The sequence below is a fragment of the Paenibacillus sp. 3LSP genome, assembly GCF_032465655.1.
GTDB lineage: Bacteria > Bacillota > Bacilli > Paenibacillales > Paenibacillaceae > Fontibacillus > Fontibacillus barengoltzii.
The window spans coordinates 1-57,671 of record NZ_JAWDJI010000144.1; the positions used below are offsets into that span (position 1 = coordinate 1).

Annotated in this window: 54 protein-coding genes; 38 read left to right on the forward strand and 16 right to left on the reverse strand. The window is 53.6% G+C overall.

Features of this window, described 5'->3' with window-relative positions; all coding sequences use genetic code 11:
• The 3 genes from RW092_RS11710 to RW092_RS11720 all read left to right on the forward strand — a co-directional run.
• Positions 1-671: polymorphic toxin-type HINT domain-containing protein (locus RW092_RS11710; protein ID WP_316010274.1), on the forward strand; the 671-nt coding region annotated here is incomplete at its 5' end.
• Between the two features lie 619 nt (positions 672-1,290).
• Complete coding sequence (locus tag RW092_RS11715; RefSeq protein ID WP_016314417.1) at positions 1,291-1,524, forward strand: hypothetical protein; 234 nt, start codon at positions 1,291-1,293, stop codon at positions 1,522-1,524.
• A gap of 241 nt (positions 1,525-1,765) precedes the next feature.
• Positions 1,766-2,176 (forward strand): hypothetical protein, encoded by a 411-nt coding sequence (locus RW092_RS11720; protein ID WP_028540417.1) that lies wholly within the window; start codon positions 1,766-1,768, stop codon positions 2,174-2,176.
• A 222-nt stretch (positions 2,177-2,398) separates the two neighbouring features.
• Here RW092_RS11720 and RW092_RS11725 read toward each other — a convergent pair whose 3' ends face one another.
• Complete coding sequence (locus RW092_RS11725) at positions 2,399-2,590, reverse strand: hypothetical protein (RefSeq protein ID WP_016314416.1); 192 nt, start codon at positions 2,588-2,590, stop codon at positions 2,399-2,401.
• 106 nt (positions 2,591-2,696) lie between these two features.
• Here RW092_RS11725 and RW092_RS11730 point away from each other — a divergent pair, with 106 nt between their 5' ends.
• The 5 genes from RW092_RS11730 to RW092_RS11750 all read left to right on the forward strand — a co-directional run bounded on the left by RW092_RS11730 (position 2,697) and on the right by RW092_RS11750 (position 8,676).
• Complete coding sequence (locus tag RW092_RS11730; RefSeq protein WP_316010275.1) at positions 2,697-3,680, forward strand: SseB family protein; 984 nt, start codon at positions 2,697-2,699, stop codon at positions 3,678-3,680.
• Between the two features lie 150 nt (positions 3,681-3,830).
• Positions 3,831-4,997 (forward strand): MBL fold metallo-hydrolase, encoded by a 1,167-nt coding sequence (locus RW092_RS11735; protein ID WP_316010276.1) that lies wholly within the window; start codon positions 3,831-3,833, stop codon positions 4,995-4,997.
• A 75-nt stretch (positions 4,998-5,072) separates the two neighbouring features.
• Positions 5,073-6,563, forward strand: a complete 1,491-nt coding sequence (locus RW092_RS11740) for a protein adenylyltransferase SelO (RefSeq protein WP_316010277.1) — start codon at positions 5,073-5,075, stop codon at positions 6,561-6,563.
• Positions 6,564-6,633: 70 nt separating this feature from the next.
• A complete protein-coding gene (locus RW092_RS11745) occupies positions 6,634-7,311 on the forward strand; it encodes an NAD(P)H-dependent oxidoreductase (protein WP_085170008.1) in 678 nt (225 codons plus the stop codon).
• Between the two features lie 267 nt (positions 7,312-7,578).
• Positions 7,579-8,676 (forward strand): MBL fold metallo-hydrolase, encoded by a 1,098-nt coding sequence (locus RW092_RS11750; protein WP_016314411.1) that lies wholly within the window; start codon positions 7,579-7,581, stop codon positions 8,674-8,676.
• Between the two features lie 64 nt (positions 8,677-8,740).
• On the opposite strand, the gene RW092_RS11755 is transcribed toward RW092_RS11750, so the two are convergent.
• Positions 8,741-9,280: an isoprenylcysteine carboxylmethyltransferase family protein gene (locus RW092_RS11755; RefSeq protein WP_316010278.1), complete on the reverse strand. Its 540-nt coding sequence runs from the start codon at positions 9,278-9,280 to the stop codon at positions 8,741-8,743.
• Between the two features lie 123 nt (positions 9,281-9,403).
• Positions 9,404-10,330, reverse strand: coding sequence for a phosphatidate cytidylyltransferase (locus tag RW092_RS11760; RefSeq protein WP_085169976.1), 927 nt, complete (start codon positions 10,328-10,330; stop codon positions 9,404-9,406).
• Positions 10,331-10,436: 106 nt separating this feature from the next.
• On the opposite strand from RW092_RS11760, the gene RW092_RS11765 reads away from it, so the two are divergent.
• The 3 genes from RW092_RS11765 (at position 10,437) to RW092_RS11775 (ending at position 13,351) form a co-directional block, all read left to right on the forward strand.
• A complete protein-coding gene (locus RW092_RS11765) occupies positions 10,437-10,973 on the forward strand; it encodes a hypothetical protein (RefSeq protein ID WP_016314408.1) in 537 nt (178 codons plus the stop codon).
• 103 nt (positions 10,974-11,076) lie between these two features.
• Positions 11,077-12,108: an ROK family transcriptional regulator gene (locus tag RW092_RS11770; RefSeq protein ID WP_316010279.1), complete on the forward strand. Its 1,032-nt coding sequence runs from the start codon at positions 11,077-11,079 to the stop codon at positions 12,106-12,108.
• 19 nt (positions 12,109-12,127) lie between these two features.
• Positions 12,128-13,351, forward strand: coding sequence for an MFS transporter (locus tag RW092_RS11775; RefSeq protein WP_316010280.1), 1,224 nt, complete (start codon positions 12,128-12,130; stop codon positions 13,349-13,351).
• A 107-nt stretch (positions 13,352-13,458) separates the two neighbouring features.
• On the opposite strand, the gene RW092_RS11780 is transcribed toward RW092_RS11775, so the two are convergent.
• Positions 13,459-14,226, reverse strand: a complete 768-nt coding sequence (locus RW092_RS11780; protein ID WP_316010281.1) for a class I SAM-dependent methyltransferase — start codon at positions 14,224-14,226, stop codon at positions 13,459-13,461.
• A gap of 207 nt (positions 14,227-14,433) precedes the next feature.
• On the opposite strand from RW092_RS11780, the gene RW092_RS11785 reads away from it, so the two are divergent.
• The 10 genes from RW092_RS11785 (at position 14,434) to treR (ending at position 25,028) form a co-directional block, all read left to right on the forward strand.
• On the forward strand, positions 14,434-14,856 hold the full coding sequence (locus tag RW092_RS11785; RefSeq protein ID WP_028540405.1) for a hypothetical protein: 423 nt from the start codon (positions 14,434-14,436) through the stop codon (positions 14,854-14,856).
• 170 nt (positions 14,857-15,026) lie between these two features.
• Entirely contained in the window at positions 15,027-17,414 is a 2,388-nt protein-coding gene (locus tag RW092_RS11790; protein WP_316010282.1) for a GH36-type glycosyl hydrolase domain-containing protein, read from the forward strand.
• Between the two features lie 197 nt (positions 17,415-17,611).
• Positions 17,612-18,511, forward strand: a complete 900-nt coding sequence (locus tag RW092_RS11795) for a M15 family metallopeptidase (RefSeq protein WP_316010283.1) — start codon at positions 17,612-17,614, stop codon at positions 18,509-18,511.
• 28 nt (positions 18,512-18,539) lie between these two features.
• Positions 18,540-19,082 carry a VanZ family protein gene (locus tag RW092_RS11800; RefSeq protein WP_316010284.1) on the forward strand — a complete coding sequence of 181 codons (543 nt, stop codon included), beginning with the start codon at positions 18,540-18,542 and terminating at the stop codon, positions 19,080-19,082.
• Positions 19,083-19,311: 229 nt separating this feature from the next.
• The gene (locus tag RW092_RS11805) at positions 19,312-19,851 is read left to right on the forward strand and encodes an NADPH-dependent FMN reductase (protein ID WP_316010285.1); all 540 of its coding nucleotides are present in this window, start codon (positions 19,312-19,314) and stop codon (positions 19,849-19,851) included.
• Positions 19,852-20,072: 221 nt separating this feature from the next.
• On the forward strand, positions 20,073-20,483 hold the full coding sequence (locus RW092_RS11810; RefSeq protein WP_016314398.1) for a YjdF family protein: 411 nt from the start codon (positions 20,073-20,075) through the stop codon (positions 20,481-20,483).
• Positions 20,484-20,678: 195 nt separating this feature from the next.
• On the forward strand, positions 20,679-20,855 hold the full coding sequence (locus RW092_RS11815; RefSeq protein ID WP_316010286.1) for a hypothetical protein: 177 nt from the start codon (positions 20,679-20,681) through the stop codon (positions 20,853-20,855).
• Between the two features lie 248 nt (positions 20,856-21,103).
• The gene (treP, locus tag RW092_RS11820; protein ID WP_028540401.1) at positions 21,104-22,531 is read left to right on the forward strand and encodes a PTS system trehalose-specific EIIBC component; all 1,428 of its coding nucleotides are present in this window, start codon (positions 21,104-21,106) and stop codon (positions 22,529-22,531) included.
• 66 nt (positions 22,532-22,597) lie between these two features.
• On the forward strand, positions 22,598-24,283 hold the full coding sequence (treC, locus tag RW092_RS11825) for an alpha,alpha-phosphotrehalase (protein WP_316010287.1): 1,686 nt from the start codon (positions 22,598-22,600) through the stop codon (positions 24,281-24,283).
• Positions 24,284-24,305: 22 nt separating this feature from the next.
• Positions 24,306-25,028, forward strand: a complete 723-nt coding sequence (treR, locus tag RW092_RS11830) for a trehalose operon repressor (RefSeq protein ID WP_316010288.1) — start codon at positions 24,306-24,308, stop codon at positions 25,026-25,028.
• Between the two features lie 62 nt (positions 25,029-25,090).
• On the opposite strand, the gene RW092_RS11835 is transcribed toward treR, so the two are convergent.
• The gene (locus RW092_RS11835) at positions 25,091-26,485 is read right to left on the reverse strand and encodes an MATE family efflux transporter (protein WP_316010289.1); all 1,395 of its coding nucleotides are present in this window, start codon (positions 26,483-26,485) and stop codon (positions 25,091-25,093) included.
• Positions 26,486-26,747: 262 nt separating this feature from the next.
• Here RW092_RS11835 and RW092_RS11840 point away from each other — a divergent pair, with 262 nt between their 5' ends.
• From RW092_RS11840 to RW092_RS11850, 3 genes are all read left to right on the forward strand, one after another.
• Positions 26,748-27,767, forward strand: coding sequence for an SDR family oxidoreductase (locus tag RW092_RS11840; RefSeq protein WP_316010290.1), 1,020 nt, complete (start codon positions 26,748-26,750; stop codon positions 27,765-27,767).
• 20 nt (positions 27,768-27,787) lie between these two features.
• Positions 27,788-28,930 (forward strand): glycerate kinase, encoded by a 1,143-nt coding sequence (locus tag RW092_RS11845; protein WP_316010306.1) that lies wholly within the window; start codon positions 27,788-27,790, stop codon positions 28,928-28,930.
• Positions 28,931-29,735: 805 nt separating this feature from the next.
• Entirely contained in the window at positions 29,736-30,797 is a 1,062-nt protein-coding gene (locus RW092_RS11850; protein WP_316010291.1) for an LLM class flavin-dependent oxidoreductase, read from the forward strand.
• 336 nt (positions 30,798-31,133) lie between these two features.
• Here RW092_RS11850 and RW092_RS11860 read toward each other — a convergent pair whose 3' ends face one another.
• The 3 genes from RW092_RS11860 to serS all read right to left on the reverse strand — a co-directional run bounded on the left by RW092_RS11860 (position 31,134) and on the right by serS (position 34,417).
• The gene (locus tag RW092_RS11860) at positions 31,134-31,784 is read right to left on the reverse strand and encodes a guanylate kinase (protein WP_316010292.1); all 651 of its coding nucleotides are present in this window, start codon (positions 31,782-31,784) and stop codon (positions 31,134-31,136) included.
• 151 nt (positions 31,785-31,935) lie between these two features.
• Entirely contained in the window at positions 31,936-33,048 is a 1,113-nt protein-coding gene (locus RW092_RS11865) for a stalk domain-containing protein (RefSeq protein WP_316010293.1), read from the reverse strand.
• Between the two features lie 76 nt (positions 33,049-33,124).
• Positions 33,125-34,417: a serine--tRNA ligase gene (gene serS, locus RW092_RS11870; RefSeq protein ID WP_028540393.1), complete on the reverse strand. Its 1,293-nt coding sequence runs from the start codon at positions 34,415-34,417 to the stop codon at positions 33,125-33,127.
• Between the two features lie 309 nt (positions 34,418-34,726).
• On the opposite strand from serS, the gene pcp reads away from it, so the two are divergent.
• Complete coding sequence (pcp, locus tag RW092_RS11875) at positions 34,727-35,335, forward strand: pyroglutamyl-peptidase I (protein WP_085169992.1); 609 nt, start codon at positions 34,727-34,729, stop codon at positions 35,333-35,335.
• Positions 35,336-35,343: 8 nt separating this feature from the next.
• On the opposite strand, the gene RW092_RS11880 is transcribed toward pcp, so the two are convergent.
• Positions 35,344-35,913 (reverse strand): hypothetical protein, encoded by a 570-nt coding sequence (locus RW092_RS11880; protein ID WP_316010294.1) that lies wholly within the window; start codon positions 35,911-35,913, stop codon positions 35,344-35,346.
• Between the two features lie 552 nt (positions 35,914-36,465).
• Here RW092_RS11880 and RW092_RS11885 point away from each other — a divergent pair.
• The 4 genes from RW092_RS11885 to RW092_RS11900 all read left to right on the forward strand — a co-directional run bounded on the left by RW092_RS11885 (position 36,466) and on the right by RW092_RS11900 (position 40,452).
• Entirely contained in the window at positions 36,466-37,509 is a 1,044-nt protein-coding gene (locus tag RW092_RS11885; RefSeq protein ID WP_085278728.1) for an agmatine deiminase family protein, read from the forward strand.
• Positions 37,510-37,538: 29 nt separating this feature from the next.
• Entirely contained in the window at positions 37,539-38,417 is an 879-nt protein-coding gene (gene aguB, locus RW092_RS11890) for an N-carbamoylputrescine amidase (RefSeq protein WP_016314382.1), read from the forward strand.
• Between the two features lie 470 nt (positions 38,418-38,887).
• The gene (locus RW092_RS11895; RefSeq protein WP_085278725.1) at positions 38,888-39,844 is read left to right on the forward strand and encodes a DMT family transporter; all 957 of its coding nucleotides are present in this window, start codon (positions 38,888-38,890) and stop codon (positions 39,842-39,844) included.
• A 101-nt stretch (positions 39,845-39,945) separates the two neighbouring features.
• Entirely contained in the window at positions 39,946-40,452 is a 507-nt protein-coding gene (locus RW092_RS11900) for a hypothetical protein (protein WP_085278724.1), read from the forward strand.
• A gap of 58 nt (positions 40,453-40,510) precedes the next feature.
• Here the strand turns inward: RW092_RS11900 and RW092_RS11905 are convergent, their stop codons facing one another.
• Both RW092_RS11905 and RW092_RS11910 read right to left on the reverse strand, forming a co-directional pair.
• Positions 40,511-41,353 (reverse strand): aldo/keto reductase, encoded by an 843-nt coding sequence (locus RW092_RS11905; protein ID WP_316010295.1) that lies wholly within the window; start codon positions 41,351-41,353, stop codon positions 40,511-40,513.
• Positions 41,354-41,409: 56 nt separating this feature from the next.
• Entirely contained in the window at positions 41,410-42,624 is a 1,215-nt protein-coding gene (locus RW092_RS11910) for an MFS transporter (protein ID WP_028540388.1), read from the reverse strand.
• Positions 42,625-42,818: 194 nt separating this feature from the next.
• Between RW092_RS11910 and RW092_RS11915 the strand changes: the two genes are divergently transcribed.
• The 9 genes from RW092_RS11915 to RW092_RS11955 all read left to right on the forward strand — a co-directional run bounded on the left by RW092_RS11915 (position 42,819) and on the right by RW092_RS11955 (position 51,307).
• Positions 42,819-43,190: a winged helix-turn-helix transcriptional regulator gene (locus RW092_RS11915; protein ID WP_016314377.1), complete on the forward strand. Its 372-nt coding sequence runs from the start codon at positions 42,819-42,821 to the stop codon at positions 43,188-43,190.
• 42 nt (positions 43,191-43,232) lie between these two features.
• Complete coding sequence (locus RW092_RS11920) at positions 43,233-43,934, forward strand: response regulator transcription factor (protein WP_016314376.1); 702 nt, start codon at positions 43,233-43,235, stop codon at positions 43,932-43,934.
• Positions 43,927-45,033: a sensor histidine kinase gene (locus tag RW092_RS11925; RefSeq protein ID WP_028540387.1), complete on the forward strand. Its 1,107-nt coding sequence runs from the start codon at positions 43,927-43,929 to the stop codon at positions 45,031-45,033. Before RW092_RS11920 ends, RW092_RS11925 begins: the two co-directional genes overlap by 8 nt.
• A gap of 102 nt (positions 45,034-45,135) precedes the next feature.
• Positions 45,136-46,053, forward strand: a complete 918-nt coding sequence (locus RW092_RS11930) for a carbohydrate ABC transporter permease (protein ID WP_016314374.1) — start codon at positions 45,136-45,138, stop codon at positions 46,051-46,053.
• A gap of 37 nt (positions 46,054-46,090) precedes the next feature.
• Positions 46,091-46,963, forward strand: a complete 873-nt coding sequence (locus tag RW092_RS11935; protein ID WP_316010296.1) for a carbohydrate ABC transporter permease — start codon at positions 46,091-46,093, stop codon at positions 46,961-46,963.
• Positions 46,964-46,981: 18 nt separating this feature from the next.
• A complete protein-coding gene (locus tag RW092_RS11940; RefSeq protein ID WP_016314372.1) occupies positions 46,982-48,142 on the forward strand; it encodes an efflux RND transporter periplasmic adaptor subunit in 1,161 nt (386 codons plus the stop codon).
• A 44-nt stretch (positions 48,143-48,186) separates the two neighbouring features.
• Entirely contained in the window at positions 48,187-49,506 is a 1,320-nt protein-coding gene (locus RW092_RS11945; protein WP_028540384.1) for an ABC transporter substrate-binding protein, read from the forward strand.
• Between the two features lie 447 nt (positions 49,507-49,953).
• Complete coding sequence (locus RW092_RS11950) at positions 49,954-50,310, forward strand: PadR family transcriptional regulator (protein ID WP_316010297.1); 357 nt, start codon at positions 49,954-49,956, stop codon at positions 50,308-50,310.
• Positions 50,288-51,307: an HAAS signaling domain-containing protein gene (locus RW092_RS11955; protein ID WP_316010298.1), complete on the forward strand. Its 1,020-nt coding sequence runs from the start codon at positions 50,288-50,290 to the stop codon at positions 51,305-51,307. Before RW092_RS11950 ends, RW092_RS11955 begins: the two co-directional genes overlap by 23 nt.
• 65 nt (positions 51,308-51,372) lie before the next feature.
• Here RW092_RS11955 and RW092_RS11960 read toward each other — a convergent pair whose 3' ends face one another.
• From RW092_RS11960 to RW092_RS11980, 5 genes are all read right to left on the reverse strand, one after another.
• Positions 51,373-52,740, reverse strand: a complete 1,368-nt coding sequence (locus RW092_RS11960) for a sodium/glutamate symporter family protein (protein ID WP_316010299.1) — start codon at positions 52,738-52,740, stop codon at positions 51,373-51,375.
• 12 nt (positions 52,741-52,752) lie between these two features.
• Positions 52,753-53,961 carry a lysophospholipid acyltransferase family protein gene (locus RW092_RS11965; RefSeq protein WP_316010300.1) on the reverse strand — a complete coding sequence of 403 codons (1,209 nt, stop codon included), beginning with the start codon at positions 53,959-53,961 and terminating at the stop codon, positions 52,753-52,755.
• Positions 53,962-54,122: 161 nt separating this feature from the next.
• Positions 54,123-54,758: a hypothetical protein gene (locus RW092_RS11970; protein ID WP_316010301.1), complete on the reverse strand. Its 636-nt coding sequence runs from the start codon at positions 54,756-54,758 to the stop codon at positions 54,123-54,125.
• 198 nt (positions 54,759-54,956) lie between these two features.
• Positions 54,957-56,360, reverse strand: coding sequence for an NAD-dependent malic enzyme (locus RW092_RS11975; protein WP_028540378.1), 1,404 nt, complete (start codon positions 56,358-56,360; stop codon positions 54,957-54,959).
• Between the two features lie 3 nt (positions 56,361-56,363).
• On the reverse strand, positions 56,364-57,632 hold the full coding sequence (locus RW092_RS11980; RefSeq protein ID WP_316010302.1) for a Glu/Leu/Phe/Val family dehydrogenase: 1,269 nt from the start codon (positions 57,630-57,632) through the stop codon (positions 56,364-56,366).
• Positions 57,633-57,671: the final 39 nt, after the last annotated feature.

Genomic DNA, 57,671 nt, shown 5'->3' on the forward strand with positions numbered 1-57,671 from the left:
GAACTAAGGTTCTTACAGACGAAGGGGAGAAACCTATCGAGGAAATCGAGGTAGGTGACAAAGTTCTAGCCAAAGACGATGAAACAGGCGAGATGGCTTACAAGGAAGTCGAGTGGCTCTTCCAACGTGATGTTGAGGAAACGTATAATATTACTGTTGGTGGCGAAGTCATAACAACAACTGATGAGCATCCGTTTTGGATTGTCGGCAAAGGATGGGTGGAAGCACAGCATCTTGCGGTGGGCGATGTTCTGACAACCTCAGATGGTATTAAATTAGCAATAGAAAAGATTGAGGTTAAGCAGGAACATGTTACAGTCTACAACTTTAAGGTGAAGGACTTCCATACCTACTTTGTATCTAACCTTGGTATTTGGACGCATAATGCATGTGGACCGTATCAGTGGGGGAATAAAAATACATTACAAGACCATTTTGACCGACATGGCTCTGACTTTGGGGCGAAGAATTCTACTGAGTATGCGCAAATGGCTAATGATTTCTTTAAGAATAGAAATAAATACGAAGTAAAGGTAGATACTGACGGTACAATTAGAGTTTATGACCCAAAAACAAATACTTTCGGTTCTTACAATGCTGATGGAACATCAAAAACATTTTATAAGCCAACAAGAGGACGAGCTTATTGGGATGACCAGCCCGGAAAATGAGGAGGATTACATGAATCGAGTTTGCTTAGTGTGCAACTATCAGGAACTATATGAACCACCGTATGATAATAGAGGTGTACCTTCTGACGAGATATGTCCATGCTGTGGATTCCATTATGGTTTTGATGATGATGGGTACAGCAACAAGGAAGAGGCTTTTAAACTGTGGCTAGATAAGTGGATAAAGGATGGTTGTCCATGGTTTTCTAAGAGTAGGAAGCCACCAAAAAATTGGAATCCTGCTGAACAACTAAAATAAGAAATAAAATTTACTTTGACCTTGAGGGTGGCGATCCTCAAGGTCTTTCTTTTACCCCCACCCAGTGCAGAATGAATCGAGTGGTACACTTTGAAGGAACCTAACCTTCATCTCCTCCGTATGATATTCCTCTAATATGTTTGTACGTGAGATTTAATGAAAAGGTAAAGTTGAACAGGTCGATTATGGCCAGATGACACCATGCATGACCTTTTGTTGACTTAAAATAAACCCAAAGATGTCCAGGAACTTACAAACTTACTGAATGAAGCGCGGGAGAAATCAGAGTTCAGTAAGAAGAATAAATACTATCAGGTATATAAAGATTTCATCTGGGAACGGTACGATTTTGGATCCTTCATGGATGAAAACCAATATAATTACTTATACGGTTTAGTAACAGGAACGAGTGCCTATACCAATAATGCTGGTACAGCAAGTTGGGCGAGAGAACAACTAGTCGATGCGTATTTCGAACAGAAAGAAGCAGAATATGTCGCATTACTCGCACTTGGAATGGCTGGCGGCATAGGTGGTAGATATACGGGGGCTAAAAGTGGCACTAAGGGGACGGGGAATGCGTTAATTCGGTGAGCTACCAATACATCTGAACTAAACGTAAAACAATTTAATGGGTTAACAAATAATGGAGTAATGATTTGAGTAGCGATAGAGTTAAGGCATTTCATATTAATGTCAATCCTGAGGGTAAAGAGTTCTACCAGCCATATAAGTTGGACGGGGCTGTTCCGCAATTTATTAAGGATTTATTTGGATGGTGATAAGATGAGTGGTATTAAATTATACCGAAGCATCGTAATTGAACAGATATTTCATGAGTTTAAAGAACAACGAGGAATTTCTCTATTTAATCATTCATCAAACAGTAATAATATTGAGGATTTTATTTCAACGGCCTATGTTCTCTGTCCCAATATTATTGAGATCAATGGTTATATATTTATTGGCTGATTTCTTCGAGACTCAAGAGGATAAAGCACTTGATAAGTTATTGAAGTTAGAGGCACAATTCAATTCTAATAAAAGGCAAATAGAACAATGGGTTAATAGCTGGAGTTTTGGGGATTTTTTTATGGGAAAAGACTGTGAGTCTATGGATAATGAAAAAGTTTTGAAACAATTCGGTGATATCTTGGTATTTTATTGGTCTAGAAGAGCAAAAAAGAATTGTTTCCAGACAGAAATATTATTGTTGAATATGGTGAAGGACTTATGGGAGATCTAGGTCTTTCAATTACTCTATATGAGAAATGACTAATGTGAGATTCCCTTGAGATTGCTAACCCTCAAGATCTTGGAGGAAATAATACTTGGCATTGACCAAGTTCATGAGCGAATAAAGAAAAGGCAGGGAACTACAGAAATAATTTAAGACTTTGGGGACTACAATCCTCAAAGTCTTTTTCTACCCTCTCCACCCTAAGGAATCGGGTAGCACAGCTCCTTCTTAAAGAAACCTGCTTATCACAAGAATCACACCAATGATTCCAACTAAAATCAACAAATTGGTGATTTGTCGCCACAACCCGGGTACTCCTGTGGAGTGGAATTTTTGTTCATTGGCATCGAAATGCGCCTTGGCGCCGTGCGGATCGGCGGGATGAGAGAAGGGTTTTCCATGATCGTTGTTATTATCCATGAACACTGCCTCCTTTCGTCATTGAAATTATTGTACCAGTTTTTTACTTTCACCACACCGATATAAGCTATACTATATTCAAACGATAGGGGAAATGGGGTGCCAGATGAACGAAGAACGGAGAGACGAGATCGGGCGGAGGTTTCTGTTGACGCCGGAGGTTTCGCAGGAAGAGCTGGATGGGCTGGAGATTCAGGAACTGATTTTTTTGGTGCATGCAGCGAAGCGGTTTAAGGCGGAGGAGGCTTACCCGGATGTGTATTTGGATGAGCGGATGAAGGCTTTCCTCGGCGTGCTATATGAAAAAATAAAAAACGCCCCAACACTTTACGTCGCGTACGACCAGGCAACCGGATATCCTTACGTGGATGAGGAGGACCGGGTCTGGATGTTCTCGCAGCAGGCATTTGCCGAGAATGCGGAGGATTATTTCCGACAGCAGCTGCTGATGTTGGAGATGCAGCCGATCGGCGGGGCAGACGTGCTAAAGACATTTGCACAGCTTCATATTTTAGGGTTATCCAAGGTCCTTGTAGACAACGGTCAGTATCATATTGAAATCGAGCGGGACCAAATCCTACCGCCGCCGGATTGGACAGGGACGCCGGAGATCCGCATTCCCGTATCGAATCCCAGTTTGCAGCGGGCAATGATTCGGTTCTTCCAGACGCTGCATGCACCAACAGGCGATTCAGAGGCCCGAGGCCAGCAGCTCAACGCACTGGAGGCCGAGATGCTGGATGAAATCCTGCAGGCGAAGTTCCTGGTACCTATGCAAGTGAAAGAGTCTGACCCAGCACCTGCAGATGAGCAAGGCATGAGAACCTTAAAGCAAGGGGCGATTCTGCAGTTTGGCGTGCTCAGCGCGAAGGATGGCTCGACTTGGCTGCCGGCGTTTACGGATTGGCCGGAGTTCGAGAAGGTTTACGATAAAACGGTTTGGAGCAGCAACGTCGCCTCCTATGACGACTTGTTGACGGTATCCGGAAACTTAGAAGGTGTCGTCATTAACTGCCGGGGCATTTCCCTACAAATCGACGCGAAAAATCGGGAGCGGATCGAAGCCTACCGTCAAGAGCGCGGCGTGTAGCCTCGGCTCGGCGATCCACCAACCAAGTAACCCGCGCTTCTGCCTGCCGGGGAGCCCCGTCGCAGCGCGGTCATGGTCGCATAAATCCCCCGACTTTGGCACAACCTTCCTGCATGGATGTTATTTGTTCAGGGAAGGTGGATGGGGCTGATGATGTGGCTCTTTGTTTTGATTGCACTTGTGGTGCTTCTGGCCGTTGGATGGGATCTATTTCGGAGGCTGTACCCGCCCTTTGGCGGGAAGCCGTCGCCCGCTGACCTTCAGCGCTACCGGCAAACTCTGAATTATAAAGGAACGAAGTTCGAGTACCCGTTAGTAACGAAAGTATATAAACCGTCTCTCGGCAGTTTCTTTACGATGCTGCGCGAATATGTACAGCGGAGACCCGAACTGAAGCCCAAGCGGCCTTTGCCCCAAGTCAAGCTCGATCGGGAGGCGATGGAAGAGATCGAGGAGGATACGGTGATCTGGTTTGGCCATTCGGCGCTGCTGCTTCAAATCGGGGGAACCCGGCTGCTGTTAGACCCGATGTTTGGCCAGACCTCGTCGCCGATCGCCGGCGGCAGAAGATTCAACCGTGAGCTGCCCTTCGGCCATCTGGACGAGCTTCCTCCGGTGGATGCCGTCGTGTTGTCTCACGATCACTATGACCATCTGGATTACGGGACGATCCGGCGAATCCAAGATCGGGTTGGGCAATTTATCGGACCGCTGGGCTTCCGTTGCCACTTGGAGCGGTGGGGCGTCGAGCCTGCTCGAATCCGCGAATACGATTGGTGGGAGGAGCTGGAGCTGCATGGCGTGAAGTTGGCTTGCACGCCGGCCCGGCACTATTCGGGGAGAGGGCTCTTTAGCCAGAACGGCGGACTCTGGTGCTCCTGGGTGATTACCACGCCGGAGAAGCGGGTTTATTTTAGCGGGGATAGCGGGTATGGTCCGCATTTCAAGGAAATTGGCGACAAATACGGCCCCTTCGATCTCACCTTGATGGAGTGCGGCCAATATGATGACCGATGGTGGGATATTCATATGCTACCGGAGCAAACGGTGCGGGCTCATCTGGACGTGAAAGGGAATGTGTTGCTTCCTATTCATTGGGGAACTTTCGCGTTGGCGATGCACAGTTGGTATGATCCGATTCGCCGGCTCAGTTTAGAAGCTAGATTGCGGGGGGTTTCACTAGCGACGCCCAAAATCGGGGAGCCAGTCCGGATCGGGGGTTCGGAATACCCGAACGAGGTGTGGTGGCCAGCCGTCAGCGCAGCGCGAAAGGATCCCAAGTTTCGCGGGGCCCGTCCGTCCGGTACAATGGAGTAGGAAGGATGAACCCCTAACGGGGAAAGGCGTCAAATCAGAGCAGATTTTGCAAGGACGATTACGAAGGAGAACGCGATGAACGAACCAAGCGGACATCCGGATGCCGGATGGAATTTTGATAATAGTTATGCTAGATTGCCGGAGTTTTTCTACACGAAGCAGGAGGCCAAGCCGGTTCGAGCGCCGCAGCTGATTGTGCTTAACGACAAGCTGGCAGCCGAGCTCGGGCTGAATGCGGAGGCGCTGCGAAGCGAGGAGAACGTGGCTGTGTTCGCCGGCAACCAGTTGCCGCCGGGGGCGGAGCCGCTGGCTCAGGCCTATGCGGGCCATCAGTTCGGGTATTTCACGATGCTGGGGGACGGTCGGGCCCTGCTGCTCGGGGAGCAGATCACGCCTAGCGGCGATCGCTTCGACATTCAGCTCAAGGGCTCCGGCCGGACGCCGTATTCGCGCGGCGGGGACGGGCGCGCCGCGCTGGGTCCCATGCTGCGGGAGTATATCATCAGCGAGGCGATGCACGCGCTGGGCATACCCACGACCCGCAGCTTGGCGGTGGTGACCACCGGGGAAATGGTGGTCCGTGAACAGGACTTACGCGGGGCGATTCTCACCCGCGTGGCGTCCAGCCATGTGCGCGTCGGTACGTTCCAGTACGCCGCGCAATTCGGCGAGCCGGCGGACGTCCGCACGCTCGCCGACTACGTGATCCAGCGCCATTACCCGCAGCTGGCCGAGCTCGCCGACACCGGCGAGGCGGGCCGCTACCTGGCGCTGTTGCGGGAGGCGATCCGGCGCCAGGCCGCCCTGATCGCCCAATGGCAGCTCGTCGGGTTCATCCACGGCGTGATGAACACCGACAACATGGCTCTTAGCGGCGAGACGATCGACTATGGGCCCTGTGCCTTCATGGACGCGTACGACCCCGCGACCGTCTTCAGTTCCATCGACCGTCATGGCCGCTATGCTTACGGCAACCAGCCGTCCATCGCGGTGTGGAACTTGTCCCGGTTCGCCGAAAGCCTGTTGCCGCTGATGCATGACGAAGAAGAGCAAGCCATTCGGCTTGCCGAAGAAGCGCTGAAAGGCTTCGCCGGGCAGTTCGAAGCGGCTTGGCTGCAGGGGATGCGGTCGAAGCTCGGCATGTTTGGCGAACAGGCGGAAGACGCTGACCTGATCCATGACCTGCTCAGCCTGATGCATCAGCACCAGGCCGACTATACCAATACGTTTCTCGCATTGACCTTCAGCCGGTTGGAGGAGCTGCCGATGGCGTGCACGCCGGAATGGGCGGACTGGCTGGATCGTTGGCAGGCGCGGCTCGCTGGGCAGCCGGAATCGGAAGACGCGGCCCGGGAGCTGATGCGCCGCAGCAACCCGGCGGTCATCCCGCGTAACCATCGGGTGGAGGAAGCGCTCGAAGCCGCTGTGGAGCGGGATGATTACAGCGTGATGGAGCGCCTGCTGAGCGTGTTGGCCGAGCCTTTCGCCCATACGCCGGAACAGGCAGAATACGCGGAGCTGCCGCCGTCCAGCGACCGGCCGTACCGGACGTTTTGCGGGACATAATGGTTCGGCAGGTTTGCAACTTTATGTAGGTGAAGGAGTGATTTTTTCGGTTATGAGCCTGATTTCTAAAATGGACAAATCCGAACTCAAACAAGCGATTCTCGAGGCTTATCAATTCCGGCATGCTTGCAAAAAATTCGATCCAGACCGGGCCATTCCGGAGGAAGATTTTCAGTTCATCCTGGAGACGGCTCGCTTGTCACCCAGCTCGGTTGGCTTGGAGCCGTGGAAATTCGTCGTGCTGCAGAAGCCGGAGCTCCGCGAGAAGCTGCGCGCCGTCTCCTGGGGAGCTCAAGGGCAACTGCCAACAGCCAGCCATTTTGTTGTGATTTTGGCTCGGACAATGAAGGATCTGAGATATGACGCGCCTTACGTCACCCATATGATGAAAGAGGTGCACCACATCCCAGATGAGATCGTGAACCAGATGCTGAAGGGGAATTACAAGACTTTTCAAGAGTCTGACTTCCGGCTGCTGGAGAGCGACCGTGCGATGTTCGACTGGGCATGTAAACAGGCGTATATCGCCCTCGGCAACATGCTGACGGCTGCAGCGCTCATCGGCGTAGATTCCTGTCCGATTGAAGGGTTTGACCGAGACAAGGCAGAGCAGATTCTTCGGGAGGAAGGTTTGCTGGAAGACGACCGGTTTGGCATCGCTTGCTTCGCTGCTTTTGGCTATCGCGTGGCGGAGCCGCGTCCTAAATCGAGACAGGCGCTGGATGAGATCGTGAGCTGGGTGCGGTAACGGCCGAGAAAAACCAAGAATAGAAGCAGAAGCCAAGGATGCGGCTAACATCCTCGGCTCTGCACACGAATGGCGCCTATCGGCGTTCGGCTTCCTTCTTGGTGCTGTACGATCAGAAATAGACCGTTTCCTTGGTGAGTGGGCGGTCTATTTCTTTTTAAAGTAGGTAAGCACTTTCCCTCATTTGGCATTGCCCCTGCAATGCAGTATACTCTGCTTGAATCCTTCACTTCTCCACTCTATACATAGGAAAAGGCGGTATCCTGCATGTATATTGCTTTAGGTATCTTACTTGTCTTCATCATCGGCGTCACGCTCTTTCTTCGTCTGCACCCGGCCTTTGGCGGGAAGGCTTCCCCTGCAATGCGGGCGCGTTACGCACAATCCCCGAACCGGCAGGGCAGGAAGTTTGTGTACACGGAACCTGCTTCTCCACCCCAGCCTGCTTCGGGCAATATGATTTCGGTGCTGCGGGATTACCTGCGGGGCAACCCGCGAGTAAGGCCGGATCGGCCGCTTCCGGTCGTGCAGCTGACGCCGGAGACGCTAGGGCGCCTGGACCGCGACATGGTGGTTTGGCTGGGGCATTCGGCCCTGCTTCTGCATTTCGGAGGCAAGCGCCTGCTGCTTGATCCGATGCTGGGTCTGTCGCCCACGCCGGTCCCTCCTTTTGGCGGCAAGCGGTTTAACCCGCAGCTGCCGTTTGATTTGGAGGATTTGCCGGCCGTCGATGCGGTGATCTTGTCCCATGATCACTACGATCATTTAGATTATGGGACCATCAAGGCGTTGAAAGATAAGGTGGGGCGTTTTATTGTCCCGCTAGGAGTGGGCAGCCACCTGGAACGCTGGGGCGTGGAGCCGGGGCGGATCAGCGAGCATGACTGGTGGGAGGAGCTGGAATGGAGCGGCTTGAAGCTCGTTTGCACGCCCGCTCGTCATTTTTCGGGACGGGGCCTTGCGAATCGGAACGGCACATTGTGGTGCTCCTGGGTGATTGCGTCGCCGGAACGTAAAGTATTTTTCAGCGGGGACAGCGGGTATGGTCCGCATTTTCGGCAGATCGGCGAGAAGTATGGGCCGTTTGATTTGGCTTTGATGGAATGCGGACAATACGATCCCCGGTGGATCGACATCCATATGCTTCCCGAACAGTCGGTGCAGGCACATCGGGACGTACAGGGCGGCTTGCTTCTCCCGATTCACTGGGCGGCGTTCACGTTGTCGCTGCATGATTGGAACGATCCCATTCGCCGTGCGACAGCAGAAGCCGAACGCCAAGGCGTACCTATCGCCACTCCGAAAATCGGCGAGCCGGTGTATCTCGGAGACCCGGCGTACCCTAAGGAAGTATGGTGGACTTAAAAAGAATGAGGCTCTCCCGAAATGCTAATACCTCGGAAAAGCCTCTTTTTTCATGTCGAGAATCTTACTTGTACCCCCGGAACTTCTTCCTCATGACCTTCTCCTCCAGTCGAATCCGGTTGAACAACGTGATCAGATGGAGCACGAACAGTGGGATAAACACGACCCAGCCCTGCGAAATGATTGCGAAGCTGAGCACCTCCGGGATCATGTTCAAGTAATAATTGGGATGCTTGACGCGCTTGAATAGCGGAGTTTCGATCAATTGATGGCTCTTGGCAATATAGATTTTGAAGGTCCAGAAGCGTCCCAGCGTACGGATGACATAGATGAGCACCGCCATCGCGAACGCATAAACGACCAGACCGATATAGGTATGCACGCCGACGGGCACATCCTCCACGAAAGCATAACCGATCGTGCTGAGGTAGATCAGAAACTGCACGACGATCAGCGCCCGACTGTTGGTCTTGCCGAATTCGAGGCCTCCGTGAGCCTTGATGCGAGCTTCATTGCGCCCCGAGACAATAGCCGAAGGGACACGAAGCAAAGTTAGTATAATGAGAATGATGCCGGTCACCATGGTTGGTTCCTCCTTAAACATGCACGAAAACGGCAAAAGCGCCACGTCATGCGGATTTTAAAAGACGCTTCTTCACTGTACGCTCTGAATGTTAATGCCATGTTAAAACAGCGTCTTAAGGTCCAGCCCGGACTTCATCTCATCCTACATGAAATCAAAGAAATACCGCGTCACATGAAAAAAGACCGGCGACGTATACGTTAAGCTGTCGACCAAGCTCAGGTAGCTCTTCTTCAAGGATTGAGCCTTGTCGTCGTCCCCGATGAGCAAATCCCGCTTCAGGACAGAGATGGTGGTGCTGCCGATAAAGCCGCCCAACCCAATCAGCATCCCGGCGAACAAGCCAAACGAAGAACCTAGCGGTGTCAGGAACGGAGCCAGGAAGTAAGCTGCGAGGGACGTTACCACGAGCGAGCACGCGAAGCCCTCCCACGTCATGAACGGATTCGCCGTCGGCACAACTTTACGTTTGCCGAAGTACGACGAAGCGGCATAATGGACGATATCATTAAGCTGGGTCAGAACGACTAGAAAGAGCACCAGACCTGCCCCATACTGCGGCGTGGCGAACGGGAAATACGCGAGATGGCTGAGACCAAACACCATCAGCATCAACCCCCACTGAACCCGGCTCACGCTGCGCAGGAACCCGGCTGTTCCTTTGTTAATCATGCGAGGAAGCGGCAAGAACAGGAACACATACACCGGAATAAATACGATAAACATGCCGTACCATTCGATCAAGATCCAGTAGAACTGAACTGGAATCGCCAGATATGCCCACAGAAACAACCGACGCTCGGATTTGCGTGAGCGGATCATGGAAAAGTATTCTTTTAACGCGAAAAAAGATAGCAGCATCACCGCAAGCAACGATACGACCGGATTAAATAAGGTGGCCAAGCAGAGAATCAGCCACATGCCCCACCAGGTGCGCAGGCGCTGGCTAAAGGCTAAATAAGTCTCACCGCCGGGCCCGGGAACTTTCGGCTTCAGGACCACGCAGATGAGATGAATAGCTGCCAGGACCACGAAAATCACGATCATCGTCCATTGCAGATTGTTTAGCATGCTCAATCCCAACTTCCTCCGGAGGTAGATTCCACCAAAGGAATCATATGTTATTATGGAGGAATAGTCTAGATATAGTCTACATGGGAGAAGGGGAATTTCATCCATGGCCGCGGAACGCTCGGTGTATATTTTACTTACGAATACAGGAACACTCTTCACCAAAATGATCAAAGGATACACAAGGGCGCCTTACAATCACGCCTCGATCTCGTTCAATCGGGAGTTGTCGGAGTTGTACAGCTTTGGGCGGAAGCATCCGAATAACCCGCTGAACGGCGGATTTGTCAAAGAGGATATCAAGACCGGTACGTTCAGTAAGTATCCGAACACGACCTGCGTCATTTATGAGCTAAAGGTGACCCCGCGTGAGGTGGAGAAAATGGAGCGCGTGCTTCAACTGTTTATTCGCAAGCGCCAAAAGTTCCTGTACAACATTCTTGGCGTCATCGGCATCGCTTTGAAGGAGCCGATTGAGTTCAGCAACTCTTATTTTTGCTCGCAATTCGTGGCGGAGATTCTGGAGCGCTCGGGGATTAAACTGTGGAATAAGCTGCCTGCGCTGGTGACGCCGGACGATTTCCGGAAGTGCGATCGGCTTCAGCTCATCTATGAAGGGAAGCTCAGCGAATACGAGCCGTAGACTGCGGAATTTTTTTTTAGACTCCCTCTTCCCCTTCTCGTGTGAATATGATACGCTGTCGTTAACTTATTAAAGATGTTTAAAAAGTAGTGGAGGTACCTCAATGAACGAAATGCCAGCCACGCCGAAAGGGATGAAGCAGGTGATCCGCAGCGGCATCCGCTCGGCACTGCTGGCGATGGGCAGCGCGACGAAGGCGGAACTGAGCGGGAAGCTGGACGTCAGCTTTCCGACCATCAGCAAGTTTCTGGCTGAAATGAAGGAGGCCGGAGAGATTGCGACCATCGGGATCGACGATTCCAGCGGCGGCCGGCGGGCGGAGCGTTACGCCTATAATCCAGAGTATATGCTGGGTCTGGCGGTGTTTCTGGAGCGGGAGGAGACGAATTACACGGTCTTTAATTGTCATGGCGAAGTGAAAGAAGAAGGTCGCAGGCCAAGTCTGCTGGCGGATCCCGGGGACAGCCTGGCGGAGTTGATCGGCGAACTGATCGACCGGTTCCCGAAGCTTCAGTCGCTGGCGATTGGCGTACCCGGAGCGGTCAATCAAGGCCGGATTATTCATATTCCTGCTTATGAGGCATTCCAGAACTTCGATCTGAAGAGCACCCTGGAAGCGCGTTTTGGTCTCCCTGTCGTTGTGGAGAACGATATGAATGCGGCGGTGTGGGGGTATTACCACAGCATAGATCCGCGCGACAACCCGTCGCTGGTCTACCTCTATTTCGGCCAAAATGGCCCCGGGGCCGGGATCTTGATCAACGGTGACGTTGTGAGGGGGCATTCATTCTTCTCCGGCGAGGTCTATTATGTCCCGCAATACGAGGAACGGAACTTCGGGCAGGCGCTGCAGGCGGGACGAAATCTTGGCCCCGGCAGAGCTGGAGCGGGGCCCGAGGGAGTGGATGCCGTCAGCCGGTTGGTCGCGGCCTGTACAGCGCTGATCAATCCGCATACTGTGGTGTTCTGCCATGATGAGGTGAGTGTCTCTTTGTTGAACGAAATCAAAGTGCAAAGCGCGCAATACGTGCCGGCCGAGCATCTGCCCCGGCTGATGATGAGCGACTGGCGGCGGGATTATTTGACCGGCTTGCAGCAGTTGGGACTTCATCTGATGATATCAACCCGTGGATAGGAGAAGGAGATCCAAACAGATGGCAACATTCTTTCTATTGATCATTTATTTAGCTTTCATCAGCTTGGGGCTGCCTGACTCGCTGCTCGGCTCGGCCTGGCCGATCATTCGCGGCGAGTTCGGCGCTCCGCTGGGGACTGCCGGCGTCTTATATATGATCGTCGCCGCCGGCACGATTGTATCCAGCTTGGCCAGCGGCTCGTTGCTGGGCCGGTTCGGCACAGGCAAGGTGACTCTGGTCAGCTGCCTGATGACGGCGGCGGCCTTGCTCGGTTATTCGGCGGCACCGTCGGTGTTCTGGTTTGGCGTCTTTGCGATTCCGCTGGGGCTGGGCGCTGGGGCGGTGGACTCCGGGCTCAACAACTATGTGGCTGCGCACTACAAAGCGCATCATATGAGCTGGCTGCACTGCTTCTGGGGCGTTGGCGCAACGCTGGGGCCGGTCATCATGGCCGGTTTTATCTCCGGCAGCGGGCACTGGCGCAGCGGCTATTTGACCGTGTCGATGATTCAATTCGCGCTGGTGGTGATTTTGCTCTTCTCCTTGCCGCTCTGGGATCGTGTGGCCCGGATCGCCGGCGATTCACGGAAGGAAGAGTTGCGTGAGATGGAAGCCGAGCAGCCGGACGAACGCCCGGTGAAGCCGCTGCGGATTCCCGGCGTCAAGCTGGCCCTCGCATCGTTTCTGTTCTATTGCGGGGTGGAGTCTACGGTCGGCTTATGGGGCAGCAGCTATCTCGTTGGCATCAAAGGAGTGGATGCGGCGACGGCAGCGAGCTGGGTTTCGTTGTATTTTGCCGGGATTACGGTGGGCCGCTTCATTGCCGGGTTCGTCACGTTTAAATTAAGTAACCGTGTGATGATCCGCGCAGGCCAGATTATCGCTTTGTTCGGCGCCGTTGTGCTGGTGCTGCCGCTCCCCGCGGCTCTGTCTCTGGTCGGCTTACTGATCATCGGCCTTGGCCTTGCTCCGATCTTTCCATGTATGCTGCATGAAACGCCGGTTCGCTTCGGCAAGAAGCAATCTCAGAAGATCATGGGCTATCAGATGGCCATGGCATACACCGGCAGCACGTTTATGCCGCCGTTGCTTGGGTTCCTGGCTTCACATTCCACGATTGGCGTGTTCCCGGTGTACATCGTGCTGTCGGCAGCAGCGATGTGGCTCTTCTCTGAGCGGTTGAACGTTTTCTTGAAAACAAGAGGCCATGCCTCGCAAGAGAGCGTGGTTTCTCCGCAATAGTCTGTCTTATCAGAAGCTAGCTTCGTTAGGTACGTATAACCTATGAGCTAGCTTCTGGATTCTCATTGTTCCCAGCGGGGAATGGGGACAAACCCGAAGTTTTCCGTTCACCCGGCTTTCTGGGCTAGAAACACGCCATAGGATAAATGGTTCCGGTAACGTTGCAGGAAAGCTTCATTTTCTCTGAAAAAGGTACCCACGGCGGGATCCTGCAGCGCCTCCAGGTCAATGACCCGGTGCGGGTCCCAAGCGTTCTGCCAATCGAAGGCTATCGCTCCGCCTCCGTTCCCTTTCTCGTTCTGTCGTCCATTTGGGGCCGCATCGGGTTCTGGTCCCCACTGCCGAACCTCCTGAAAACCGGCATCCCGCAGCATCCGCATCCAGGCGGCAGCGTCAGGCAAACGCGGATTGCCGTACAGCTCGCGCATTTCCCTCTCCAACGCAGGGTGAGGCTGGGTCTGAAACAGCTCGCGGTCCCACACGTGCCCACCCTTGCGCAGGACGCGATGATATTCACGGAACGCCTTCACCGGATCAGCGGCGAACACCGTAACGGACTCGGCGATGACCGCATCATAGGTGTCCGAGCGCAGCGGGATGGCGGTGATATTGCCTTGAATCCATTCGATTTGCAGTTGCTGCTGCTGGGCTCGTTGCTCGGCTTTCTCCAGCATTACGATACTTTGATCCATCGCCGTGACCTGTGCTCCCATCTGGGCTAACAGGCAGGCTGTTCTGCCCGTTCCGCAACCTACCTCCAGCACGCGCAATCCAGGTGTTATGCCAATAAACTCCATAAAATCAAGGGTTCCCTTAAATCCCCCTGGATGTGCCGAGCCTTCCCCCACGGCGGCGATGATTTCGTGGTAGTTCATCCTATAGCTGCCCCTCCTTTATCAACTTCCCGACTTCTCTCAACAGCAGAATATGCCGCGGCGCCTCCAGCGCGATTAAGATAGGCGTTCACCTTGGGAGTGGCCTCGGTTTTGAAGTTTTGTTTTCATTAGCGGGACATTCGCCCTGTACAAATACCCGGGGGATGAATAGGATAAATGAGCATTCGAGAGGGGAGGCACGAGTCTATGCAACAGATCTATCCGCTTAGCGTAGATACCTGCAAGCCGCATATCGGCAAAACCGTATGCGCGGTACTTCGGGACGGCCGCTATTACATTGGTACGATTACCGATGTGAACGAAAAGGGCATTCAGCTGAACGGAGGATATGCTTCGGGAGCCAACGTTCTCTCTACCCAACCCGCTAAAGCCAAGAAGCAGCTCCAGCAGCTGAAATCCAAATCCAAAGGCAACCCTAAAGCGTCAACTAAAGCGGTTCCCCACACCAAGGAGCAGGCACTAACGAAGGCGTATGGGTATGGGCCGGGGTATCCGTATTACGGGGGATATCCAGGAGGCGGCTATCCGTACTATCCTCCTTATGGCGCCTATGCGTTTGATTGGGCGGCGATCGCTTTGCTGTTCCTGATTCCGTTTCTGTTTATCTGATCAGGCCTGTGCCGACATGCGGCGATTCGAGTCAATTTCGTATTTTGCGGAAATTGGCTCTTTTTTTGTGCAAGTTTATAGAAGAAAACGCTTCATAAAAGGGCTTTCCGATGTATAATGTACATAGTTGTAGACAAGTAGACAAGATTACGCGGAAAAGAGGTTGAATCATGTTCAGAGCTACGGAGGACCAGGAATTCTACGAGTTGCTAAGCCCTACGCTCCTGCCTAAAGCGTCAGGATTCTTATGGAACGAAACGATGATGATTCATATGAACTGCCGGGGATATGCCGTTGCCCAATTTATGCAGCCGGAGCCGGCTAAGTATTCGCATGCCCCAAATCTGGAAGCGAAGACGTTTATGCAGCCGGAACAACCTTACTATGCGCATCATCCGGGCCGTTTCGTGTATGTGAAGGACGAGGAGGATCAAAGTCTGTTTTCGGCGCCGTATGAACCGATGCGGGTTAAGACCGACAGCTATTCCTTTGCCTTGGGACAGAGCCGGATTGTCTGGAAGGTTGAGCATCAGGGGGTGTTGATCGAGATGACCCTCAGCTTGCCGAAGAAGGACCCGCTGGAGCTCTGGCGGGTGAAGGTGACGAACGTGTCGCAGCGGGCGCGGAAGCTGAGCATCTACCCGTACTTTACTGTTGGTTATATGTCTTGGATGAATCAATCCGGCCAATACCATGAGGACCTGCAGGCGATCGTCTGCTCTTCGGTGACACCGTATCAGAAGTACCAGGATTACGATAAGATTAAGTTTTTCCGTGATAAAACGTTCCTGATTGCCGAACACACTCCGGTGTCTTGGGAAGTGAACCAGGAGGCGTTCGAAGGTGAAGGCGGGATCACACGACCGTCCGCGTTGGAGCAAGCGGAGCTGTCGAAGGGAGATGCGCGGTACGAGACGCCGGCAGCGGTCATGCAATACCGGATGGAACTGGCGGCAGGAGAAACGCGGGAATACCGCTTCCTGTTCGGTCCGGCCCGCGATGAGCAGGAGATTGCACAAATTCGGGAGACGTATTTTGGCAAGGCTGATGGTGCATCGGGTGAGGATGGATTTGTGGCTGCTGAACGTGAATACGACCAGTACATCCGGGAAGGTCGAGGTTGCCTGACGATCTCTACCCCTGACAAGGATCTTGATCTCTTCGTCAATCGCTGGTTGCCGCGGCAAATTTATTATCATGGCCAGACGAACCGCCTGACCACCGACCCGCAAACCCGGAACTATTTGCAGGATCATATGGGCATGAGCTATATCAAGCCGCAGGTAGCGCGAGCCTCGTTCTTAACGGCGCTGAGTCAGCAGAAGGCGAACGGCGCCATGCCGGACGGGATCGTGTTGCATCCGGACGCGGAACTGAAATATATCAACCAGGTGCCGCATACAGACCACTGTGTCTGGCTGCCTATCTGCCTGAGCACGTATTTGGATGAAACGGGTGACTACTCAATTTTGGAGGAAAAGGTGGCCTATGCCGACAGTGAAGAAGCCGAACCTGTATATCTCCATGTTGATAAAGCGATGCGTTGGTTGATGAACGACCGCGACGAGCGGGGGCTGAACTACATCAATCAAGGCGACTGGTGCGACCCGATGAATATGGTTGGCTACAAAGGGAAAGGGGTATCCGGATGGCTGACGATCGCCACAGCGTATGCGTTCCAGGTTTGGGCCGGCATTTGTGAGAACAGCGGACGGCCTGAGGTTGCCCGGGATTACCGTGCGGCGGCGGAGGAGACCAACGAAGTAGTGAACCGCTACCTGTGGGACGGCAATTGGTATGCGCGGGGCATCACTGACGATAACGTCGTGTTTGGGATTAGTACCGATGAAGAAGGCCGGATCTTCATCAACCCGCAGGGTTGGTCGATGCTGAGCGGCGCGGCCGATGCCGATAAACGCGAGAAGCTGATGCGCGCAGTTCGCGAGCAGTTAGAGACGCCATACGGCGTGGAGAAGCTCGCACCTTCCTACACGAAGATGCGCGAGGATGTCGGCCGGGTGACGCAGAAGCACCCGGGGTCCGCAGAGAACGGTGCGGTGTACAATCATGCCGCCGCCTTCTATATCTACGCGTTATATACGGTGGGTGAGCAGGACGATGCGTTCCGGCTGCTGCGCAAAATGCTGCCCGGCCCGGATCTTGAGGACATCGTGCAACGGGGGCAACTGCCGGTATTCATCCCGAACTATTACCGGGGAGCTTATCGGCAATTCCCGCGGACGGCAGGGCGCTCCAGCCATCTGTTCAACACGGGCACGGTGCCGTGGGTGTACCGCTGCTTGATCGACGGGCTGTTTGGCGTGCAGGGCACGAAAGACGGCATCCGCGTGAATCCGCAGCTTCCGTCCCATTGGAACGAGGCAGCGATTACACGCGAATTCCGTGGAGCCACACTGCATGTTGAAATTCGGCGGGACGCAGCAGTAGCGGAGACAACAGTTTACGCGGATGGCGAGCTGCTGCCGGAAGGTGTGCTGCGGAATGTGCAGCCGGGCAAGACTTATCGCGTGCAGGTGAAGCTGCCTGCCGGAGCGTAAGCGAAAGCGGCGGAGGAAAAAGCAAGAAGCGTAAGTGTGATGGGATCCCCCTCGCGCTTGCGCTTTTTTTGCGTTGTCTGTTTGGTATTCCATGCGTCTCCCTCATCAAATTTAAGAAAAACTTTATTTTTTCCTCCCATTCTTCTTAATTTATAAAAGGTATCTTAAAGGGGAAGAAAAGCTAGGGGGAAATTGACGTGAAAAAGTGGATTATCTGCCTGATGATCCTGGTGCTGCTGGGATACGGGGTTTCTAAATTTAAGGCCGAAATCGTGCGGACGCCGGAGGACTCAGATTCAAGACCGCGTGTAGAGGACGTTGAGCCCATTAATGATCCTGCTTCCGATTCATCGCAGGGTGCAAAGAGCATGACGATTGATGTCACCAAGGAGATGATATATCAGGGTGATCTGCTGCTGGTGAACAAGGACCATCCCGTTCCCAAGGGGCTGCATCCTGAGAAAGAAGCGGTGAGCCTGATCAAGAATCCTGAGTTCATCGACGGATTTGGCGTGTTAGATAACCAAGTCCTGTTGTCGCCGCGCATGGCGGAACGTTTTGCAACGATGGTGAAGGCCGCCGGGGAGGAAGGAATCAACCATTTCCTGATCAGCAGCGGGTACCGGGACGAAGAGAAGCAGGACGAGCTGTACCGCCAAATGGGTTCCAAGCTGGCATTGCCGGCCGGATACAGCGAGCATAACCTGGGGCTGTCGCTGGACATCGGGTCGTCCCAAGCGGAGATGAATGTCGCCCCGGAAGGCCGGTGGTTGAAGGAGAATGCATGGAAATATGGATTTATTTTGCGATACCCGGACGACAAAACGGCGATCACAGGCATTCAGTTCGAGCCTTGGCACTTCCGGTACGTGGGTCTGCCGCATAGCGCCATCATTCACGAAAACGGGTTTGTGCTGGAGCAATACTTGGATTATCTGAAGGAGCAACAGTCGGTGAGCATCACAGTACAAGGCCAGAAGTATCACGTCTTCTACTATCCGGTATCCAAAGATCGGACCATTGAGGTGCCGGTACAGGGCAGTTATGAGATTGCTGGCAATAACATGGACGGCGTTATCGTCACCGTTCGCGAGTAGTTCGGCAGTGAGCCCGAGTCTGGATATCATGAAAGTGAGGGATCTGATGGAGCCCATGGGAGCACAACGCTGGCGGAAGGACGTGAGCATTCGTGTGCTGTTCATCTTGTATATATGCCTTTTGGTAAAAATCATTTTGTTGAAGTTTCACCCTATGGAGCCGGCCTGGCTTTGGGGACGATTGCTATCGAATTTGCAGTCCCCTGACTTTCTAAGTCAACGATTGCAGGCAGGCAATCTCATTCCTTTGCGGGAAATTACGCGAAGCCTAAAGGGGATGACGGCGCATGAGATGATCAACCTGTTTGGCAATGTGCTGATTTTTATGCCGTTTGGGATACTTCTAGGACTGGTATTCCGCCACAAAGACATCACTTGGATCGTGACCTTGGTTTACGCATTTGCAGCGAGTTTCAGCTTGGAATGCGCTCAGCTTCTGCTGGCGATTGGTCAATTTGATGTGGATGATCTCATCCTCAATACGGGTGGAGCATTATTTGGTTATTCCTTGTACCGCATCCGAACCGCTGCATTGAAGCAGCAAGGTGGGGTTCGGACAGAAGAAGGATAATGATGAGAATACCGGGGACGTGTATTAAGTAAAATCACAATGCACACTTTTTGTAAGTTGCTTGACAAAAGGAATTGTGGCGGCTATCATTAACTCAAGTTTGATTAATCCAAATTAAGGATATTGGAGAAGTTCGGAATCATGCCTGGTGGTGTGACAGCATTGTTTCTGGGGCAAAATGTCAGGTGGATTAACGAAACCATAAAACCAATCAAGGAGGAATAGAACCATGTCTAAATTGAACATCGGGATTATCCTGGGAAGCACCCGCGATGGGCGCGTGAGCCCGCAAGTCGGAGAATGGGTGAAGAAGCATGCGGAAGCTCGCGGCGACGCGAATTATGAAATCGTTGACATCGCGGATTTCAAACTGCCGTTGCTCGGCGAAGCCGATGCCAGTGAGCAAGCAGCGGCTTGGAATAGCAAGTTGAACAGCTTGGACGGTTTCGTATTCATCGTGCAAGAATATAACCACAGTATTACAGGTGCCCTGAAGAATGCGCTGGACTATGCGCGTGAAGCATGGAATAACAAAGCAGCCGGGATCGTCAGCTATGGTTCCGTAGGCGGCGCTCGTGCCGCTGAACATCTGCGCGGTATTCTGGGCGAGCTGCTCGTTGCTGACGTGCGCACGCACGTGGCCCTCTCGCTGTTCACCGATTTCGAGAACTACAGTGTCTTCAAGCCGGCTGACCTGCACTTGAATAACCTGAATGCCATGCTGGACCAATTGCTTGCTTGGAGCGGTGCGTTGAAGACACTGCGTTAAGATTTATTCCGACTTCGATTTTGAAACCCCTGTGCCTAAATGATATGGCGCGGGGGTTTTTTGCATGATTGTCGGTGCAGGTTAGGCCTCGTATAATTAAGTTTGGAACGTAAAAACACAGTCTGGTTGGTAGTCCAGACGCACGGAGCTTTGGGGCCGTGTCAGTAACCTTCCCCCCTCGGGATGTCCGTCGTTCCGATTGATTAGAGGGGGATTGTGCAATGAAATTGACGGTTTATCATGATGGCCAGTTTTGGATCGGTGTCATCGAGGTGCAGGAGCAGGGCAAGCTGAAAGCTGCGCGCTACATTTTCGGGAAAGAGCCGAAGGATGAGGAAATTCTCGAGTTTATTCGCTGTCGGCTGGACGCTTTGCTGGAACGACTAACCCAGGAGGTTGCCGTTAAGCCCAGCGAGGTGAAACGGGTCAGCCCCAAGCGGTTGGCCCGGCAAGCTGCTGCAGAACTGAACCGAAGAGGGGCCTCCACCTTTGCCCAGGAGGCGATCCGGCTGGAGTACGAGCAGCGCAAGCGGATCCGCAAGCTCCAATCCCGGGAACAACGGGAGGCAGAGAAGGAGCGGATTCGAGAGCTAAAAGTTCGGAAGGCGAAGGAGAAGCACCGCGGACGTTAGGGGTGATCTCGTTCTCCATCATGCGTCAATAGGAAGAAAGAAGATGGCGAAGCGGGACTTTCGTTCCTGCTCGCCATTTTCTTTTTAGAAACATCTCAATGATATCGATCTTCTGGGGTACGTCGGCACTGTGATGTTTCTCATATCAATGGTTCGGCAGCGTCTGCTAATTGTACCTTAGGAGGTGGACGACACATGAAAGTCAATTATCCCTTGAAGGGAACGCCGGATCTCAAAGAGATCAAGGAGTCCCTGAAACCGTTTGGCGGGCGCTGCGCGAAAATTGTCGATGGAACATTGGAATATCAGATTAAGGATGAGAATGAGAAAGCCGCGTACGAAGCGATGAAAGCTAAGGGTTATATCGGTTAATTCCAGGATTGAAGCCAGCATAGAACACACTAATTACTACAGTAAGTGTCCCTCATTTTTTTGGATGAAGGGGCACTTTTTTTGTCGAAAAATGGGGATTGACGGATTTGTATATACAAGTTAAAATGAAAACGCAAACAAAAACATGTATATACAAGTTGGATAAGGGTCGATTGGCATCATGTTCTGTCGTTTGCTGCAAAATAAATGAAATTATCTTCTAGGACTTCAAGAAGGAGGAACCATCCATGAGTAACTATACTCAACCGGCAAACGATTTGCTGAAGCATGTCGGCGGCCGCGAAAATATTTCGGTTGTCACCCACTGTGCGACCCGCATGAGATTCGTGTTAGTTGATCCAAAGAAGGCAGATGTCGAACAGATCCAGGCCATCAAATTGGTTAAAGGCACGTTTACCCAAGCCGGTCAGTTTCAAGTCATCATCGGTAACGAAGTGGCATCATTCTATAACGAGTTCATCAAAATCGCCGGCGTCAGCGACACCTCGAAGGAGGAAGCAAAGGAAGCTGCCAAGAAGAACATGAACTTCCTGCAGCGGATGATTGCGCATTTGGCAGATATTTTCACCCCGCTGATCCCGGCTATTGTGGTCGGGGGTCTGATCCTCGGCTTCCGGAATATTATCGGGGACATCAAAATGTTGGACGGCGGTACGAAAACCCTGGTCGAAGTCTCGCAATTCTGGGCCGGAACCCATGCGTTCCTTTGGCTGATTGGTGAAGCGATCTTCCACTTCCTCCCGGTCGGCATCACTTGGGCTGTTGCACGGAAGATGGGCGCTACACCGATTCTCGGCATTGTGCTGGGGATCACGCTTGTCTCGCCTCAGCTGCTGAACGCGTATAGCGTGGCTGGTGCAACGGAAATTCCATTTTGGGACTTCGGGTTTGCCAAGGTAGAAATGATCGGTTATCAGGCACAGGTCATTCCGGCGATCCTGGCGGGACTGGTGTTATCCTTCCTGGAGTTGAAGCTGCGTAAAATCGTGCCGCAATCGATCTCGATGATCGTGGTTCCGTTCTTTGCACTGGTGCCTACCGTTCTGCTTGCCCACACGGTGCTTGGGCCGATCGGCTGGCATATCGGTTCGTTTATCTCGAATGTAGTCTACTCGGGTCTGACGTCTTCGTTCGGCTGGCTGTTCGCCGCGATCTTCGGATTCGCGTATGCGCCGCTGGTCATCACCGGGCTGCATCACATGACGAATGCGATTGACTTGCAATTAATGAGTGAGCTCGGCGGAACGAACCTGTGGCCGATGATTGCGCTCTCGAATATCGCACAAGGCTCGGCCGTACTGGCCATGATCTTTATCAATCGAAAAAATGAAGAGGAGAAGCAGGTCTCCATCCCGGCAACCATCTCTTGTTACCTCGGGGTTACGGAGCCGGCGATGTTCGGGATTAACTTGAAGTACGGATACCCGTTCCTCGCTGCGATGATCGGGTCGCTGGTGGCAGCTGTGATCTCGGTTGGCACGGGTGTCATGGCTAATTCCATCGGCGTTGGCGGATTGCCAGGCATCTTGTCCATCCAGCCGCAGCATATGGTGACCTTCGCTTTGGCAATGGCCGTAGCGGTTGTGATTCCGTTTATCCTCACGATGGTTTTCGCGAAAGCTAACATCGGCAAAGTATCGTTCAAGAAAAATTAAGCATCCGGCGGAGGAACAGATTTGTTCCTCCTTTGCGATTTTTGTGGGAAAGGGAAGGTGTTGGAAATGACGGAACCTTGGTGGAAGAAGGCGGTCGTGTATCAGATCTACCCCAAGAGTTTCAACGACACGACAGGCAATGGAGTCGGCGATCTGCAAGGGATCATTTGCAAGCTGGATTACCTTGCAGAGCTGGGCGTGGACGTGATCTGGCTGACGCCGGTGTACGACTCGCCGCAACGAGACAACGGATATGATATTCGCAACTATTATCAGATCTTTGAACCCTACGGCACGATGGAGGATTTCGATGAACTGCTGGAGGAAGCCCATCGGCGTGGTCTCCGGATTTTGATGGATATCGTCGTCAATCATACGTCAACCGAGCATCCATGGTTCGTCGCGGCCAAGTCATCCAAGGACAACCCTTACCGGGATTATTACATTTGGCGAGAGGGCAAGGAAGGTGGACCGCCAAACAATTGGGTGTCCAAATTCGGCGGCAACGCTTGGCAATACGACGAAACCACAGGGCAATACTATCTTCACCTCTTTGATGTGACCCAGGCGGATTTGAACTGGGAGAATGCCCGGATGCGCCAGGAAATTTATCAGATGATGAAGTTTTGGCTTGATAAAGGGGTGGATGGCTTCCGGCTGGATGTCATCAATCTGCTTTCCAAGGACCAGCGGTTTCTGGACGATGACGGGTCGGTGGCTCCCGGAGACGGACGGAAATATTACACCGACGGCCCGAAAATCCACGAGTATCTGCAGGAGATGAACCGCGAAGTGTTTAGCGGGTACGGTATGATGACCGTCGGGGAAATGTCATCCACTTCGCTGGAGCACTGTGTTCGCTATACGCATCCGGACCGGAAGGAACTCGACATGACCTTCAGCTTCCATCATTTGAAGGTGGATTATCCGAACGGGGAGAAATGGGCGAAGGGCGAGCTCGACTTCCTGCGGTTGAAGCAGATTCTAGCGGAGTGGCAGACCGGAATGTACGAAGGCGGCGGGTGGAACGCGCTGTTCTGGTGTAATCACGATCAACCCCGTGTGGTATCACGGTTTGGGGATGACGGGAAGTATCACCGGGAATCGGCGAAAATGCTGGCCACCGCGATGCACATGCTGCAAGGCACCCCTTATATCTATCAAGGGGAAGAATTCGGAATGACGAATCCGGGCTTCGAGCGGATCGAGGATTATCGCGATGTGGAGTCGCTGAACATATACCGCATTCTGAAGGAGCGCGGCATGTCCGAGTCCGATATTTTGGAGATTCTAGCGCAAAAATCGCGGGACAACGGCCGAACACCGGTACAATGGAATGACGGGCCTAACGCCGGGTTTACGACCGGTACGCCGTGGATTCGCCCAGCAGACAACTATAAGGAGATCAATGCGGAGCGGGCGGTCGCGGATCCGGACTCGATTTTTTATCATTATCAGAAGTTAATCCGACTGCGGAAAGAGTATGAGGTGATCACGACCGGGCGGTTTGAACTGCTGGCCGAAGACGACCCGGCGGTATTTGCTTATGTGCGTGACGGCGGAGCGGAGAAGTTGATTGTGGTGAACAACTTTTTTGCGGAGGAGGCGGAATTTATGCTGCCTGACGGAGACGGCTGGCACGAGTACGAATGTCGGTTGCTGTTGTCCAACTACGCCGATTCCCCGGCGGACCCTCAACATCTTCGGCTAAGACCCTACGAATCTGTGGTATATTATCTTTATAGAACGTAAACAAAGTTTGGGGTCGTAAAGCATGATAAACAAGTATTTGGCGATTCACAACGACATTGTGCGGCAGATCGAAGCTGGGGAGATTGCACCCCAATCGCTGCTCCCGTCCGAGCATGAGCTGAAGGAGCGTTACCATACGTCGAGGGAAACGATTCGCAAAGCCTTAACCTTGCTGGCACAGAACGGGTATATCCAGAAAGTGCAGGGCAAAGGCTCTATTGTCATTCGTAGCAACATGGTGGATTTCCCCGTATCTGGGCTGGTGAGCTTTAAGGAGTTGGCTGGCAAGATGGGTGAGAAGCCCCGGACCTTGGTGCATGAGCTCTCCCGGGTGAAGCCCGATGCGTACGTGAAGCAGCAGCTCAATCTCTCTAACAAGGATGAGGTATGGAAGGTTGTACGTATCCGAGAGTTTGACGATGAGAAGGTCCTGCTCGATAAGGATTATTTGAACGCGAAGTACGTGCCGTCCTTAACCCGGGAAATCTGCGAGAACTCGATCTACGAGTATTTGGAGAAGGAGCTTGGGCTGAAGATTAGTTTCGCCAAAAAAGAAATCGTCATCGAGGAGCCTAGCGACGAGGACAAGCAGCAGCTTGATTTGGAAGGCTTCCACAACATGGTCGTGATCCGCAGCCATGTCTATCTGGAGGACGCCAGCTTGTTTCAGTACACGGAATCCCGGCACCGGCCGGACAAATTCCGCTTTGTGGACTTTGCGCGGCGGATTCATTCGAATAGTTGAGCTCCCGTGCTAAAAGGCCGCCCTGTTATGGGGCGGCCTTTTTTTGAGATGTGGCCGGACATTTAGATGAGTTTATGTGCGTACCACTTCTTCCCGCGGAAGCGCCAGAGGAAGATGGCCCCGCGTACCCCCCATTCACTGCACATAGCCACCCAAACTCCGAGGATGCCGAAGCCCAGCGTGATGCCAAGCACATAGCCGAGAATGACCCGGAATAACCACATCGTCAGCATCGAGGTGATCGAGGTGAAGCGTGAATCACCTGCCGCCCGCAAGGCAGATGGCAGAATGAAGCTGATCGACCAGAGCGGAACCTGGGCGATGGAGCTCACCAGGAGCACGAGGAAGATATCGTTTACGATATCAGACGGCGGCGAGAAGATGCTCACAAGCGGTCGGAACAGCGGCAGCAAAATCAAGCTAATTAAGGCCAGCGACCCGGACCCCAGCCAGAGGAAGGACTTAATGAACTTCCGCGCATCGCTGACGCTGCCGCTGCCGATGCATTGGCCAACAACGGTGACAATCGTCAGCGAGAGGGCACTGGCTGGAATTTGGAACACCCCGGCCAGGGAGCCGCCGATCGCATTGGTTGCAATCGCGTAAGTCCCCAGGCTGACAATAAACACTTGGGTCAGCAGCTTGCCGCCGTTAAAGAACAGCTGCTCGGCTGCGAACGGGATGCCGATGAATAGAATTTTACGCAGCATCTCAATCGGGAAGCGGAACAGGTCACTGAGATGCAGGTGAAGAGAGGCTTCCATTTTGAACAAATAATATAGCGCACAGGCCGCGCCGGCGAACCGGGCGATATTGATCGCCAGCGTCATTCCGAGGACGCCCATGTCCAGCAGTGTAATCAGCAAGAGGTTCAGCAGGACGTATAGCAGATTCATGATCAAGGATAGGAAAAGGGACGCCCGAGTTTTACCGATGCCCCGAAGTGCAGAACAGACGGCCTGAACCACGGCCAGCCCGACGTAGGAGATGCTGCTGCCAATCAGATAGACGCGAGCATTGTCCAATACGTCGGCTGAAGCAGCGCCGAACAGCAGCTTAAGCAGCGGATTGTGAAAGCCGATGAGCAGCAGCCCAATCCCAACGGCGAGCAGGGTCACCGCAGTAACCGTTGCAGCAGAGGCGCGGGAGACGTTACGGTCGTTGCGGCTGCCTTTGTATTGGGCGACCACCACGGTACCCCCGGTCGCGACAGCAACAAACACGCTGATCAGGAAGATATTCAGCGAGTCCACGATGTTGACTGCGCTGACTGCGGCCACGCCGGACGAGCTGATCATGGCGGTATTGACCAGATTCAGGCCAACGATAAAAGCCTGATCGATCAGAATCGGCAGATACAAGGCAAAGATCTGTCGATAATCCATGGACTCGCCGGACAGATGCTTTTCGAGGAAGGCGTTATTTTGCAGACGGGCAAATAGGGGCTTCAACGTCATCACATTCTTTTCTTTATAATGGGTAGATCAATCCAACCTATGAATCTTATTATCGGATAATTCGGAATGAAGCTAAAGCAACCAAGCAACTAACCCGGTTATCGCGGGCAGTGTTGAAGATATCATTTTTGACGGAGCCGTGTCAATGTATTTCGGCGATTTATCTAGCGAGGGATGGGGAAGACCGGGGACATTTGGAAATTGCAGTTCAAGGTGGTACGATGAAGGGGATTGGGTGAATTTGACTTGGGAGGGGATTATTTTGAAAGCGCTATTTATTGGAGGTACAGGAACAATCAGCTCGGCGATTACCCGACAATTGGCGGAAGACAGCTCCTGGGAACTGTATCTGCTGAACCGGGGGACGCGGAATAAGGATTTGCCGCCGGGTGTACATGTCATTGAGGCGGATATTCATCAGGAAGCTGAGGTGGCAAAGAAGCTTGAAGGGTATACCTTTGATGTCGTAGCGGACTTCATCGCGTTTGAACCGGCGCAGCTGGAACGCGATGTGCGCTTGTTTGCCGGGATTACGAAGCAGTTTATCTTCATCAGCTCGGCTTCGGCGTATCAAACTCCTTTGTCGGATTACAGAATTACCGAAGGGACGCCGCTGTCCAATCCATATTGGGCCTACTCTCGCAACAAAATTGCCTGCGAGGAATATTTGATGAAGGAGTACCGCGAGAACGGCTTCCCCATCACCATCGTACGGCCAAGCCACACTTATGATGAGCGCTCGATCCCGCTAGGTGTCCATGGTAACAAGGGATCCTGGCAAGTGGCCCAACGGATGCTGTTGAACAAGCCCGTCTTAATTCATGGGGACGGCTCGTCGCTGTGGACGTTAACGCATAACAGTGATTTTGCCAAGGGCTTTATTGGACTAATGGGTAACATTCATGCGATTGGAGAGTCCGTGCATATTACCTCCGACGAAAGCGTGACCTGGAACCAAATTTACGAAATTATTGCGGATGCGCTGGGTGTTAAGCTGAACGCCGTGCATGTCGCTTCTGAATTTTTGGCGGAGAACGGCCCGTACGATTTTCGCGGCGGATTGCTGGGTGACAAGGCCAATACGGTCGTCTTCGACAATAGCAAGCTGAAACGGCTTGTACCCGGATTTACGGCTACGGTTCGCGTAGACCAAGGGATCCGGCAGACGGTGGAGCATATTCTGGCACACCCTGAGCTGCAAGTAGCTGATCCTGAGTTCGACGCCTGGTGTGACCGCGTGGTCGGGGCGATGGAAGCAGCTGCGAAGTTCATGAAGGAATAGGCGAGGGACCACCAGTGAGTATCGTACGTCAACCTACGTTCGTGTTGGCCCCGGATTCGTTTAAGGAGAGCATGACCGCCAAGGAAGTGTGTGAGGCCATGGAAAAAGGGCTGCGCCAAGCGTTCCCCGATGCGAATTATGTCCACGTGCCGATGGCGGATGGCGGGGAAGGGACCGTCCAAGCTTTGGTCGATGCCACCGGCGGCAGGCTGTGCTCGCTGGAGGTGACGGGTCCGCTGGGAGAGCCGGTTCTGGCGGAGTACGGCCTGCTGGGCGACGGGGAGACGGCGGCCATTGAGATGGCCTCGGCCAGCGGGCTCCACCTGGTGCCGCCAGATCGGCGCAACCCGCTGCAGACCACGACGTATGGCACCGGCGAGCTGATCCGCGCCTGCCTGGATCAAGGCGTGCGCCGGATCATCGTCGGCCTGGGCGGCAGCGCGACCAACGACGGCGGCGCCGGCATGGCCGAGGCGCTGGGCGCGCGCCTCCTGGACGCGGCGGGCCGGCCGTTGGCGCGCGGCGGCGGCCGCCTCGGGGATCTGGCGCGGATCGACGTGTCCGCGCTGGATCCCCGCTTGCAGCAGGCGCACCTGATCGTCGCCTGCGACGTCGACAACCCGCTCTGCGGCGAGCGTGGCGCGTCCCGGGTGTTCGGGCCGCAGAAGGGCGCCACCGTCGCAATGGCGGAGCAGCTGGACGCCGCGCTCGCGCATTACGCGGAGGTGGCGCGGCGGCAGCTGGGCCGGGACGTGCGTGACGTCCCGGGCGCTGGGGCAGCCGGCGGGCTGGGCGCCGGGCTGTTGCTCTTTACGCAGGCCGAAATGCGCAGGGGCGTCGAGATTGTGCTCGACTTTACCGGCCTGCGGGAGAAGGTGGCGGCGGCGGACGTGGTGTTCACCGGCGAGGGCGGCATCGACTTCCAAACGAAGTTTGGGAAGGTGCCCTACGGTGTCGCCCGAATCGCCAAGGCCGCCGGCAAGCGCGTGATCGCGATCGCAGGGACGATCGGTGAAGGCGCGGACGCGCTCTACGCCGAAGGGATCGATGCGATCTTCGGCATCACCCCCGGCGCCGCCGCCCTGCCGCAGCTGCTCGCCGCCGGGCCGCGCAACGTGCAGCGCACCTGCGAGAACATCGGCCGCCTGCTGCGGCTTAGCTGATGGGTTTTGCTCACGCTGTGGAGTCGCGTTGGTCCTGGGGAGACATATGCGACCATGCTCTTTTTGACGATTATCCCGTTGCATCAGGGGATGGAGGGGATTCGCCTCCCGCTTCTGAATGAAAGGGATAATAGTGTAAAGTAGCTCGAAAAGGATATCCTCGGATGAGAGTACCTATGCGCTCTACTCCTTTTTAACCATTATCCCGTTGCATCAGGGAATGGAGGGATTCGCCTCCCGCTTCTGAATGAAAGGGATAATGGTGTAAAGCAGCGCGAGAAGAGATATCCTCGGATGAGAGTACCTATGCGTTCTACTCCTTTTTAACCATTATCCCGTTGCATCAGGGGCTGGAGGGGATTCGTGCTTCCGCTTCTGAGTGAAAGGGATAATGGTGCAAAGGGGTACGGGGAGCGCCTTCATACTGCCGGTCCTACGTTGGCTAAAAGGGGAGAAATGTTGTATGACCAACCTACAACATTTCTCTCTTTTTATATTTCTAGGTCAAGGGGGGACTACTACGATTCACACCTCTTGACGATTATCCCTTTGCATCAGGCTAGGGAAAAGTTCATTACCCACTTCTGAATGAAAGGGATAATAGTGTAAAGGAGGAGCAAAAGGGATAATCATACAAAGAGGTGTTTGAAGGGATATCCCCCAAGTTTCCCCAAAGGCTCATGCAAATCAGCTCAGACAGTTAGTGGACGAGATGAGTAGTTTTTATTTTGCTCTAATGAGAAAAGTATAGTAAAATACAAAAATATAGTAAATTAGCGAATAAGACGAAGCGGAGGAACGAGATATGGAAATCGGGATCAGCACGTTTGTGGAGACGACGCCGGATGTGGTCACGGGTGAAACGATTAGTCATGCGCAGCGGCTGCGCGAGGTTGTAGAGGAGATCGTCCTGGCCGACAAAGTCGGATTGGACGTGTTTGGCGTTGGGGAGCATCACCGCCAGGATTATGCAGCGTCCTCGCCTGCGATGGTTTTAGCAGCAGCTGCTCCGCAGACGAAGCGTATCCGGTTGACAAGCGCCGTCACCGTGCTGTCTTCCGATGATCCGGTCCGCGTGTTCCAGGACTTCGCGACGTTGGACGGCCTCTCAAACGGGCGTGCGGAGATTATGGCCGGGCGGGGTTCTTTTATTGAGTCGTTCCCACTGTTCGGTTACGATTTGAACGATTACGAGGAGTTGTTTGAAGAGAAGCTGGAGCTGCTTCTTAAGCTGCGCGAGTCGGAAAAAGTCACCTGGCAAGGCAAGCACCGTCCGGCGATCCACAATCTAGGCGTCTATCCGCGTCCTGTGCAAAATCCGCTTCCGGTCTGGATCGGCAGCGGCGGTAATACCGAATCCGTCATTCGCGCCGGTGTGTTAGGCTTGCCGCTGGTGCTGGCGATCATTGGCGGACGGCCAACTCAATTTGCGCCGCTCGTGAAGATTTACAAGCGTGCTGCCGCCCAAGCCGGGCATGATGTCTCGAAGCTTACCGTGGCTTCCCATTCGCACGGCTTTGTCGCCGATCGGAATGATGTGGCTGTAGAGAAGTTCTTCCCTTCGACGCAGGCGGTGATGAACATCATCGGGCGCGAACGTGGTTGGGGCCATTACAGCCGGGCCACCTACGATGCGGCCCGCAGCCTGGAAGGTGCGCTGTACGTGGGCGACCCGGAAACTGTGGCCAATAAGATTATCTACTTGCGCAAAAATGTTGGTATCACCCGCTTCTTCCTGCATTGCCCGCTTGGCACCATGCCGCATGAAGATGTGATGCGGGCCATCGAGCTTCTTGGCACGGAGGTTGCGCCACGCGTCCGTGAGGAGGTTGCGCGCTGGGAGGCTGAGGGCGGGGATCTTCAGTGACATTGAAGCCCGCTTCTCTACAACTTCCTCCATGACTTCGGCCTCGGCGCTCCGCTGGCTGGGCAGGTCGTTCCGTTGCGGAGGTGTGAGGGGAGATTGATTAGGCATTCTGGGTAGCGTTGCAGGTTTTCTGCGGCTTGGTCGCTTAACCCGATGCCTAGGACAAGATGGTCCCCGAGTGCCCAAGAGGACGTGCCGGTACGGGGAGTACCGGCTTAGTTGTTCTAGCCTCACATAGGTGTCCGTTTATTTTAATTTGGGGCATCCGCCCAACTCGGTTCCATGCATAAAAAAGGGGCCGCCCAGCCGATTTCGGCCGGGACAACCCGTTTTCATTTAGATTTTGTCCTGCAAAAAAGCCTTAATCTTCGCCAGCGTCTCGGCGGGATCGAGGTTTTGCAGCAAATAGTCGGATTCCTTCTTGTAAATCACCTGCTCGGAGTAGTTCCGTAAATACTCCTCAACGACCTCGGCGGGCGCCCCTTCGCGTTCCTCACGCAGCCGGATGTCCTCCTTCGTCACGTAGAGGAAGATCCGAATCGCCTGCGGACCAAATCGTTTCCGCAGCGTCTGCATGCCTTCATGATTCACGACGACGACCGCTCCACCATACTGTTCCAGCGCTTCGTTCAGATCGCGCTCCGCAATGCCGTAGCTGCCTCGCTCCAGGCGGACGCTTTCGCTGAATTCCTGCCTACTCAGCATCGCCTGAAAGTCGGCCTCCGTAATAAAACGGTAGTGCTCGCCGTCCCGTTCTCCCGCACGTATAGCACGGGTTGTATAAGGCAGCACATAAGGAAGGCCCAGATCAGCGCTTAGCTGCTTGGCGATGCTCTTGCGGCCGGAGCCGCTGGTACCGGTAATGATGATGACCTTGGGTTGCGGGGGAAGATCATCCGTCAGGAGCGCATCCGCCTGGCTTGTCGCAGCGGTTTCACTGCGGGCAGGATCGGGAGTTGCTTTCAAGCCTTTGAGCCATTTCCACATTGCGTCCCATGCACTTTTTCCGGCTTTATCAATCCGTTTGAACGTCGCCGGCAAAACCGCACGGATTCACCTCCTTCGCCAACATCTATACTTATTATGTCGGCAAATTCAGAGGAAAACTGAATGTACTCGAATAGGAACTGGCAAGCGCCTAGAACAATCGCCGCGCGGTCACAAACCGCTTGGTCCATTGGCCGTTAAACGCCTCAATATGGACGCCCTTCTCTTTCGAGTAGGTGTGCAAAATTTGATTGTCCCCGATGTAGATGGCAACGTGGCCGATGTCCAGCCCGCGCGCGCTGAAGAACAGCAGATCCCCTTTACGGAGCTCGTCCAGACTGACTTCCGTGCCCTCCTTGGCTTGGTTGTAAGAAACCCGCGGCAGTTCGATTGAGAGAACATCCTCATACACCCTTTTCACAAAAGAAGAACAGTCAAACGTCTTCGTCTGGTCAGGGGACGCCCCAAACTCGTAGGGTGTGCCTTCAAACGTTTTGCCGTAGGCGATCAACTCGTCAGCCTGCTTGTCCGCCAAAGTATCGCTGCGATAATTGGTGTATTTCGGCTTGGCGGATACATAACCGGAGCGGCCATCGGGAGTGCGTACCTCCAGCCAGAGCGCTCTTGCCTCACGCACGACATGCAGCTTGCTGCCGGCAGGAAGCAGTTCCTCACTGACCGTCGCGCTGCTCACATCAGGTTCACTGCGCAGATTGACGCCCCAGGTGACGGTGGTTTCGTATGTAAATTTCGAAGTGATCCGCACCCTACGGCTCTCCCCGTCCCAAGCCACCTCGCTGCCGAGCGCTTCACTGACGAACCGCAGGGGGACCAATGCATAACCGTCTGTAATCTGCCCGGGGACCGGCAGTGTTAAGGTTTGGCCGTTCAGCTGTGCCGTAGGGTCGCCGATGCGATAAACCAAGGTCATCTGGTCTCGCGTGGCTGTGACGGTCTTGCTGCTGTTGTCCCAAGTCAGCTTGGCCCCCAGCGCTTCAAAAACGTCGCGAATCGGCAGCAGAACACTGCCATTCATCAGGACGGGCGCCGCTTCTGTCTGCAGCGGCCGCCCGTCGAGTTCAATGGTGATACCGCTGGCGGAGGCGGTTTGGCTTGCCGAGAGAGCAGTCCCTACGGTTACGGCGTCTGAAGCCGTGCTGCCCGCAGCCTCCGCGACCCCAGTTCCCGCTTGGGCGGTCAGCACGAGGGAGGCCGCCAGCAGCCAGCTGAGTTTGCGTGAACCTGTATTGAATGGTTTCGTCATCATAAATCACCTAGTTTCTGGATGGTTTATATAGTTGGACGAAACCCAAGCTAAATGGTTGTGTGGAAAATGTTACCTATTCCCGCAAGTCCAATGGGGTCAGGCGTTCGAGTCCGTTCATATATTTGCGCAGCGCCTGTGGAATCCGGATGCTGCCGTCTTCTTCCTGATGATTTTCCAGCAGAGGGATCAGGATTCGCGGCGAGGCTACCATGGTGTTATTCAACGTGTAGCAGTATTGCAGCTTACCATCTCGGTCCTTAAAGCGGATGTTCGAACGCCGGGCTTGAAAGTCCAACAGCTGCGACGACGAATGGGTCTCCCCGTAAGCGCTGCGGCTGGGCATCCACGTTTCGATGTCGTATTGCTTATACGTCTTTTGCGACATGTCGCCGGTACATACTGTCATCACCCGGTAAGGCAGCTCCAGCAGCTGAAGCAATTCCTCGGCGTTCTGGGTGATTTCCTGAAACAGCTGCTCCGACAGCTCCAGACTGTTCTCGCAGAGCACCACTTGCTCGACCTTCGAGAACTGATGCACGCGGTATAAGCCATGCACATCTCGCCCGGCCGAGCCGACTTCGCTGCGGAAGCATAACGAGGCCGCTGCCAGCTTGATCGGCTGGGTGAGGTCGACAATCTCGCGGTCGTAATACGCGACAAGTGGGACCTCGGCGGTGCCAACCAGCCAGCGATCGTCTTCGGCCATCCGGTACGTCTGATCCGCACCCAGCGGGAAGAATCCGGTATTCACGAGCGCTTCCGCGCGCACCATTAGCGGAACCTCCAGCAGGGTGAAGCCCTTCGCGGCGAGGAGATCCATCGCCAGCTGCTGTACCGCTCGGTGGAGCAAGACGCCCGTGCCGCTCAGATAGTAATTGCGCGTGCCTGCCGTTTTGACTCCGCGCGGGATGTCAATCATCCGGTGGAGCTCGCCTAAAGCGACGTGATCCCGCGGTGTAAATTCAAATGTTGGAGGTTCGCCGACCCGCTTCACTTCCACATTATCGAGATCCGACCGACCTTTTGGCGTGTCGGGCGAGACGGGGTTGGGGACGAGCAACATCAAGCGTCGATACTCTTGTTCGGCTTCATCCCGCTCTTTCTCCAACCCATTCAGCCGCCGATTCAACTGCTTGACCTCGTTTTTCAACGCGTCAGCCGCCTCCGGCCCTTGCTCCCGAATCAGTGCCTCAATCTGCGGTGTCAGTCGGTTGCGCTCCTGGCGTAACCGTTCCGTCTCCTGCAGCAACGCCCGGCGTTGGTCATCCCAGCGCAAAAGCTCGGGAACCGACAACGCGATGCCCTTTTCCTCCGCCACGGTTTGAACTTGTTCTTGATGCTCCCGAATCCATTTGATGTCTAACATGGGTGATCCGCTCCTTTTTCGATAGAAATACAAAAAGCGCCCTTCGTCCATTGGGACGAGGAGCGCTTATCGACTCGCGGTGCCACCCAAATTGATCAAACCGGCAGGTCCGGTTCAATCCCCTTTCGTCCGCGATAACGGGCGGACCCGGTTAGCTTAGGGGGAAAGGTGTATGCATTTAATACGATGTTCCCCTTGACGAAAACGCCTCCGAGTTGGATGCTCTTCATAGGCATGATTCCGAGATTTGATTTGATTAGCAGTATAACGTAAGCGACCAACAGTTATCAAGAGGGAGGGGATGATCCCATGAAAAAATTATTGCTTACCGGCTTTGAACCCTTTGGCGGGGAACCGATCAATCCGGCGGTTGAAGCGATGCGCCGGCTGCAGGGCCGGGTGATCGGCTCCTTTGAGATTGTCGGGTTGGAGCTGCCGACGGTGTTCGGACAATCCACCGAGCGCCTGCTCGCCGCCGTCCAGCAACACGAACCCGCGGTGGTGATCGCGTTGGGACAAGCCGGCGGCCGCGAAGGAATCTCGTTCGAGCGGATCGCCGTCAACTTAAACGATGCCAATATCGCCGATAATGCCGGCAACCAGCCGGTAGACGAGCCGGTCGTGCCGGAAGGCCCGGCGGCTTATTGGACCACGCTGCCGGTCAAACGCATGGTCGACCGCCTGCGGAATGAAGGCATTCCCGCGTCGATATCGCTTTCCGCCGGGACCTTTGTGTGCAACCACCTTTTTTACGGGTTGATGCACCACCTAGCCGTTACTGGCAAGCCGATTCGCGGCGGGTTCATCCATGTGCCTTATCTGCCGGAACAGGCAGATCGACACTCCGGCGCCCCCAGCATGACGCTGGACCAGTTGGTCACCGGTTTGGAGCGAGCGATCGAGGTCCTGGGAGAATAACGTTTAGATCAGCGTCTGCGCTTATGACTGTGTTTCTTATAGCGACGGCGGCCGTACTTGTTCGCAGCGACGCTGCCGCTGCCGCCGCCAACGGCGTGCTGCTGACGTGTCCCGGGGCTGCTGATGGCAGAGTTGGTGCCCCCCGTGCTATATCGTCCGCCGCCGCTGGCTACTTGCGTGGCGCCAGCAGTTTGCTGGCCCCGGGGCAGCTTCACCACCTGGTCGTTCACTACGATCACGACCTCCTTGCCGCGTTGGAGCAAGCCGCGCGTATCGCGGTGATTTCTGCTGCTCCACCGCCCCCCCATTAGACCGCCCTTGCCGTCCTTATTAAACGCTTTGCCGCCTGCGCCAACGCTCTGTTGCTGCCGCACATACGGTGAACGGATGGCCGCGTTGCTGCCAGCGGCGCTGCTATGACCTGCGCCGCTGGCGATCTGCGTCGTGCTCGGCGCGTTGGTGTACTGGCGGTTCACGACGACGATCACCCGACTCACCCCTGGAAGGGGCGTTTTGGCAATCAAACGTTGCTTGCCTTTTTTCAGGATGACCATTAATTGGTCCTTGCGAGATGACATGGAACCCTCTCCTTTTAAACTACCTTATGCCAAGTTCGGAGATCGGCAAGGGCGAAGCCACGGGGAGGCGTAAATCAGGCTGATTCATTAGCCTCGTTAATGTGTTGATGAAAGCCCGCGTTATAGGGGTTACGACAAGGCGGTGTTGCCGAAAATCAGGCCTAGATTTCTCGGGGAACACTTCCATTTGTAGGCGCGGAAAATTTGTTATATGATATCATGGTAAATTGGGTGAATCGCGCTAGAATTTTGGGGAATCCGCAAGCATAACGCTTGTAACAGCGCTTAAGTCGGCTCCAATCGCCGAGATTGCATGTTAACGCGGCTCAGCGTGCTTAATTTGGATTTTTCGAGCCGAAATCAAGCAGTTTGATGCAAATCGCGATCCACAGCATCGTTAGAAATTGAACATGGCGAAAAAACGTCCAATAGCGTTTCTCCTCTGCGTTAGAGCATGAGAAGAAGCATCCATGAGGACTTGTGGAGAAGCCGCGATAAGGATGGCCCCGGATCTAGCTTGAAACGATAAATTCTTTGGTAGTGGAGGAAACGATGTATCCAAAAGATTTGAACTATAGAATGCCGGCCGAATGGGCGCCGCATGAACGTACTTTCATCTCCTGGCCGGTGCAGGCATCGATGGTTTATCCGGACCGGTATGCCGAGGTATGCGACGGATATGCCGAATTTATTACAGCGATCGCCGAGTTCGAACCAATTACCGTGGTGGTGAATTCGGACGATCTGTCTAAGGTGCAAGTCCGCTTTGGGCAGGATCCGAACATAGAGCGTATCGCTTTTCTGCCGATCGAGCATAACGATGCCTGGCTGCGCGACAACGGCCCGACGTTTCTGGTGAATCCGGAAGGTGAACTGGCCGGGGTCAACTGGCGTTTTAACGCATGGGGCGGCAAATATTCGCCGTGGGTTCTGGACGATGCGGTGGCACCGCAAATTTTGGAAGCTCTGAACGTCAAGCGGTTTGACGCCCCGTTGGTGCTGGAGGGCGGCTCCATCCATACGGACGGGGAAGGTACATTGCTGACGACCGAGGAGTGCTTGCTCAACGAGAACCGGAATCCGCAGCTTAGCCGGGAAGAAATCGAGGCAGCTGTGAAAAACTACGTCAATGCTGACCAAATTATCTGGCTGAAACGCGGCCTGTACGGGGACGAAACGGACGGTCATATCGATAACGTGGCTTGCTTTGCCGCACCGGGGAAGGTGATTTTGCAGGTCTGCGACGATCCAAGCGATGAGAACTATGCCATCACCCAGGAAAATATCGCGATTCTCAGCGCCGCAACGGACGCCCAAGGTCGCCAGCTGGAGATCATCCCGATCCCGCAGCCGCCGAAGGCCTTTTATGAGGATAGCCGCTTGACGCTGAGCTATTTGAATTTCTATTTCGTCAATGGCGGCATCATCTTGCCGATCTTTGGCGGCGCCGCGGAGGAAACCGACCGCAAAGCCATTCAAGTGCTGAGCGAGACCTTCCCGGATCGCAAGATCCGCACCGTTGACGGGATGGCGATCATCCGCGAAGGCGGCAACGTCCACTGCACCACCCAGCAAATGCCGGCAAGACGCGCATAAATGAGAATGAAGGAGGTACGACCAACAACATGAGAATGGTAAAAGTCGCAGCGACACAAATGAGCTGTTCATCCAATAAAGAAGAAAATATTGCCAAGGCGGATCGACTGGTTCGGGAAGCGGCTCGGCAAGGAGCACAAATTATTTTGTTGCAGGAGCTGTTTGAAACGCCTTATTTTTGCCAAAAGGAAAAGTCCGACTACTACGTCTATGCTACCGAGCTGGAGCAGAATGCTGCGATTCAGCATTTTCGCAAGGTCGCGAAGGAGCTGGAAGTGGTGCTGCCGATCAGCTTCTATGAGAAAAAAAATAACGCCCGCTACAACTCGCTGGCGGTGATTGACGCAGATGGTGAAGTGCTGGGTCTATATCGCAAAAGTCATATCCCGGATGGTCCGGGGTATGAGGAGAAGTTTTATTTTAATCCGGGGGACACCGGGTTTAAAGTGTGGAAGACGCGTTATGCCAAAATCGGCGTGGGCGTCTGCTGGGATCAGTGGTATCCGGAAGCGGCCCGCTGCATGGCGCTGATGGGCGCCGAGCTGCTGTTCTATCCAACGGCGATCGGTTCGGAGCCGCAAGACAGTTCGATCGACTCCAAAGATCATTGGCAGATGTGCATGCTTGGACATGCAGCTTCCAATCTGGTGCCGGTGATCGCCTCGAACCGCGTTGGCTTGGAATCCGACGAAGATTCGAGCATTACGTTCTACGGCTCGTCCTTCATCGCCGGGCCGCAGGGCAATAAAATTGCCGAAGCCAACCGGACGGAGGAAACGGTGCTGGTAGCGGAATTCGACCTCGATCAGCTGGAAATCCAGCGTATTGAGTGGGGGATCTTCCGTGACCGCCGGCCGGACCTCTACAAAATTATCACCTCTTATGACGGTGAGCTTCGCATCGACTAAAACTGCATAAGCAACACTAGATGAAATAGCCCCCAATTGCACAGCCCTTTGTGATTGGGGGCTTTGTGCGGATGTGGAAGGTTCGGCATGCTAGAGATAAGCCGAGCCGGGCTGGATATCGGGGTTGGCTTCCACGATGGAACGGGCAACGGTCATGAGGCGGGGCAAATAGCGCAGCACGTTGTCCGCTATAGACTTCGCGATGCCCATATGCCTCAAGCACCTCGCGGGCCCTCAGATAACGAAGCCGTATGGTTGGATTGCGCAGGGCCGCGGTCAGCAGAACATGGGTGGTCACCCCGGTTGGGAACAACCAACCCAACACCTGATTCTGCAACAGCTTTTTCGGCATACTTCGATGAACATCGAGGCATCGCCGTGATACAATCAGGATCATGATAAATCAGGTTTCAGAGATCCGGGTTACGTTATTAGATATGCCCAAGTGACCCGAGAAAGAAGGGATAAGAGTGGGACGTACGCTGTATTTTGCATTAATCTTGCTTAGTTTGATTTGGGGCGGTTCGTTTTTCTTCATCAAAATCCTGCTGCCTGACTTCGGCCCCTGGACCGTAGCGTTCCTGCGTTCCGCCTTCGGGCTGGCGACGATTACCGGAGTGATGCTCATCTTGCGCAAGCCGTTTGGGTTCCGCTCGATACCTTGGCTGGCGATGATCATCATGGCGCTGATCAACACGGCGATTCCGTGGGCGTTGATCGGCTTCAGCGAGACGCGGCTGACGAGCAGCCTGGCGTCGGTGCTTAACGCCACGACTCCGCTTTGGACGCTGGTGGTGGGCGTCCTGTTCTTCCGCGTTGCCACGAATCGCATGCAATGGGCGGGGATGGGGATCGCCTTCCTCGGCTTGCTCGTGCTGGTAGGTGTCAGCCCAACCTCGCTTGCTTCGGTGGACCTGCTTGGGTTCGCCTGCATGCTAGGGGCCACGTTGAGTTATGCCGTCGGCTCACACCTGTCGAAGCGGCTGTCCGGCGGGCTGTCGATGTATCAGGTGACCTTCGGCACCTTGATCAGCGCGATGGTCGGCAGCGGCCTGATGGCATTGATCGCCGAGCGGGATTCGCTGGCTCCGTTGGCGAAGCTCCCTACGCTTGGCGCAGTCGTTGGACTGGGCGTGTTTGGCTCGGGGGTGGCGTATATTTTGTTCTATTTTATGATCCAAAAGGGTTCCCCGCAATTCGCCACCACCGTCACTTATCTCGTTCCGGCCAGCGCGATTATTTGGGGATTCACGCTGCTGAATGAGCCGGTGAGCTGGCGTCTCCTGGCTGGACTGGTGTTCATCCTCGGCGGGGTATACTTGGCGAACCGAAGCGGCTCGGGCAGTGCGGGGCGGGTGGACAAACGCCAGGAGCTGCCAGTGGTCTCCGACTCGGATGCAGCGGCCGCCTCGGCCAATCGGCCTTGATTTAAGGGGCGCCCTTAGGGTACCCTTTCTTTATGATTTAGGCACGTCCTTCTGCAACATCACAGGAGGGATGCCGTCTTATATTTTTGGGGTGATACGAATTGAGGAAATACGCGCTAGGTCTGACCGTGATGCTGCTCGCGCTTCTGCTTGCCGGATGCGGCACCTTCGATCCGGTTGACAAAGCGATCACTAAGCTGAGACCAACTGCACCCGAAGATTCAGCGCAGGATACGGAAGGTCCTTTTACTGTAGAGTTGTCCGTACCGAAGCGTGCCGGAATCGATGAGAAATTTACGCTGATTGCCAGCTTGCATAATTTGTCCAAGACCCGATATGAACTGATGAGTCGCCCGCAGGTGTTCCATTACCTGATCGTGGACAGCTTGGGCAACCGGGTGAACACGATCACCCAGGTCGATAGTGCGGTGGTTCGCAGTATGGGGGGAGAAACGGATATTAACGAGTTTTTCGAGACTCGGATTGATCGAATCGGAACCTATGAAATTTATGCGGTAGCGGAATTTTCGATTAAGGAGGATGGGAAGTACAAGGACCTCACCTATGAGACCGAGCATCATTTCATCGAAATCGGTCCCAACAGCTAATAAAGAGCAGAACCGAAGGATCCAGCGGATCCACGGTATCTGCTCTTTTTTGGTAGGCTTAGAAATCAAAATTGTCAGGGTCCGGACCCACGCGAAGGTTCTCGTTAAGCGTGCTGATCCGTGCCATATCCTCATCCGTCAACGTGAAATTAAATACGTCGGCGTTCTCGGTAATCCGATGCGGCTTGGTTGATTTCGGAATCGTCACTACGCCGTTCTGCAAATCCCAGCGCAGGATGATTTGGGCAACCGATTTTCCATATTTGCGAGCAAGCTCTTGTAACACTGGATGATCCAGCAGCTGCCCTTGCATGAGCGGGGACCATGCCTCCATTTGGATGTTGTGCTCGCGGCAGAAGGCTTGAACTTCCTGTTGTGTCAGGCGGGGATGGTATTCAACCTGGTTGACCATCGGTACAATTTCGGCATCTTCCATCAAGTCCTGCAGATGGTGAACTTGGAAGTTGCTGACGCCAATCGCTTTAACCTTTCCAGCTTTATAGAGCGTCTCCAGCGCTCGCCAAGCTTCTTTATATTTGCCGGCAACAGGCCAGTGGATCAGATACAGATCCAAATAGTCGAGTCCCAGCTTCTGCAGACTGGTTTCATAAGCAGCGAGCGTCTCTTCATAGCCGAGGTCAGCGTTCCACACCTTGGAAGTGACAAACAGGGCTTCACGCGGGATGCCGGCTTCATGCAAGCCTTCACGGATACCTTGTCCAACGCCCGTTTCATTCGCGTAGATTGCTGCGGTATCGATGCTGCGGTAGCCATGGTTAATGGCGAACTTGACTGCGTCTACCAGTTCCTGTCCTTCCTCAACATTAAATACGCCCAGACCCAACCAAGGCATCTTCACTCCGTTGTACAGAGTAGTGGTATCTTGCAAATTGGTGATCATATCAAAATAGCCTCCTATTTATTTCTGAAGTTCAATTTGGTGATGAAAAAAGATCATTAGTTATGCTGAAACGATGGTTGTGAAATGACCGTATTTTGCCGGTCTTTTCTTTCTAAAGCGCGGCTCCAGCCGGTAAGAAGTACAGCAGCTGCGACCATCAGAGCGCCGATCCACGAAGTATGGATCAGACCCAAAGAGTCGGTGACAACCCCGCCTAGGTACGAGCCCAAGGCAATCCCGGCGTTAAAGGCTGCGATGTTGATTGCAGAGGCCACGTCGACGGCGGACGGAACAAACCGCTCCGCCAGCATCACGACATAGACTTGGAGCCCCGGCACGTTCATGAAGGCCAGCAGGCCCATGAGGAAGATGGTCACCAAGCCGGCGATTTTAAACGGAGCTGTGAACAGCAGGGCCAGCAGGATCAGCGCCTGTACGATAAACATATAGAACAAGGCGCGAACCGGCTGACGATTGGACAGCTTGCCGCCCACCATGTTGCCGATAGCAATCGCGATACCGTAGATCAGCAAAATTACGGCAACCGCACTTTCCTTAAAGCCTGTAATTTCAAGAAGGATCGGTGATAAGTAGGTATACACGACAAAGGTGCCGCCATACCCAAGGGCCGTGATCAGGAACAACAGCAACAACCGTCCGTTCGTCACCAATTTCACCTGGTCGCGGAACGCCGTTCGCACTCCTTTCCGCAGGTCTGCTGGCACCAGCAGGCTGTTGGAGATAAAGCCAATGAGCCCCACGATGACGATCAGGATAAAAGCGGCGCGCCAGCCGAGCTGCTGACCAATGAAGGTGCCAAGCGGCACGCCGGTGACCGTCGCCACAGTCAAGCCGGTGAACATGATGGAAATCGCGCTGGCCCGCCGGTGTTCCGGCACTAAGTCAGCGGCGATCGTTGAACCGATCGACATAAACACGCCGTGGGAAAAAGCCGAGATCACCCTTGCCACGAGCAGTATGGCGATACTGGTTGCAGCCGCAGCCAAGGCATTGCCAAGCATGAACACGACCATGATCCATAGCAGCAGCGTTTTACGTGACATTCTTGCAGTTAGCGACGTGAGTACCGGCGCTCCAAAAGTGACGCCTAACGCATATAAGGAAACCGTCAGTCCTGCAGTCGTCGTGGAAATATGCAGGTCTTCGGCGATCAAAGGCAGCAGACCGACGCTGATAAATTCGGTAGTCCCGATAGCGAAGGCACTAATGGCCAAGGCGAGCAGCGCCAAGGTGCTTCTTTGATGATTCATGAGCCAATCTACCTCCCAAAAGATGATGGTTTGAAGGTCGCCGCTGATCTGCCGGGGAATGATGCAGAATCGAGCGACAAATGCTATTATGGGAGATAGGGTAGTTTTTGAGAAGTACGCACTTTGAAGTGATATAGGAACCGAAAAGTAATGTAGGTACTTTTCAGTGCCTATGAAAAGAGGGAGCCATCTTAATGAAAGAGAAAAAATACAATATTTCGGTAGAAGCGACGCTGGAGGTGATCGGCGGGAAGTGGAAATGCGTGATCCTGTGCCACTTAACGCACGGCCGGAAACGGACCAGTGAATTAAAACGTCTGATGCCCGACATCACCCAGAAAATGTTGACCCAACAGCTGCGCGAGCTGGAGGCCGACGGCGTCATTCGCCGGATCGTTTACCAGGAGGTCCCGCCTCGGGTCGAATATGAGTTAAGTGAATACGGGGAGAGCTTGCGAGGAATCTTGGATGCGCTGTGCTCCTGGGGAGAGCAGCATATCCGCAAGGTGTATGGCAGCTATGATGTTCTGGAAGAGAACGTGCTGAATGAACATTTGAAATCGTAAGGTCTCTTCGGTTATGCTGTGCATGAAAAGGAGCGATGATCGATGAAACCTATCACGGTATTGATTGCGGACGATGAGCCGGAAATCGCCGACTTGATCGAGCTGCATCTGGCCCGGGAAGGATACCGCTGCATCAAAGCTTCCAACGGGCAGGAGGCGCTGGATGTGATTCAGACGCAATCCGTGGATCTTGCAATCTTGGATATAATGATGCCGAAGATTGATGGCTATGAGGTGACTCGGCAAATTCGGGAGAAGCACCATTTGCCGATCATTTTTTTAAGTGCGAAGGCAACCGATTTGGATAAAATCACCGGCCTGGTACGTGGGGCGGACGATTATATGACCAAGCCGTTTAACCCGATGGAGCTGGTGGCCCGGGTGAACGCCCAACTGCGCCGCTTTATCCACCTGAACCCGTCGGTAGCTGCGCCTCCGAATGAGACCGTGTTGGAGGCCGGAGGGCTTGTGATTCACCCCGAGCACCGGACCGTGTTCCTCTACGGCGAGCCGGTGGAGCTGACGCCCAAAGAGTTTGATATCTTAGTCCTGCTGGCCAGCCATCCGAAGAAGGTGTTCAGCTCAGAGCATATTTTCGAGAAGGTCTGGGGGGAGGCTTATTATGAAGGCGGAAATACGGTTATGGTGCATATCCGAAGCTTGCGTAAGAAGCTGGGGGAAGACCGGCACAAGAACAAGCTGATCAAAACCGTCTGGGGAGTAGGGTATACATTCAATGGATAACCATACGGATAAACCGAAATTTCGCAGTTTTCGCTTCCAAATGATCCGATTATTTGGACTGAGCATGATATTGTCCGCAGGGACAACCTTTCTCATTTATTTAGCGCTGCGCGAGTATTATCATACCCTGCTGCGTGAAGACCCATTGTATAACGTGCGGCTAATGATGCGCCAGATCGGTGACATCAACGTGTTTTTGCTGATTTTTATCCCGCTCTCGTTCTTATACTTCTACTTGTTAACTCGACGTTATGTCGCGTATTTCCGGGAGATTTCCCGGGGAATCAATCAGCTGGCGGGAGGAGACTTCACCCATCGGGTTCATATTCCTTCCGGGGATGAGTTCGGAGAGATTGCGCGGGACATCAATTTGGCCAGCGAGAAGCTGCAGCAGGCGGTGGAACGGGGCGATTTTGCCGAGAACAGCAAGGAGCAGCTTGTGCTGAACCTGGCCCATGATCTCCGAACCCCGCTCACCTCAGTCATCGGCTATCTCGATTTCATCCTGCAGGGGAAAGACCTCACTGCCGATCAGATGAAGCATTACACCACCATCGCCTACACCAAATCACAGCGTCTGGAGAAGCTGATCGATGAGTTATTTGAAGTGACGCGAATGAATTATGGCAAGCTGAACATCCACCGCCGGCCGTTGGATTTGAGCGAGTTGCTGAGTCAATTAACCGAAGAGATGTACCCTGTATTTGAAAAAAATGAGCTGACCGTTCGTCTCAACACCGAACCGCAGCTAATGATTTCCGGCGACGGCGATCTGCTGGCCCGCGTCTTTGAGAATTTATTGTCCAATGCCGTTCGTTACGGCAAAGACGGGGAATACGTCGACGTTCATGGAAAGCTAGACGGGGATGAGGCAGTCGTGCGGGTGACCAACTATGGCGATTCCATCCCGCCGGACGAGCTGCCCCATTTGTTTGATATGTTCTTCACCGGTGATCGAGCGCGTACGCATCAGGAAGGCAGCACCGGACTCGGCCTGTTTATCGCCAAAAATATCGTAGAGCAACACGAAGGCACCATCTCGGTGCAAAGCGATCTGATTCGCACGGAGTTTGAGGTGCGGTTACCGAAGCTTAGATAAGTGAATCGAACAAAACTTAAGGAAAATTTTAGTTTTACCCCACTTTTGATTTTATCAATCCGCCTTAAGCTGAAAGAGCAAGAACGGCAGGAGGATTGGGAAATGAGAAAGTGGGGTTTTTGGCGTGCGCCCATAAGCCAAGCTCTATCGGGATTCGCTAGGTGGGGGCGCAGCGATGCAGCAACGGCGGGGTTGTTTCTGGCACCAAGTGTAGCAGGGTTCGCGCTCTTTTATTTGATTCCGTTTGGCATGAGTTTATTTTACTCCTTTCAGAGCGGCACCTCTGGCGGAAGCTTTGTAGGCTTGGCGAATTACCGCGACCTGCTGGACAGCGCTTCGTTTCGCAAGGCCGCAGTCAACACGCTGTATTTCAGTGCGTTGGGTGTCCCGCTGCTGTTGGGATTATCGCTGGGGGTGGCCCTGCTCCTGAACCGGCATGTTTACCTGCGGAAGTGGCTGCGCACCGCTTATGTGCTTCCTCTGGTTGTGCCGGTGGCGTCGGTAATTCTCATTTGGCAGATGGTGTTTGATTGGAACGGAGCATTAAACTACCTGCTTGGCCATTTCGGCATCCAGCGCGTGGATTGGATGAAGACCGATGCCGCCCGCTACGTTGTCCTCATGGTGTATTTGTGGAAGAACCTCGGCTACAACGTCATTTTGTTCTTGGCGGGTTTGCAGCAAATTCCTCGGGACTACTACGAGACGGCACAGGTTGAAGGGGCTGGACCGGTTCGTCAGTTTTTTGGAATCACGCTCGTCTACTTAACGACGACCACGTTCTTCGTAGTGATCATGTCGATTATCAATTCATTTAAGGTTTTCCGGGAGACGTATTTGCTGGCGGGTGATTATCCGCATGACAGCATTTATATGCTTCAGCATTACATGAACAACATGTTTGCAACGATGGATATCCAGAAGCTGACGGCTGCTGCAGTACTGATGGTCTGCGCGATCCTTGCGATTGTTCTCGGATTGTTTGGGTTGGAACGCCGATACCGGCAATTCATGGAATAGTAAGACAGGTATAGCTCATAGAGAGGAGAGGCCGGGCGTGCAGGCAATTCAATGGATACAAAAAGCTGTGCTGACGGGAATGTTAGGCTTATTCGCCGTGCTGCTCCTCTTTCCCGTCATCATTACATTCACGAACTCGCTGATGAGCGAGCAGGAGCTTGAAATCAATTATGGTCCAATGGGGGAGCTGACGGAGGCGGCTTTGACCGAAGCTGATACCTTCATCAATCTCAAATGGGTACCGGATCAGGTGACCTTGGCGCAATACGGCAGGCTGTTGGTATATACCCCTAATTATTTGCTGATGTTTTGGCGTTCCGTGGAGCTGGTCTTACCGATTATCGTTGGACAAACCGCGGTCGCTGCGATGGCGGCCTATGCGCTGTCCAAACTGCGGTTTCGGGGTCGAGATGCGATTTTTCTGATCTTCTTGCTGTCGATGCTGATGCCCTTTCAGGTGACGCTGGTCCCGAATTATCTCATGGCCGATTGGCTGGGGTTAATCCACCGTCCGACGGCGGTGATTCTGCCGGGTATTTTTGCTGCGTTTGGGGTCTTCATGCTGCGTCAATTTATGCTGCATATCCCGTACGCCTACATCGAGGCGGCCAAGATCGACGGTGCCGGTCATCTGAGGATATTCCTGACAATCATTCTCCCGATGGTTAAGCCGGGACTTGCTGCGCTGGTGGTGCTCCTGTTCGTCGATTACTGGAATATGGTCGAGCAGCCGCTGATCTTCTTGGATCCGCTTCGGCAGCCGTTATCGGTCTTCTTATCGAGATTAAGCGGCGAGTGGGGAACTGTGTTCGCGGCTTCGATGTTGTATATGTCGCCGATGGTGCTGCTGTTCCTTTATGCCGAGGCCTATTTCATCGAAGGCGTGCAGCTTTCTGGCATCAAGGGGTAAGGAGGATAAAGTCGCGTCATGGAACTTGGGAAAGATCAAACGGATCGTAAACGCAAAAAAATAATCATTACCACCTTTATGGCTTTGATGGGAGGTTTGTTGTTTTTCACTTTTTTCAGTAATACGTTGCAATCGATGACCTTGCCAAAGGTCCGAACGTCCCCAGCAGCAGCCGGCGGAATAACTTATCGGTTAACGGGAACCGGGATATTGCAGCCGAAGAAGCAGGCAGAGCTGATCAACCCGGCCGGTTGGAAGGTTAAGAAGGTACTGGTGAAGGAAGGTGCTGATGTTCAAGCGGGGCAGAAGCTTGTACTATACGATCGTGCTGATGCCGAGCGGGAGTTGGAAGATGAGATGGCGCTATTGAAAAAGCAGCGAATCGCGCTCGAAACGATTCAGGATCAGTTCATCGAGGCCACGGTGAGCGGGGATGAAACCGGCTTGAGAGAAGCCAAACGGGAGATCGAAACTCGCAAGCTTGACCTCCAGGTACAGGAGCGGAAGATCGAGAGACTGCGTGAGCAGATCAGAAGCCGCAGCGAGCTCGTCGCCCCGTTTGACGGGGTGGTTACGGAGGTCAACGCGGTGGTTGGGGTGGCTTCCACCTCCCTCCCGGACGTGGTGGTGTCAAGTACAAGTGCAGGCTACCGTGTGGATATCATCGGGGATGCCGAGGTGATCGACCGTCTTCGGATCGCAACCGGCGAAGCGGTGAAGGTTGAGGTGGCCGCTGCCAGTGAACAACCGCCGCGTCAACTGGAGGGCGTGGTCGAAGACATCACTAACGCAGGTTCTCGAATCACAGGTTCACCGGAGGAAGGTGACGGAACATCGGCGACGCTGCCGCAAAGGCGGCTGCGTATCCGAGTAGCTGATCCTGCCCTGAAAGGAGGGGAGCAAGTTACGGTTCGGCTGGAACAGACGTCCTCCGAGCAGGGCTGGGTTGTTCCAAATGAAGCGATTCATCGCGAAGGCGATTCGCGCTTTCTTTTTAAGGTGGAGGAGCAGCGCGGGGCGTTGGGCAATGTGTTTGTCGCCCGAAAGGTGACGATTAAGCAAAGTGAAGCGAATGAAGCGGAAACGATGATCCCGGCAGATCTTCTGTTTGAAGGAGAGCGGATCATTCTGGAGAGCAGTGAACCTTTACAGGATGGCAATCGGGTTCGTTTGCAATAGAAAATCAGCGATCGAAATGAAGCAGAGGAGGAAGAGAATAAACCATGAAAAAACGGATGGGGAAGACAATTATTGCGGCATTGGTTATATCGATTGCTTTGGCTGCGTGCAGCAGAGCGACGGATACTGTAGGGAAGAACCCGGCTGGAGAAGAGGGCAAAACCGTGCTTACCTTATCGGTTCAGGAGGCAAGCCCGTTTTATACTGCGCTGGAGCGGAAGTTTGAGGCCAAATTCCCTGACATCGACCTGATTATTCAGGCTTATAAACAAGCCGGAGAGGAATGGAAGGCGGGTGAAATTGAGGAGTATCGCAAATCGGTCAACACCGCACTGCTCTCAGGACAAGGACCGGACGTCATTGAAATGAAGAGCCTGCCAATAAGCGAATATATAGCCAAAGGTTTGTTGCTGAATATGGATTCGTCACTTAGCGGGGATGGATCCATCAAGAAGGAGGATCTCCAGCAAAATATTTTGGATGCTGCGAGGGAGAACGGAGGTTTATATGCGATCCCAGGAGGTTTTTCCCTGAGGGCGTTCATCGGCGATGGCGATGCTTTGAAAGAGGCCGACATTCAGGAGAAAACCTGGACTTGGCAGGACTTTGCAGAAATAGCGAAAAAATTAACGCAGGGGAATGAGAAGGTCTTTGCGATGACGGAATATCCGCCGGATATGCTCATGCAGGAAATGACAGTGGATAACTATGAAGCCTATGTCGATACGAGCGACAAACAAGCCAAGTTCGATTCCCCGGAATTTATCGCGCTGCTGCATCAAGTGAAGCAGATGTATGATGATGGCGTGATGACCGAAGAGTCGGCGGGTTCGGGAAAGCAACTGTTTTATTCTGCGGTATTACGTGATCCGAAGGATGTTATTGACGTGCCTCATCAGTATTTTGAACACCCGATCCTCATGCAGAAACCGCATAACCCCGCTCAATCCGGTACGATGCGAATCATTCCGACGAGTTTGTTTGGGATCCGGGCGAAATCCCAGGTTCCGGAAGAGGCCTGGAAGCTGATCCGCTTTCTCCTGTCGGAGGAAGCGCAGAAGTTACCGGAGCGCGAGGGGTTCTCGCTGCTCTCTTCGATCAATTCGCAGCAGCTGGATGACATAAAGCAGCAAATTGCGGACGGCAGCTACAAACTGCCGGATGGAGCTGCTGTTAAGGCCGCGGACGAGGAATTTGATCGCTTTCGTCAAATGCTGGATGCGGTGGACCAATATTCGCCGCTTGAAGCCAAGGTGATCTCCATCGTCGGGGAAGAATCGCTTGCCTTCTTCAGCGGACAGAAATCTGCGGAGGAAGCCGCGAAGTTAATGCAAAACCGGGTAACTACGTTTTTGAACGAATAAAGTAAAGGATCCTGCCTCATTGAGAGGCGGGATTTTTTTGTCGCTTACGCGCCGTTCGTTAGGTACCTCTGCCAGCTTCTTTTGATGATTATCCCGTTGCATCAGGGAGTGCGTATCTCATGACCATTCACAGGATCGATGACGTGATTAGAGATCAGGTGCTGGCTCAGGCTCAGGCCAACCTCACCTCACCATACCTCACCTCCCTCATGCCCTTGATCTCACCTTCTTTTTGTCACTGAACGAAAGGGATAATTATGTAAAGAGGCTCGCAAAAGGACCGCTTGACGGCAATATGATCAGGAAATATTAGTTATCGCCTATTGCTTGGTGATAACTAATAGTGTATGATACATAGTATAAGATATATTGTATGACGCACAGTATGCGAAAAACAGTATAAGATTGCAGTAAATAAAAAACAGGATGAGACAACGAGGTGGAAGGATGAACGCCCTATTAAATTCCTTGATCACGGAGCTCCGTCGCGGAACGTTAACCTTGGCGGTGTTAAGCCAGTTGCGGACGCCGCAGTATGGGTATTCACTCGTTCAAAGGCTGGAGCAGTCCGGGATCGCCATTGATCAGAGCACGCTATATCCGCTGTTACGGCGGCTGGAGAAGCAGGAACTTGTGACAAGCAGCTGGGATACAACGGAGAGCCGACCGCGCCGTTACTACGTGCTGAGCGAGTTTGGTTTGGAGATTTTCAAGCAGCTGAAAGCGGAATGGGAGAAGACCTCCCAGGAGTTGTACACGTTGTTGAAGGGAGAGAACGATGATGAACGCGTCGGATCTGATTGAGGTTTACGTTTATGAAGTAACTCGTCGCCTGCCGGATAAGACCCGAGAGGACATCGCGCTGGAACTCCGCTCCACAATTGAGGATATGCTGCCGGAGGAACCCAGCGAGGCGGAAGTGAAGGAGGCGCTGACGCAATTGGGGGATCCGGCCGTATTGGCCGCGCAGTATCGCGATCAACCCGCATTTTTGATCGGGCCGCGCTTCTATGAGACTTATGTTCAGGTCTTGAAAATGATTGTCCCCATTGTGGTTGTAATTACTCTCTTGTCGCTGATTGCCAATCAAATCATTACGTATTCCGGTGATGTGGTTCCCGCTGAGGCTGCGGCTGTCCTGCTCAGCAAAGCGATAGGGACAGTGTTCAGCGCAGGGGTGCAGACCGTATTTTGGATTACCTTGGCGTTTGTCATTCTGGAGCGCACGGGAACTGGCAACGAACTGCCGCTGAACAGCAAGTTCAAGGCCTGGACGCCGGATGATTTGAAGGACACCCGGTATATCCCAGTGCAGAAAGTGATTAAGAAAAGTGAGGTTTTTGCCAGCCTCATGTGGACGGCGATTTGGGGGAGCGTGTATTTCAATGCAGATCGGTTAATTGGTGTATATGAGAAAGGTCGAAACGGCATAGAAATGACAACACCAATTTTTAATCAAGACGTGTTGCTGTCGTATTGGCCGTTTATCGCAGTAATTCTTGCGCTGGATGTGGCTCTGGCGATCTACAAATGGATCGTGGCCCAATGGAATGTGAAGATCGCGTTCCTGAACGCGGCCAACCACGTCCTTTCGTTGGTGGTATTCGGCACGGTCATCAGCAAGGGGGAGCTGTTGTCCCCCGGGTTTATCGCGAAGCTGGAGGATATTTTCGGATCGAGCGTATCCGGTTTTAACTCTGGCTGGATTATGGGGCTGCTGTTGTTCATCTACATGTTGTTCGCAGCTCTGGACAGTTATCTAGGGTTCCGCAAAGCGAACCTTCCCCATACGGCAAAATAAACACCATCCGAAAAAGCCCCGTTCTCTGGGTGAAAGAGAGCGGGGCCTATCATTTGGAAGCTCGCTTAAGCCGTTGCTTTTCGGGACCGGTACAGCAGCAAGCCCATGAGAATTGCGAAATACAAGAATAGGGCGCCAAAGGTGTACAGGTACATCACCGGTTGATTTTGCAGATACCCAACGATTGGGATGTTTAGGATCAACAGCAGCGGGAAACCGAACATGATTGCGGAGGCACTGCCCATAACTAAGTTGTCTGTCGTATTCGATTGGAATTTCGGATCGACGGCTTTGACCAGCGCAAGTCCGGTGGAAATCGTTCCGGTCAGCATCCCGTAGAAACCGAGGACGTTCGGCAACTTATCCTCCGGCAACACCCGCGGCACTAACCAAACCATAAACCATACCGTGACTAACCCGCCAACTGTCGTTAGGATGAGCACCGGCGTCAAGTATTGCTTCAGTGCGTAGATCGAGATCGCTGCAATTGAGGCGGCGATCATGTAATCAAAGGAAAATCCGGAGATCCGCTGCAGCAGGTAGTTGTTCGGAGAATGCTCCAACTGAAAGCCCGCTTGCTTCCAACGGTTGAGAATCCACCGGAACAACATCGCGTACAGGCTGCCGATGAGGAAGTGGAAGCCTATCAGCAATTGGGCCAGTGTTTCCCCATAGGTCCCGAGCGGAGTCAGCACCGTCTCTAGTCCACGTAACGTCAAGTAAGTCACCAGGTAAATAAAGCCGATCAGCGCGATTTGGTAGGTTAGCTTGTCGATCGCGTCACTGAGCGGAATCTCACCTTCTTCTGATTTTTCCATAACCTCAGTTCGTTCTTTGTGTGGCCGGGATGTCGTCTGTTTAAATTTCGGATGGCGGATCAGGATGTTCATCAGAATGATTCCGGGAATTACGGCCCAGATGAAACCAAACCCAGCGATGGTCAAACCAAGGTTGGCGCCGCCTTCCAGCCCCAAAGCCTCCCAACGGCTGCCGATCAAATAGGCTTGCCCTGGGCCTTGTCCATAGCCGAGAGGAAGCAGTAAACCGATACCTGGGAACATTCCGGGATAGAACAGCTCCGTTAGGATCAAGAGTAGACCAAATCCCACGAGCCCTTGGATCAGGTATGTCGATACGATAAGCATCCCGGATTTCATGACCGCCGGGCTGTTGGACACCTCCCGCTCCTTCAGGGAGAGGGCAATGAATCCGATCGCCATCAGATGGTAGACCAGTTGCCCCAGACGATCGAGATCGAATTTAAGCCATCCGAGCAGCTCCGGACCCACGATTAAGCCAAGGATGCCGGCTACCATGGAGGTGGGGACGATGATTTTGCGTAACAGCGGAATACGTGCCTTCAGGATGGCCGATACGACCATCAGCAAAGACAGCAGCGTAAAGTCAATCACGAAAGACCATGAATTATCCAAAGAGAGACCCTCCTAGTGCCGGGTGAAATGTTGTTCCAGCGCAGTAATAAATTTGAGCCATTTGTAAGCTGAAGTGCGTGGTTGGTAAAACAGGAACCGATACAGCTTATCTCCCACGTAAAACTCAAACTTGTGGTGAAGTTGGACGTTGATCCCTTCCAACTCGCCAAATGGGAAGGAATACGCCTGTCCGTGATCCCCTTGAAACGTAAGAGAATCTGCTTGATCCGCGTTCCAGTGCAATCGTCCTGTTCCCAGCGATTGAAAAGGCTTCTCTCCCTCCGAAACGTACATATGCACGGGATCCTGCATGACGGGTTCCCAGGAGGCGAGCTGTTCGGGTTCTTGCATGACTTGATTCAGCCGTTCCAGCTGCCAGCGATTCCAGTCCCGCGTTGTCGAGAAGCGCAGGGGATGGGTAAACGGGGCGAACTTGCCCTGTGGCGTGTAGCGAACGGTGTAGCCGCAGGCCGTGCAGCCGAACAAGTCCTGTTCGGAGCGGAGACGGCCTGGGACTTCACAGTGCGGGCAGATGAACAGCAAGCGCTCCAGGTAATGCGCCGGAGCTTTACCATAATAGGCTGCGCCAGTCTGGGATTGCCACTCTGCATCGTCATGCGCCAACGCCTCCGTCAGCAGGTGATGGATCTCATCCGGCGTATGGTTGGCCAATGCGGCGACGTCCCATTTTTTCTCGAAGGAGAGGTGAATGGGCCCCCTGCGAGGGTTCTCCGCCCAACGGGGAGAGGACAGGTGACCGCCGGAAATGGTGGCGATGACCACCGGGACATCCAGCAATTTCACGAGTTTGGCTGTAGAATAGAACAACGGCTCGGTCGTCCCGTCCCAGTTCCGGTTTCCTTCCGGGAAGAGGCCGATGACGCGTCCGCTCTGCTTGGCTTTGATCATGCTGCGGATGGTGCGCGTATCGTTTTTATTTTTCATTTTGGGAATCGCTCCGGTGTAATTCAGCAGCTTAGCCAGCCACGGGTTTCGGAACAGGGAAGCTCCGGTCACGAAGCTGATTGGCTCGTCCACGTAACAATTAATGTAGAACGGATCCCAGTTGGTTACATGGTTCGCCAAAATCAGATACGGCGGCTTCAAGCCCACGGTATCGTTGCGTACCACCTTGATCTGGGAGCGGCTTTGGAGAAATGCGCGTAGAGCGGACAATACAAGTCGCTGCGCGATTTTTCCCGGTTTCTTCTCTATGCTCACAGGGTCACATCCTGAAGATGAATTTCAAAAAACACATTAATATTGTTATATCATATTTTGGACAAATTCGGCGGCGGGAAGTTATTGGGTGAAAAAAAGAACGGCCGGGGAGGCCGTTCTAAAAATCAGAGGCTATGATAGGGCTTGCTAATTGGTGCTTGCTAATTGGTGAATGTAACTGGGAGATGCTCAACGATTTCCTCTGAACCACTCCACAACGAAAAATTAAGATATACATCACCGTGAAGGTCATCTTTCGGAGATATTACGATTCCTTGGCTGGTTGATCCATCCATCCAATCTACCGCATCCCCTGTCATGCTGATTACGACGTTTGCAACATGGCGACCAACCATATCAATCACATCAAAGCAATATTGTCCTTCCACATAATTACCGACGCGCAAGGTCTCTAAACCGTTAGTAATCTCAATCAGGCTATTAATATCTAAGAAGTTGTAATCAGACTCACCCTCAGGAGGCATGCTGGACAGAAGGAATCTGAGATCCGTAAGACTCTTGTCGATTGAGAACTGCGCATCAGATTTCAGGGATATCCCCCATTCAGCGGGTCCTTCGACAAGAGTGATTTTGCTTGATGGGCGTGACACATTTCCTGCAGCATCCACCGCAACAATCCAGTATTCATCGGGTTCAAGTCCAAACGTAGGAATCTCTACGTTGGAGTTGGGTGCAGTTGCATTTTTGACTTTATATTGTTCTGATGAGAGAAAGTCTAGTTGCGACTTCGTACTCGGTGTAACGTTGGACGGAATGAGGTAAAGCTTTCTCCTCATTTACATTCCCCTTTCATATAAAACCGAAAAATTTACCAAGATGCCTCGATATTTGTCTATAATTAATATATCTTAATTTCGGATTTGCGCAATCCAATTTGAGGCTATTTGATTTAGAAACATAAAAAAGCCCTTACTGCACAAGGCAAAAGGGCAAGAAAGGAAGTATAGCGAGATGGGGCATCCACTTGCGTGGTGTCAGCGGAAATCCGGTGGAATACGCCGGGACACGCCGGTGGCAATGGCCGCTTCGATGACGGCTTTGCGCACAAGCGGAACAACCTGATCATTAAAAATACTCGGGATGATATACTGCTCGTTTCGTTCCTCATCGGTAACGGCAGAGGCGATGGCTTGTGCTGCAGCCAGCTTCATCGCTTCGTTGACCACGCGGGCCCGGCAATCAAGCGCTCCTCGGAAGACGCCGGGGAACACCAGCACGTTGTTGATCTGGTTCGGATAATCGCTTCGACCGGTTGCGAAGACCGCTGCGTGAGCCAGCCCAACCTCTGGATCTACCTCCGGGTTCGGGTTGGCGAGGGCAAATACGATCGGCTGCTCGTTCATCGTCCGCAGATGCTCACCGGTCAGCAGATTCCCCGCAGAAACGCCGATAAACACGTCAGCACCAGGCAAGACCTCATGCAGCGAACCGGGCTGGCTTTCCACCTGCGGCTGCTCTGCGAGCCACTGCCACATCGGATAGCCGTATGTCCCCCCGCGGACAATCGCCCCCTCCTTGTCCACCGGCACAAGCTTCGTTACACCTGCAGCCAGCAGCATTTTGCATATGGAGACACCCGCGGCCCCCACGCCGCTTACCACGACCCGCACCTCGGACATCGATTTGCCAACGACCTTCAGCGCGTTGATTAACCCCGCGATCACGACCACCGCCGTTCCGTGCTGATCGTCATGGAAGACCGGAATGTCCAGTTCCTCCGCCAGCCGTTGTTCAATTTCGAAGCATCGAGGGGAGCTGATGTCCTCCAGATTGATCCCGCCAAAAATCGGACTGACGGCTTTAACGGTACGAATAATTTCTTCCGTATCGCTGGTATCCAGGCAGAGCGGAAAAGCATCGACCCCGGCCAGCTGTTTAAACAGCATCGCCTTGCCTTCCATCACCGGCGCCGCGGCATACGGGCCGATATCGCCAAGCCCCAACACGGCGGTTCCATCCGTGATGACCGCCACCGTGTTGCGTTTGATTGTCAGCGAAAACGCCTTGTTTCGACTTTCGTGGATCGCCGTGCAGATTTTGGCGACCCCTGGCGTATACACCTGCGACAGATCGTCGCGGTTACGAATCGGCATCGTTGGTTCGATGGCAATTTTGCCGCCGAGATGCATGAGAAACGTGCGATCGGAGACGTTGATCAGCCGGACCCCATGCAGCTTGCGCAGCGCTTTGACGAATGCCGTTTCGTCCTGGTCGCCCGTGTCGACGGTAATGTCGCGTATCGAAGATCCTTTGGCCGAGGAGATCACGTCGATCGACGTAATATCGCCTCCGGCACCACTCACCGCAGCGGCGACATCGCCGAAGCTGGCCTTCTTATGGTCGAGCTCCAATCGGATAATAATTAACGTACGTGCCATAACTTAAATCCACCCCCGCCATTTTACCGCCTCGGTCATTCGCTTCAGCCCTACGATATACGCGGCAAGACGCATGTTCACCCGGCGTGTCACCGAAGTCTGATAGACCTTGTGAAAAGCGTCCACCAACAGCTGCTCCAGCTTCGCGTTCACTTCCTCCAGCGGCCAGTAGTAACCCTGATTATTTTGGACCCACTCAAAATAGGATACGACCACGCCGCCTGCACTCGCTAGGACATCCGGCACAATCAAAACCCCGCGCTTGGATAAAATTTCCGTCGCAGCATACGTCGTTGGACCGTTGGCCGCCTCGACAATCAGCTTGGCCTGGATGTGCGGTGCATTTTCCTCGGTGAGCTGGTTTTCGATCGCTGCCGGCACGAGGATGTCGCATTCCTTCACCAGCAGTTCTTGATTTGTGATCCGGTTGGAGTAGAGGTGGGTCACCGCACCGAAAGAATCCCGTCGATCCAACAGCTCGAGGATATCAAGCCCGTTCGGATCGTACAGCGCGCCGCGCGCATCGGCAATACCAACGATGATAGCCCCGGCGTCGTGTAAGAACTTGGCCAGGTAACTACCGGCGTTGCCAAAGCCCTGGATGATGACTCGCGCGCCTTCCACCGCCATGCCGGCCATCTTAGCGGCCTCCTTCAGCACGATCGTGACGCCGAGGGCCGTCGACGATTCCCGCCCGTAGGAGCCGCCGAGCACCAGCGGTTTGCCAGTGATGAAGCTCGGCGAGTCGAATTCGCGGATTCGGCTGTACTCGTCCATCATCCAGGCCATCACCTGGGAGTTGGTGTACACGTCAGGCGCCGGGATATCCTTGGTCGGTCCGACCAACTGGCTGATTGCCCGCACATATCCGCGGCTTAAGGCTTCCAGCTCCCGCATCGACATCGTCCGCGGGTCGCAGGCGATTCCGCCTTTTCCGCCGCCGTAGGGCAGCGACACGATCCCGCATTTGATGCTCATCCACATCGACAAGGCCTTCACTTCCTCCGCCGTCACGTCGGGGTGGAATCGTACGCCGCCTTTGGTTGGCCCGACCGCGTCATTGTGCTGAGCGCGGTATCCGGTAAAGACCTGGACTGAGCCGTCGTCCATCTTCACCGGAATCCGCACGGTCAGCATCCGCAGCGGCTCCTTGAGCAGCTCAAACATCGCCGGCGGCTCATTCATCGTCTGCAGGGCCATGCGAATGACCTGTTGGGTGCTGGTCAAAACGTCCATATTTTCCGAAAGTGTTCGTTTCCCGTTCATAATCATGGGTTACCCTTCTTCCGTCCGTATTGGAGATAGATTTGA

Coding starts and splice junctions, on each gene's coding strand:
- RW092_RS11930 (WP_016314374.1), top strand. CDS start 45,136: ATGAGAAAGTGGGGTTTTTGGCGTGCGCCCATAAGCCAAGCTCTATCG.
- RW092_RS11790 (WP_316010282.1), top strand. CDS start 15,027: ATGTTCAGAGCTACGGAGGACCAGGAATTCTACGAGTTGCTAAGCCCT.
- RW092_RS11770 (WP_316010279.1), top strand. CDS start 11,077: ATGAACGAAATGCCAGCCACGCCGAAAGGGATGAAGCAGGTGATCCGC.
- RW092_RS11785 (WP_028540405.1), top strand. CDS start 14,434: ATGCAACAGATCTATCCGCTTAGCGTAGATACCTGCAAGCCGCATATC.
- RW092_RS11720 (WP_028540417.1), top strand. CDS start 1,766: ATGAGTTTAAAGAACAACGAGGAATTTCTCTATTTAATCATTCATCAA.
- RW092_RS11800 (WP_316010284.1), top strand. CDS start 18,540: ATGAAAGTGAGGGATCTGATGGAGCCCATGGGAGCACAACGCTGGCGG.
- RW092_RS11885 (WP_085278728.1), top strand. CDS start 36,466: ATGTATCCAAAAGATTTGAACTATAGAATGCCGGCCGAATGGGCGCCG.
- RW092_RS11940 (WP_016314372.1), top strand. CDS start 46,982: ATGGAACTTGGGAAAGATCAAACGGATCGTAAACGCAAAAAAATAATC.
- RW092_RS11735 (WP_316010276.1), top strand. CDS start 3,831: ATGATGTGGCTCTTTGTTTTGATTGCACTTGTGGTGCTTCTGGCCGTT.
- RW092_RS11950 (WP_316010297.1), top strand. CDS start 49,954: ATGAACGCCCTATTAAATTCCTTGATCACGGAGCTCCGTCGCGGAACG.
- RW092_RS11740 (WP_316010277.1), top strand. CDS start 5,073: ATGAACGAACCAAGCGGACATCCGGATGCCGGATGGAATTTTGATAAT.
- RW092_RS11835 (WP_316010289.1), bottom strand. CDS start 26,485: ATGACGTTGAAGCCCCTATTTGCCCGTCTGCAAAATAACGCCTTCCTC.
- RW092_RS11970 (WP_316010301.1), bottom strand. CDS start 54,758: ATGAGGAGAAAGCTTTACCTCATTCCGTCCAACGTTACACCGAGTACG.
- RW092_RS11765 (WP_016314408.1), top strand. CDS start 10,437: ATGGCCGCGGAACGCTCGGTGTATATTTTACTTACGAATACAGGAACA.
- RW092_RS11880 (WP_316010294.1), bottom strand. CDS start 35,913: ATGTCATCTCGCAAGGACCAATTAATGGTCATCCTGAAAAAAGGCAAG.
- treC (WP_316010287.1), top strand. CDS start 22,598: ATGACGGAACCTTGGTGGAAGAAGGCGGTCGTGTATCAGATCTACCCC.
- RW092_RS11850 (WP_316010291.1), top strand. CDS start 29,736: ATGGAAATCGGGATCAGCACGTTTGTGGAGACGACGCCGGATGTGGTC.
- pcp (WP_085169992.1), top strand. CDS start 34,727: ATGAAAAAATTATTGCTTACCGGCTTTGAACCCTTTGGCGGGGAACCG.
- RW092_RS11775 (WP_316010280.1), top strand. CDS start 12,128: ATGGCAACATTCTTTCTATTGATCATTTATTTAGCTTTCATCAGCTTG.
- RW092_RS11945 (WP_028540384.1), top strand. CDS start 48,187: ATGAAAAAACGGATGGGGAAGACAATTATTGCGGCATTGGTTATATCG.
- RW092_RS11925 (WP_028540387.1), top strand. CDS start 43,927: ATGGATAACCATACGGATAAACCGAAATTTCGCAGTTTTCGCTTCCAA.
- RW092_RS11910 (WP_028540388.1), bottom strand. CDS start 42,624: ATGAATCATCAAAGAAGCACCTTGGCGCTGCTCGCCTTGGCCATTAGT.
- RW092_RS11750 (WP_016314411.1), top strand. CDS start 7,579: ATGTATATTGCTTTAGGTATCTTACTTGTCTTCATCATCGGCGTCACG.
- RW092_RS11715 (WP_016314417.1), top strand. CDS start 1,291: ATGGATGAAAACCAATATAATTACTTATACGGTTTAGTAACAGGAACG.
- RW092_RS11760 (WP_085169976.1), bottom strand. CDS start 10,330: ATGCTAAACAATCTGCAATGGACGATGATCGTGATTTTCGTGGTCCTG.
- RW092_RS11805 (WP_316010285.1), top strand. CDS start 19,312: ATGTCTAAATTGAACATCGGGATTATCCTGGGAAGCACCCGCGATGGG.
- RW092_RS11755 (WP_316010278.1), bottom strand. CDS start 9,280: ATGTTTAAGGAGGAACCAACCATGGTGACCGGCATCATTCTCATTATA.
- RW092_RS11725 (WP_016314416.1), bottom strand. CDS start 2,590: ATGGATAATAACAACGATCATGGAAAACCCTTCTCTCATCCCGCCGAT.
- RW092_RS11780 (WP_316010281.1), bottom strand. CDS start 14,226: ATGAACTACCACGAAATCATCGCCGCCGTGGGGGAAGGCTCGGCACAT.
- RW092_RS11955 (WP_316010298.1), top strand. CDS start 50,288: ATGAACGCGTCGGATCTGATTGAGGTTTACGTTTATGAAGTAACTCGT.
- RW092_RS11810 (WP_016314398.1), top strand. CDS start 20,073: ATGAAATTGACGGTTTATCATGATGGCCAGTTTTGGATCGGTGTCATC.
- treP (WP_028540401.1), top strand. CDS start 21,104: ATGAGTAACTATACTCAACCGGCAAACGATTTGCTGAAGCATGTCGGC.
- RW092_RS11905 (WP_316010295.1), bottom strand. CDS start 41,353: ATGATCACCAATTTGCAAGATACCACTACTCTGTACAACGGAGTGAAG.
- treR (WP_316010288.1), top strand. CDS start 24,306: ATGATAAACAAGTATTTGGCGATTCACAACGACATTGTGCGGCAGATC.
- RW092_RS11915 (WP_016314377.1), top strand. CDS start 42,819: ATGAAAGAGAAAAAATACAATATTTCGGTAGAAGCGACGCTGGAGGTG.
- serS (WP_028540393.1), bottom strand. CDS start 34,417: ATGTTAGACATCAAATGGATTCGGGAGCATCAAGAACAAGTTCAAACC.
- RW092_RS11980 (WP_316010302.1), bottom strand. CDS start 57,632: ATGATTATGAACGGGAAACGAACACTTTCGGAAAATATGGACGTTTTG.
- RW092_RS11975 (WP_028540378.1), bottom strand. CDS start 56,360: ATGGCACGTACGTTAATTATTATCCGATTGGAGCTCGACCATAAGAAG.
- RW092_RS11920 (WP_016314376.1), top strand. CDS start 43,233: ATGAAACCTATCACGGTATTGATTGCGGACGATGAGCCGGAAATCGCC.
- RW092_RS11815 (WP_316010286.1), top strand. CDS start 20,679: ATGAAAGTCAATTATCCCTTGAAGGGAACGCCGGATCTCAAAGAGATC.
- aguB (WP_016314382.1), top strand. CDS start 37,539: ATGAGAATGGTAAAAGTCGCAGCGACACAAATGAGCTGTTCATCCAAT.
- RW092_RS11865 (WP_316010293.1), bottom strand. CDS start 33,048: ATGACGAAACCATTCAATACAGGTTCACGCAAACTCAGCTGGCTGCTG.
- RW092_RS11730 (WP_316010275.1), top strand. CDS start 2,697: ATGAACGAAGAACGGAGAGACGAGATCGGGCGGAGGTTTCTGTTGACG.
- RW092_RS11860 (WP_316010292.1), bottom strand. CDS start 31,784: ATGTGGAAATGGCTCAAAGGCTTGAAAGCAACTCCCGATCCTGCCCGC.
- RW092_RS11745 (WP_085170008.1), top strand. CDS start 6,634: ATGGACAAATCCGAACTCAAACAAGCGATTCTCGAGGCTTATCAATTC.